This window comes from Rhodococcus sp. NS-SX18, assembly GCF_057367935.1.
Map to the genome: position 1 here is coordinate 2447347 of NZ_CM170633.1, position 54947 is coordinate 2502293.

At 70.4% G+C, this 54947-nt stretch carries 54 protein-coding genes (1 of these 54 running past the window's edge); 28 read left to right on the forward strand and 26 right to left on the reverse strand.

Annotated elements, in window-relative coordinates; all coding sequences use genetic code 11:
• Positions 1–193 precede the first annotated feature (193 nt).
• The gene (locus AC2IPW_RS11450; RefSeq protein WP_371382990.1) at positions 194–538 is read left to right on the forward strand and encodes a J domain-containing protein; all 345 of its coding nucleotides are present in this window, start codon (positions 194–196) and stop codon (positions 536–538) included.
• 81 nt (positions 539–619) lie between these two features.
• Here AC2IPW_RS11450 and AC2IPW_RS11455 read toward each other — a convergent pair whose 3' ends face one another.
• The 4 genes from AC2IPW_RS11455 to AC2IPW_RS11470 all read right to left on the reverse strand — a co-directional run bounded on the left by AC2IPW_RS11455 (position 620) and on the right by AC2IPW_RS11470 (position 4302).
• Positions 620–1771 carry an amidohydrolase gene (locus tag AC2IPW_RS11455; RefSeq protein WP_003935509.1) on the reverse strand — a complete coding sequence of 384 codons (1152 nt, stop codon included), beginning with the start codon at positions 1769–1771 and terminating at the stop codon, positions 620–622.
• A gap of 259 nt (positions 1772–2030) precedes the next feature.
• On the reverse strand, positions 2031–3224 hold the full coding sequence (locus AC2IPW_RS11460; RefSeq protein WP_486376862.1) for a hypothetical protein: 1194 nt from the start codon (positions 3222–3224) through the stop codon (positions 2031–2033).
• Entirely contained in the window at positions 3221–3589 is a 369-nt protein-coding gene (locus AC2IPW_RS11465; protein WP_486376863.1) for a type VII secretion target, read from the reverse strand. Before AC2IPW_RS11465 ends, AC2IPW_RS11460 begins: the two co-directional genes overlap by 4 nt.
• 35 nt (positions 3590–3624) lie before the next feature.
• The gene (locus tag AC2IPW_RS11470; protein WP_003935506.1) at positions 3625–4302 is read right to left on the reverse strand and encodes a TetR/AcrR family transcriptional regulator; all 678 of its coding nucleotides are present in this window, start codon (positions 4300–4302) and stop codon (positions 3625–3627) included.
• 198 nt (positions 4303–4500) lie between these two features.
• Between AC2IPW_RS11470 and AC2IPW_RS11475 the strand changes: the two genes are divergently transcribed.
• The 4 genes from AC2IPW_RS11475 to AC2IPW_RS11490 are packed head-to-tail and all read left to right on the forward strand — an operon-like array spanning position 4501 to position 9504.
• Positions 4501–6051, forward strand: coding sequence for an amino acid permease (locus tag AC2IPW_RS11475; RefSeq protein WP_003935505.1), 1551 nt, complete (start codon positions 4501–4503; stop codon positions 6049–6051).
• Positions 6048–6878 carry an urea amidolyase associated protein UAAP1 gene (locus tag AC2IPW_RS11480; RefSeq protein WP_003935504.1) on the forward strand — a complete coding sequence of 277 codons (831 nt, stop codon included), beginning with the start codon at positions 6048–6050 and terminating at the stop codon, positions 6876–6878. The genes AC2IPW_RS11475 and AC2IPW_RS11480 overlap by 4 nt, the downstream gene beginning before the upstream one ends.
• 2 nt (positions 6879–6880) lie before the next feature.
• Positions 6881–7537 (forward strand): urea amidolyase associated protein UAAP2, encoded by a 657-nt coding sequence (locus AC2IPW_RS11485; RefSeq protein WP_486376864.1) that lies wholly within the window; start codon positions 6881–6883, stop codon positions 7535–7537.
• Positions 7534–9504: a 5-oxoprolinase/urea amidolyase family protein gene (locus AC2IPW_RS11490; protein WP_486376865.1), complete on the forward strand. Its 1971-nt coding sequence runs from the start codon at positions 7534–7536 to the stop codon at positions 9502–9504. Before AC2IPW_RS11485 ends, AC2IPW_RS11490 begins: the two co-directional genes overlap by 4 nt.
• 60 nt (positions 9505–9564) lie before the next feature.
• Here the strand turns inward: AC2IPW_RS11490 and AC2IPW_RS11495 are convergent, their stop codons facing one another.
• Entirely contained in the window at positions 9565–9924 is a 360-nt protein-coding gene (locus tag AC2IPW_RS11495; RefSeq protein ID WP_003935501.1) for a RidA family protein, read from the reverse strand.
• A gap of 74 nt (positions 9925–9998) precedes the next feature.
• Here AC2IPW_RS11495 and AC2IPW_RS11500 point away from each other — a divergent pair, with 74 nt between their 5' ends.
• Complete coding sequence (locus AC2IPW_RS11500; protein WP_486376866.1) at positions 9999–11018, forward strand: Rv2578c family radical SAM protein; 1020 nt, start codon at positions 9999–10001, stop codon at positions 11016–11018.
• Position 11019: 1 nt separating this feature from the next.
• Here AC2IPW_RS11500 and AC2IPW_RS11505 read toward each other — a convergent pair whose 3' ends face one another.
• The 6 genes from AC2IPW_RS11505 to AC2IPW_RS11530 all read right to left on the reverse strand — a co-directional run bounded on the left by AC2IPW_RS11505 (position 11020) and on the right by AC2IPW_RS11530 (position 17649).
• Entirely contained in the window at positions 11020–12429 is a 1410-nt protein-coding gene (locus AC2IPW_RS11505) for an amino acid permease (protein WP_486376867.1), read from the reverse strand.
• A 282-nt stretch (positions 12430–12711) separates the two neighbouring features.
• Positions 12712–13137, reverse strand: coding sequence for an ATP-binding protein (locus tag AC2IPW_RS11510; RefSeq protein WP_289379491.1), 426 nt, complete (start codon positions 13135–13137; stop codon positions 12712–12714).
• The gene (locus AC2IPW_RS11515) at positions 13127–13465 is read right to left on the reverse strand and encodes an STAS domain-containing protein (protein WP_003935497.1); all 339 of its coding nucleotides are present in this window, start codon (positions 13463–13465) and stop codon (positions 13127–13129) included. Before AC2IPW_RS11515 ends, AC2IPW_RS11510 begins: the two co-directional genes overlap by 11 nt.
• The gene (locus tag AC2IPW_RS11520; protein ID WP_486376868.1) at positions 13462–15423 is read right to left on the reverse strand and encodes a glycosyltransferase; all 1962 of its coding nucleotides are present in this window, start codon (positions 15421–15423) and stop codon (positions 13462–13464) included. The genes AC2IPW_RS11515 and AC2IPW_RS11520 overlap by 4 nt, the downstream gene beginning before the upstream one ends.
• Positions 15420–16661, reverse strand: a complete 1242-nt coding sequence (locus tag AC2IPW_RS11525) for a PP2C family protein-serine/threonine phosphatase (protein ID WP_486376869.1) — start codon at positions 16659–16661, stop codon at positions 15420–15422. Before AC2IPW_RS11525 ends, AC2IPW_RS11520 begins: the two co-directional genes overlap by 4 nt.
• A 1-nt stretch (position 16662) precedes the next feature.
• Positions 16663–17649: a glycoside hydrolase family 26 protein gene (locus AC2IPW_RS11530; RefSeq protein WP_486376870.1), complete on the reverse strand. Its 987-nt coding sequence runs from the start codon at positions 17647–17649 to the stop codon at positions 16663–16665.
• 194 nt (positions 17650–17843) lie between these two features.
• Between AC2IPW_RS11530 and AC2IPW_RS11535 the strand changes: the two genes are divergently transcribed.
• Positions 17844–19664: an NAD(P)-binding domain-containing protein gene (locus AC2IPW_RS11535; protein WP_416063491.1), complete on the forward strand. Its 1821-nt coding sequence runs from the start codon at positions 17844–17846 to the stop codon at positions 19662–19664.
• Positions 19665–19745: 81 nt separating this feature from the next.
• On the opposite strand, the gene AC2IPW_RS11540 is transcribed toward AC2IPW_RS11535, so the two are convergent.
• The gene (locus AC2IPW_RS11540; protein ID WP_289379496.1) at positions 19746–20183 is read right to left on the reverse strand and encodes an SRPBCC family protein; all 438 of its coding nucleotides are present in this window, start codon (positions 20181–20183) and stop codon (positions 19746–19748) included.
• Positions 20184–20324: 141 nt separating this feature from the next.
• Between AC2IPW_RS11540 and AC2IPW_RS11545 the strand changes: the two genes are divergently transcribed.
• On the forward strand, positions 20325–20624 hold the full coding sequence (locus AC2IPW_RS11545; protein ID WP_289379497.1) for a protease inhibitor I42 family protein: 300 nt from the start codon (positions 20325–20327) through the stop codon (positions 20622–20624).
• Here the strand turns inward: AC2IPW_RS11545 and AC2IPW_RS11550 are convergent.
• Positions 20611–21069 carry a hypothetical protein gene (locus AC2IPW_RS11550; RefSeq protein WP_416063492.1) on the reverse strand — a complete coding sequence of 153 codons (459 nt, stop codon included), beginning with the start codon at positions 21067–21069 and terminating at the stop codon, positions 20611–20613. The two genes, AC2IPW_RS11545 and AC2IPW_RS11550, sit on opposite strands and share 14 nt — an antisense overlap.
• A 150-nt stretch (positions 21070–21219) precedes the next feature.
• On the opposite strand from AC2IPW_RS11550, the gene AC2IPW_RS11555 reads away from it, so the two are divergent.
• Positions 21220–21603 (forward strand): VOC family protein, encoded by a 384-nt coding sequence (locus AC2IPW_RS11555; protein WP_416063493.1) that lies wholly within the window; start codon positions 21220–21222, stop codon positions 21601–21603.
• A 96-nt stretch (positions 21604–21699) separates the two neighbouring features.
• Here the strand turns inward: AC2IPW_RS11555 and AC2IPW_RS11560 are convergent, their stop codons facing one another.
• The 4 genes from AC2IPW_RS11560 to AC2IPW_RS11575 form a co-directional block, all read right to left on the reverse strand.
• A complete protein-coding gene (locus AC2IPW_RS11560) occupies positions 21700–22701 on the reverse strand; it encodes a HEAT repeat domain-containing protein (protein ID WP_486376871.1) in 1002 nt (333 codons plus the stop codon).
• A complete protein-coding gene (locus AC2IPW_RS11565) occupies positions 22701–23366 on the reverse strand; it encodes a HEAT repeat domain-containing protein (protein WP_289379500.1) in 666 nt (221 codons plus the stop codon). Before AC2IPW_RS11565 ends, AC2IPW_RS11560 begins: the two co-directional genes overlap by 1 nt.
• A 196-nt stretch (positions 23367–23562) precedes the next feature.
• Entirely contained in the window at positions 23563–24009 is a 447-nt protein-coding gene (locus AC2IPW_RS11570; RefSeq protein WP_289379501.1) for a hypothetical protein, read from the reverse strand.
• Between the two features lie 122 nt (positions 24010–24131).
• Positions 24132–24515 carry a hypothetical protein gene (locus AC2IPW_RS11575; RefSeq protein ID WP_486376872.1) on the reverse strand — a complete coding sequence of 128 codons (384 nt, stop codon included), beginning with the start codon at positions 24513–24515 and terminating at the stop codon, positions 24132–24134.
• Positions 24516–24830: 315 nt separating this feature from the next.
• Between AC2IPW_RS11575 and AC2IPW_RS11580 the strand changes: the two genes are divergently transcribed.
• Both AC2IPW_RS11580 and AC2IPW_RS11585 read left to right on the forward strand, forming a co-directional pair.
• Positions 24831–25034, forward strand: coding sequence for a hypothetical protein (locus AC2IPW_RS11580; RefSeq protein ID WP_289379503.1), 204 nt, complete (start codon positions 24831–24833; stop codon positions 25032–25034).
• Positions 25035–25330: 296 nt separating this feature from the next.
• Positions 25331–26857: an SIR2 family protein gene (locus tag AC2IPW_RS11585; protein WP_486376873.1), complete on the forward strand. Its 1527-nt coding sequence runs from the start codon at positions 25331–25333 to the stop codon at positions 26855–26857.
• A gap of 121 nt (positions 26858–26978) precedes the next feature.
• On the opposite strand, the gene AC2IPW_RS11590 is transcribed toward AC2IPW_RS11585, so the two are convergent.
• The gene (locus tag AC2IPW_RS11590) at positions 26979–27227 is read right to left on the reverse strand and encodes a hypothetical protein (protein WP_416063499.1); all 249 of its coding nucleotides are present in this window, start codon (positions 27225–27227) and stop codon (positions 26979–26981) included.
• Between the two features lie 140 nt (positions 27228–27367).
• Here AC2IPW_RS11590 and AC2IPW_RS11595 point away from each other — a divergent pair, with 140 nt between their 5' ends.
• From AC2IPW_RS11595 to AC2IPW_RS11615, 5 genes are all read left to right on the forward strand, one after another.
• On the forward strand, positions 27368–27967 hold the full coding sequence (locus AC2IPW_RS11595) for an LppP/LprE family lipoprotein (protein WP_289379506.1): 600 nt from the start codon (positions 27368–27370) through the stop codon (positions 27965–27967).
• A gap of 110 nt (positions 27968–28077) precedes the next feature.
• The gene (locus tag AC2IPW_RS11600) at positions 28078–28581 is read left to right on the forward strand and encodes an ATP-binding protein (protein WP_289379507.1); all 504 of its coding nucleotides are present in this window, start codon (positions 28078–28080) and stop codon (positions 28579–28581) included.
• Positions 28578–28976: a hypothetical protein gene (locus tag AC2IPW_RS11605; protein ID WP_416063500.1), complete on the forward strand. Its 399-nt coding sequence runs from the start codon at positions 28578–28580 to the stop codon at positions 28974–28976. The genes AC2IPW_RS11600 and AC2IPW_RS11605 overlap by 4 nt, the downstream gene beginning before the upstream one ends.
• A 59-nt stretch (positions 28977–29035) precedes the next feature.
• Positions 29036–29563, forward strand: a complete 528-nt coding sequence (locus AC2IPW_RS11610; protein WP_416063501.1) for a hypothetical protein — start codon at positions 29036–29038, stop codon at positions 29561–29563.
• A 65-nt stretch (positions 29564–29628) separates the two neighbouring features.
• Positions 29629–30066: a nucleoside deaminase gene (locus AC2IPW_RS11615; RefSeq protein ID WP_289379518.1), complete on the forward strand. Its 438-nt coding sequence runs from the start codon at positions 29629–29631 to the stop codon at positions 30064–30066.
• Positions 30067–30072: 6 nt separating this feature from the next.
• On the opposite strand, the gene AC2IPW_RS11620 is transcribed toward AC2IPW_RS11615, so the two are convergent.
• Both AC2IPW_RS11620 and AC2IPW_RS11625 read right to left on the reverse strand, forming a co-directional pair.
• Positions 30073–31242: a carboxylate-amine ligase gene (locus tag AC2IPW_RS11620; protein ID WP_416063502.1), complete on the reverse strand. Its 1170-nt coding sequence runs from the start codon at positions 31240–31242 to the stop codon at positions 30073–30075.
• A 96-nt stretch (positions 31243–31338) separates the two neighbouring features.
• On the reverse strand, positions 31339–31749 hold the full coding sequence (locus AC2IPW_RS11625; RefSeq protein ID WP_486376874.1) for a hypothetical protein: 411 nt from the start codon (positions 31747–31749) through the stop codon (positions 31339–31341).
• 207 nt (positions 31750–31956) lie between these two features.
• On the opposite strand from AC2IPW_RS11625, the gene AC2IPW_RS11630 reads away from it, so the two are divergent.
• Together AC2IPW_RS11630 and AC2IPW_RS11635 are read left to right on the forward strand one after the other, a co-directional pair.
• The gene (locus tag AC2IPW_RS11630; RefSeq protein WP_289379512.1) at positions 31957–32364 is read left to right on the forward strand and encodes a YciI family protein; all 408 of its coding nucleotides are present in this window, start codon (positions 31957–31959) and stop codon (positions 32362–32364) included.
• Positions 32365–32371: 7 nt separating this feature from the next.
• Positions 32372–33541, forward strand: coding sequence for an RNA polymerase sigma factor (locus tag AC2IPW_RS11635; protein ID WP_486376875.1), 1170 nt, complete (start codon positions 32372–32374; stop codon positions 33539–33541).
• Between the two features lie 82 nt (positions 33542–33623).
• On the opposite strand, the gene AC2IPW_RS11640 is transcribed toward AC2IPW_RS11635, so the two are convergent.
• The gene (locus AC2IPW_RS11640; RefSeq protein WP_450120135.1) at positions 33624–35330 is read right to left on the reverse strand and encodes a sensor histidine kinase; all 1707 of its coding nucleotides are present in this window, start codon (positions 35328–35330) and stop codon (positions 33624–33626) included.
• Between the two features lie 213 nt (positions 35331–35543).
• On the opposite strand from AC2IPW_RS11640, the gene AC2IPW_RS11645 reads away from it, so the two are divergent.
• From AC2IPW_RS11645 to AC2IPW_RS11655, 3 genes are all read left to right on the forward strand, one after another.
• Positions 35544–35966, forward strand: a complete 423-nt coding sequence (locus tag AC2IPW_RS11645) for a pyridoxamine 5'-phosphate oxidase family protein (protein ID WP_003935473.1) — start codon at positions 35544–35546, stop codon at positions 35964–35966.
• 91 nt (positions 35967–36057) lie between these two features.
• The gene (locus tag AC2IPW_RS11650) at positions 36058–36708 is read left to right on the forward strand and encodes a response regulator (protein ID WP_416063506.1); all 651 of its coding nucleotides are present in this window, start codon (positions 36058–36060) and stop codon (positions 36706–36708) included.
• A 16-nt stretch (positions 36709–36724) separates the two neighbouring features.
• Positions 36725–38128 carry a wax ester/triacylglycerol synthase family O-acyltransferase gene (locus AC2IPW_RS11655; protein WP_486376876.1) on the forward strand — a complete coding sequence of 468 codons (1404 nt, stop codon included), beginning with the start codon at positions 36725–36727 and terminating at the stop codon, positions 38126–38128.
• 458 nt (positions 38129–38586) lie between these two features.
• On the opposite strand, the gene AC2IPW_RS11660 is transcribed toward AC2IPW_RS11655, so the two are convergent.
• Entirely contained in the window at positions 38587–40026 is a 1440-nt protein-coding gene (locus AC2IPW_RS11660) for a lipase maturation factor family protein (RefSeq protein WP_003935470.1), read from the reverse strand.
• 83 nt (positions 40027–40109) lie between these two features.
• The gene (gene ypfJ, locus AC2IPW_RS11665) at positions 40110–41024 is read right to left on the reverse strand and encodes a KPN_02809 family neutral zinc metallopeptidase (protein WP_486376877.1); all 915 of its coding nucleotides are present in this window, start codon (positions 41022–41024) and stop codon (positions 40110–40112) included.
• A 145-nt stretch (positions 41025–41169) separates the two neighbouring features.
• Here ypfJ and aspS point away from each other — a divergent pair, with 145 nt between their 5' ends.
• Entirely contained in the window at positions 41170–42948 is a 1779-nt protein-coding gene (gene aspS / locus AC2IPW_RS11670; RefSeq protein WP_054372814.1) for an aspartate--tRNA ligase, read from the forward strand.
• 223 nt (positions 42949–43171) lie between these two features.
• Positions 43172–44311: a kinase gene (locus AC2IPW_RS11675; RefSeq protein WP_486376994.1), complete on the forward strand. Its 1140-nt coding sequence runs from the start codon at positions 43172–43174 to the stop codon at positions 44309–44311.
• A 39-nt stretch (positions 44312–44350) separates the two neighbouring features.
• Here AC2IPW_RS11675 and AC2IPW_RS11680 read toward each other — a convergent pair whose 3' ends face one another.
• From AC2IPW_RS11680 to AC2IPW_RS11690, 3 genes are all read right to left on the reverse strand, one after another.
• The gene (locus AC2IPW_RS11680; RefSeq protein WP_003935466.1) at positions 44351–44776 is read right to left on the reverse strand and encodes a CBS domain-containing protein; all 426 of its coding nucleotides are present in this window, start codon (positions 44774–44776) and stop codon (positions 44351–44353) included.
• 84 nt (positions 44777–44860) lie between these two features.
• Entirely contained in the window at positions 44861–46135 is a 1275-nt protein-coding gene (locus AC2IPW_RS11685; RefSeq protein WP_486376878.1) for an alkaline phosphatase family protein, read from the reverse strand.
• Positions 46132–47778 carry an alkaline phosphatase D family protein gene (locus tag AC2IPW_RS11690; RefSeq protein WP_486376879.1) on the reverse strand — a complete coding sequence of 549 codons (1647 nt, stop codon included), beginning with the start codon at positions 47776–47778 and terminating at the stop codon, positions 46132–46134. Before AC2IPW_RS11690 ends, AC2IPW_RS11685 begins: the two co-directional genes overlap by 4 nt.
• Positions 47779–47926: 148 nt before the next feature.
• Between AC2IPW_RS11690 and AC2IPW_RS11695 the strand changes: the two genes are divergently transcribed.
• The 5 genes from AC2IPW_RS11695 to AC2IPW_RS11715 all read left to right on the forward strand — a co-directional run.
• Positions 47927–49336 (forward strand): replication-associated recombination protein A, encoded by a 1410-nt coding sequence (locus AC2IPW_RS11695; RefSeq protein ID WP_486376880.1) that lies wholly within the window; start codon positions 47927–47929, stop codon positions 49334–49336.
• Positions 49337–49568: 232 nt separating this feature from the next.
• Complete coding sequence (alaS, locus tag AC2IPW_RS11700; RefSeq protein WP_486376881.1) at positions 49569–52235, forward strand: alanine--tRNA ligase; 2667 nt, start codon at positions 49569–49571, stop codon at positions 52233–52235.
• The gene (gene ruvX, locus AC2IPW_RS11705) at positions 52235–52759 is read left to right on the forward strand and encodes a Holliday junction resolvase RuvX (protein WP_190242399.1); all 525 of its coding nucleotides are present in this window, start codon (positions 52235–52237) and stop codon (positions 52757–52759) included. Before alaS ends, ruvX begins: the two co-directional genes overlap by 1 nt.
• Entirely contained in the window at positions 52756–54519 is a 1764-nt protein-coding gene (locus AC2IPW_RS11710; RefSeq protein ID WP_486376882.1) for an endolytic transglycosylase MltG, read from the forward strand. The genes ruvX and AC2IPW_RS11710 overlap by 4 nt, the downstream gene beginning before the upstream one ends.
• Positions 54516–54947 carry the 5' portion of a shikimate dehydrogenase gene (locus tag AC2IPW_RS11715; protein ID WP_486376883.1) on the forward strand. It continues 411 nt past the right edge of the window, so the window shows 432 of its 843 coding nt (coding positions 1–432); it begins with the start codon at positions 54516–54518; the stop codon falls past the right edge of the window. The genes AC2IPW_RS11710 and AC2IPW_RS11715 overlap by 4 nt, the downstream gene beginning before the upstream one ends.

Here is a 54947-nt window from a genome sequence, read left to right on the forward strand (position 1 = left end):
GGCGTCGAGCCGCTCAGCGGCCCGGAGTCGCTGAACCGGCCGGCGCACCGCCGGTAACGGCACCACCAGTGCGGGCCGCACCCGATCATCGCCGACGCCCGGCGGCCCCCTCCGTCGCGAGGTGGGCCGCCGGGCGTTCGCTCTGGCGGCCGCACCCGACGCAGCCGACGACGAAAGCGAAAGGAGCGGGGCCGTGACCGGCAGCGAACCCGATCTCTACGCCGTACTGGACCTGTCCGATTCCGCCGGGCACCAGGAGATCACGGCGGCCTTCCGTCGCAAGCTCCGCGAGCATCACCCCGACCTCCGCAACCCGGCCCTCCCGTTCGGCCCGGATCCGGACGAGGAACTGCGCCGGATCGTCGAGGCCTATTCCGTCCTGCGCGACCCCCGTCGCCGCGCGGAGTACGACCGCCGCCGCGCCGGCCCGGTCGCCCGGACCGCGGCGCGGTCCGTCCCCGTGACCGTGCACCGCCCGGCCTCGCCTTCCGAGGCGGATCCGCCCATCCGGGCCGGACCCGTCCGTCGCCATCGGTGACCCGGCGCCGCACGGGCGCTTCTCGCGGAGCGAATGTGTCGCTCACTCGATCGGTCCGACGGCACGGTTCGTCCGCTCGCGTCAGGGGATGCGGGGTTCGTGCTTTCCGCCGTAGGCGAGGGCCAGCAGGGTGCGGGTCCCGTACACCAGGGCTCGTTCGTCCAGCACGAAGTCGGGCTGGTGGAGGTCGTGCCGCGGACTCGTCCCGTCCCAGACCCCCAACCGCGCCATCGCACCCGGGACGTGTTCGAGATACCACGCGAAGTCCTCGCCGCCGCTGGACTGTCCCGCCTCGGCGAGATTCTCGAGGCCTACCACGGACTCGATCGCGGCGAGCATCTCGGCCACCGCCTCGGGATCGTTCACCACCGGCGGAACGCCCTGCACGTACTCGAGTTCGTGGTCCACGTCGTAGGGTGCGAGCAGTTCCGCGACGCTGCGTCGTACCAGGGGTTCCACCGTCGCCCACGTCTCGTGCGACGCGCTGCGCAACGTGCCCACCAGTTCTCCCTCCTCGGGGATGGCGTTGCCGACATGCCCGGCCCGAACCCGTCCCCACGTCAGGACGGTGGCGGTACGGGCGTCGAGGCGTCGATCGAGCACCGACGCCAGACCGGTGACGAGCACGGCCGCCGCGTGGATCAGGTCACCGGTCAGGTGCGGACGGGCCGAATGGCCGCCGGGGGAGGACAACCGGACCGTGAGAACGGCCCCGGACGAGGTGATCGGCCCGGCGCGGGTGGCGAGCTTGCCCGCCTCGAGTTGCGGGGCGCAGTGCAGCGCGAAGATCCGGGACACCCCCGCGAGACCGCCCGCCGCGACGACCTCGAGGGCGCCACCCGGGGTTGTCTCCTCGGCGGGTTGGAAGATCAACCGCACACGCTGCGGGGGCGGGTGTGCCGCGAGCACGGTGGCTACCTCGAGCAGCATCGCGGTGTGGGCATCGTGCCCACACGCGTGACACACGCCGTCCACGGTCGATGCGTACGGCAACCCGGTGGTCTCCGTGAGCGGCAGGGCGTCGAGGTCGGCCCGCAGCGCAAGGCACTCGGTCGTGTCCGGGCCGACGTCGCACCACAATCCGGTACCGCCCGGCAGGGTCACCGGGTCCAGCCCGAGCGAGACCAGCTGATCGCGCACCAGCGCGGTGGTCCGGAACTCCGCGAACGACAGCTCCGGGTGGGCATGCAGGTCTCGTCGCCAGGCGACGACGCGGTCGTGGTCGATCGTCATCCCTCGAGAACTCCGTCGGGTCGGTGACAGCTACGGGCCGGCCGAGATCGAACCGGCTCGTCAGTCAGTTCACCACGGTCGCGGCGACCACGTCCCGGTTCTCGCGTTCGTCGACACCGTGTCCTCGTCGCCGCACAGATGTGACTCGGCGATCCCCCGACCTCGACGGCGCTGTCCGCAACGAATCCCCGATCACGGGCAGGCCGGTGACGAACGACCGGGTTCCCGTCCCACACCCTGCAGGACGGGAACCCGCGAATCACCAGTCTGCACCGTCCCCGATCACCGGTGCCGTCGCCGCCGGGAGCTCGCCGATCACGGCGGTGCTGTTCGCCGCGCACACCAGGATCGCCGGACGGGTTCGTCGGGGCGTGTCGTCGTCGGCGCGTCCGGTGGCCGGGATCGCGGCCGCGAGCGGGGGCCGGGCGGCCGGAGCGACGGCGGAAACGGGAGCAGTCACGGCCGACCGGGGGTTCGACGGGGCGCCGCCGAGACCGCCGACCGCGCCCCCGAGAGCCGCCGCACCTGCCGCGCCCAGCGGAATACCGCCCCCGCCCGGTGCGATGCCACTCGCGCTGCTCGCCGGGGCGGTGGCGGCGGCGACCGTGGGGGTCGCCGGTCCGGTGCCGCCTGCGAATGCCGCGGCCTGCGTCTGCGCCGGAACATCGCCGGGCGCACCGGCCGCGGCGACGATCTCCACGGTTTTCGTGGCCGTAGCGGCGACGTCCGCCGGAGCGGGCAGGCCGGGGTTGGCGACGGGGGCAGGCACAGCGATCGGCGCGGCGAGCGCATTCATCGCCGCGGTGTGGCCGAGCAGTTCGCCGCGAGTACGCGCGACCACCGCCAGCGCCGCGGACACGTGCTCGGTGGCGGCGGTGAGCAGCGCGACCTGTCCCGGTGGTGTCAGCGCGACGGGCGCCGTCGCGGTGGCGAAGGCCAGGAAGGACTGGGCGATTCCGCCGAGTTCGACGTTTCCCCGCTCGACACTCGCGGTCGCGGCGCGGGTGACCGCTCCGATCTCGTCGCCCCGCTCGCTCAGCTCGACCGCGCTGAGCTGTGCCTGGCGACCCTTGTCGAGCGCGGCCTCGGCGGGTGCCCCCTCCCACGAGTCCGGGAGCGCATGCAGTGCCGTGCGGGTCAGCGACGCCGCGCCCTCGAGCACCCGCGACGACTGCTGCAGCACCGCCGACGGGTCGAGCGCCTCGACGATCCCGGTACCGAACAGGGCGCCGAGATCGCGCAGGGGACGCAGCAATTCGTCGATTCCCGGCATCGGTGGAACCGGAATAGACTGCAGCACTTCGGATATCGCATCGAGCCCGGATTCCGGCGACCACGTCGGCGGGGCCGCGGGCGGAGCGGGCAGCGGTAGGTCGAGGACCGGTCCGGCAGGGGACGCGCGGAGCGCGTCGAGGACGGTGGGCGAGGCGACCGGCGCCTGCTGCGCGATCATCGCGCGTCCCCGACTCCCGCGACGGCCGCGCCGAGGCCCGCGGCGGTCGTGGCGTCGAGCGTCTCGTACCGGGCTGCGGCGTCGTGCGCGGCGACACCGCCGGACGCGTAGACGTACGCCAGCTGGGCGACGGCGCGGGTGTGTGCACCCTGCGTGATGGCGAACGCGGCGACGAAGTCCGCGCCGATCAGGCCCATGGCCGGGCTCAGCGACGAGACGTTCGCCTGCAGATCGATTCCGCCCGCCCGGGCGACCTCCTCTGCGGCGCGCAGGGACGTGCTGCCGAACGCCCGCACCCCGTCGGGCACGACACGGACGCCGCCCCCCGTCGAGAACGAGCCGGCAGCGTCGAACAAACCGCTCATGATGACCCCCCAATCAGATTCGCGTGCGCAGCACTCTAACTCGAGGCGGCGACCCGGGCGACGAGTGCGCGGGCGACCTCGCGCACGGGCTCGACGGGTCCGGTGAACCCGAGGACGCGCAGCGCTGCCTCCGCCAGCACCTCGGGCAGGTCCGCGACGGCAGCCGTGTCCCCGTCGGCGCGGATGTTGATGGCGGATTCGACCAACCGGAACGGTAGGTCGGCGCGAGGGTCGTCGGCGTCCGCTCCGGCGGCATGACGGCCGAGGACGGCGACCGCGAGCCGGCGGTAGCACGCGCGCAGACCGGTCCGGGCGGCATGGAACTGCGTGAACCGGTCGGTGCGGACCTCCGGGAGCAGATAGAGCGCACCGAGATTCCAGCGCCCCGTGACGAGTTGCGCGGTGTCGAACAGCGCCAGGGCGTACAGCCGTGCCTCCGGGGGCGGGCCGTCGCCGAGCTGCTCGCAGAACGACAGGGTGGGGGCGACGGTCTGCTCGAGCAGCGCCGCGAGGATGTCGTCCTTGGTGGCGAAGTGGTTGTACAGGGAGGCCTGCCGGACGCCGACCGCCTCGGCGACGAGCCGCGTCGAGGTCGACGCGAATCCGCGGGTGGTGAACAGTTCGGCTGCAGCGTCGAGGATCTCGGCGCGTGCGGTGGAACCGGGCCGGCGTGGCCGGTGCAGTCGAGGGCGTCCGGGGCGGGCATGGGTCACGCCGTCGACGATGGCACAGATCCGGCGACGGCGGCGGGGCGAGCGCGTGGTGAGCAGACCGTCACACGGTGGAAACGTCGGTCACGAACTCGTTACGCCGCGGACATTCGGACAAGACGTGACCTCGCGAAAACTGTCACTCGACAGTTTTTCGACGGTCATCCGGCCGCCGCACCGCGCACAGAAACGGACACCGCCATGAGCCTGACGCTCACCCGGCCGGCTGCCGCTGCACCGACCGCCTCGCACCAGGACGCGGGCGACCTGGGCGAATTCGGCTACCAGCAGCAGCTGCACCGCAACCTCGGCAGGTTCGCCTCCTTCGCCGCCGGCTTCTCGTTCGTCTCCATCCTCACGACCATCTTCCAGCTGTTCGGCCTCGGCTTCGGCTTCGGCGGCCCCGCCTTCTTCTGGACGTGGGTGGTGGTATTCGCCGGCCAGTTCACGGTCGCCCTGAACTTCGCCGAACTCGCGGCGCGCTACCCGATCTCCGGGGCGATCTACCAGTGGTCCCGCCGGATGGGCGGCGAGGTGGTCGGCTGGTTCGCCGGCTGGTTCATGATCCTCGCGCAGATGGTGACCGCCGCTGCCGCCGCGATCGCCCTGCAGGTGGTCCTCCCGGCCGTCTGGAGTGGATTCCAGATCATCGGCGACGACCCGTCGCTGACCTCCTCGTCCGGCGCCGCCAACGCCGTCCTGCTCGGGTCGGTGCTGCTCGTGCTCACCACGATCATCAACAGCATCGGTGTGAACTGGATGTCGCGGATCAACAGCATCGGCGTCACCTGCGAGATCGTCGGTGTCGTCGCCGTGATCGGGATGTTCTTCACCCACGCCGTCCGCGGCCCGCAGGTCGTCCTCGACACCGGCGTACCCGGGGCGAGCCCCGGGTACGGCTGGGCCTGGATCGTCTCCGGGCTCATGGCCGCCTACGTCATGGTCGGCTTCGGCTCGGCCGGCGAACTCGCCGAGGAGACCCGCAACCCGCGGCGGGTCGCACCGCGCACCATCCGCCTCGCCCTGTCCGTCTCCGCGATCGGCGGCGGCCTGATGATTCTCGGCGCGCTCATGGCCGCCCCCAGCCTCACCGACGGCCGCCTCGCCGCCGAGGGCCTGCCGTACGTGCTCGGCGCGATCCTGTCCTCGCCGTGGGGCACGCTGCTCCTCGTCGACGTGGCCATCGCCGTGTTCATCTGCACCCTCGCGATCCAGACCGCCGCGTCGCGCCTGATCTTCTCGATGGCCCGCGACGAGCGTCTGCCCGCGTCGAAGGTCCTGTCGCACGTCAACGCCCGTACCGGCACTCCCATCGCGCCGGCCGTGCTGATCGGCATGGTGTGCATCGGCATCCTCGCGGTGAACATGGGCAACAGCGCGATCTTCGCCACCCTCTCGAGCGTGTGCATCGTGCTCATCTACCTCGCGTACCTGATGGTCACCGTGCCGCTGCTACTGCGCCGGCTGCGCGGCGGCCCGTACGACGCCGCGGCGACCGACGCGGACGGCAATCCGCTGTTCTCGCTCGGCCGATGGGGTCTGCCCGTCAACGTCCTCGCCGTCGCGTACGGCCTGCTGATGGTGGTCAACCTGTCCTGGCCGCGCACCGAGATCTTCGACCCGGACGGCACCATGCCGCTGCTGCAGTGGGCCGCGCCGCTCACCGTCGCCGCCGTCGTCGCCCTGGGCGCCCTGTGCTTCCCGCGCCGCGCCGCGCACCCGAACCCCGTCACGATCGGAGCCCGAGCATGACCGACACCGCCACCACCCACGCCGCCAAGGCACACGCCCGAGCCCAGGCCGGCACCGTCACCGCCGGCATGCCCACCGTCCCCGCCTCGGCGCACCCGACCCCACCCGGCGGGCGCACCGCCGCCATGACCTGGGCCGAGACCGTGCCCGGCGGCCGCTACACCACCAAGGTCCTCGCCCGCGGCACCCGTCTGCGCCTGCGCGACCTCGACGGCGCCGCCTGCGCCCACCTGCTGCTGTTCCGTGCCGACGCCCCGCACGAGCGCCTCAACGTCGCCGACACCGTCAAGGTGCCGTGGCAGGCCTACCTCGGCGTCGGACATCCGCTGCTGTCGGACCAGGGCCGGGTGCTCGCCACCCTCGTCGCCGACACCTCCGGACGGCACGACGCGCTGTGCGGCACCACCCACCTGGCCGGCAACACCGTGAAATACGGTGCGGGCAGCCTGCATTCGCACGCACCCGCAGGCCGGGAGCTGTTCACCGTCGCCGCCGCCAAGCACGACCTGACCCCCCGCGACCTGCCGCCCTCGTTGTCGTTCTTCCACGGCGTGCGCGTCGGCGGCGACGGCGCCCTGACCAGCACCGGCACCGCCGGGGCCGGAGCCTGCGTCGAGCTGCTCATCCATCTGCCGGTCATCGCCCTGATCGCCAACACCGCCCACCCCCTCGACCCGGCACCACGCTTCTCCACCACCACCCTCGAGGTGCTCGCCTGGCACGCCCCGCGCGACCTCGAGGACCTGCCGAACACGGACCCCGAATACCGGCGCGCCGTCCTCAACACCGAGGACGCCTGGACCGCCGCCACCGGAACGGAGCACTGATCATGACCCCGACCCTCGACCTGCCCGCCCTTGTGCCCGGGACGGTGATCCGTGACGAGATCGCCGGCGCCCGCGGGCCCTGGTCGGCCGTCGTCGCCGCCGGCGACGTGCTCACCGTCGTCGACCTGCACGGCAACCAGGCCGTCGACACCCTGATCTACGACGCGCACGACACCACCGTCCGCTACAGCGCGCCCGCCACGATCGCTGCCCAGCGGCACCTGTTCCTCACCACGGGATCCGTGCTGCGCGCCGGCGCCGGCGAGGCCCTCATGACCCTCGTCGCCGACGAGGTCGGCAACCACGACACCGTCGGCGGTGCCTGCTCGCAGGAATCGAACACCCTGCGCTACGGCCACCACACCAAGCATCAGCACGCGTGCGTCGAGAACTTCCTCGTCGAAGGGGCCCGGTGGGGCCTGGGCAAACGCGACCTGGTCTCCAACGTCAACTTCTTCATGAACGTGCCCGTCGACTCGGACGGCACCCTCGGCATCGTCGACGGCCTCTCCGCCCCCGGCAAACGCCTCGCCCTGCGCGCCGACCGGGACGTGCTCGTCCTCGTCTCCAACTGTCCCCAGATCAACAACCCGTGCAACGGTTTCGACCCCACCGAGGTGCGGATGATCGTGACCCGACCGGAGGCCCGACCGTCATGACCACCAAGATCACCGTCGACCGTCCCGGCATGCTCACCACGGTCCAGGACTACCCGGGTCGCACCGGCTACTGGCAGGTCGGGGTCCCGCCGTCCGGCCCGATGGACGACCTGTCGTTCCGCCTCGGCAACGCCGCACTCGGCAACGCCGAAGGCGCGCCCGGTCTCGAATCCGTCATGGCCGGACCGGCGCTGCGCTTCACCGACGCCACGCGGGTGTGCGTCACGGGCGCCCCGGCGACCGTGCGGGTGGACGGCACGGTGGTCCCGCAGTGGCGTCCCGTCACCGTCCCCGCCGGTGGCGTGCTCGACGTCGGTGCCCTCGCCGGCCCCGGGCTGCGCGTGTACGTACTCGTGCAGGGCGGCCTCGACATTCCCGAGTTCCTGGGCAGTGCAGCGACATTCACGCTCGGCCGGTTCGGTGGACACGAGGGGAGGACGCTCGCCGAGGGGGACGTGCTCGTCGTGGGGGAGTCGGCGACCGGGCCGGTGGCCCCGGTTCCCGCCGAGCACGTCCCGGCCATGACCACGCGCTGGGAGATCGCCGTCACCGAAGGGCCCCACGGCGCACCGGAGTTCTTCACTCGCACCGACATCGACACGATCTACGCCACCGAGTACGAGGTGCACTTCAACTCCGACCGCACCGGCGTGCGGCTGATCGGGCCGAAGCCGCGGTGGGCCCGGCCCGACGGCGGGGAGGCGGGGCTGCACCCGTCGAACATCCACGACAACGCCTACTCCGTCGGCGCCCTCGACTTCACCGGCGACACCCCCATCCTCCTCGGGCCCGACGGGCCGAGTCTGGGCGGATTCGTCTGCCCCGTCACCGTTGTCGCGGCCGACCGGTGGAAGCTGGGTCAGCTCGCCCCCGGGCACCGGGTGCGGTTCGTGCCGGTCCGCGCCGAGCACGCCGCGTCGCGGCGGGCGCTGGGCGTGGCCCGTCGCGCCGGGCTGGCACTGGTGGTCTCACCCGGTGGCGACGGCGACGACGGCGTACTCGCCCGCCGCGACGGCGACACCCCGGTCACCTATCGGCGCAGCGGCGACGACAACGTCCTCGTCGAGTACGGCGACATGACCCTCGACCTCGCGCTGCGGGCTCGGGTGCACGCGCTGCACCAGCGGCTCGACGCCGAACGCCCCGCGGGCCTGCTCGAGCTGACCCCCGGCATCCGGTCACTCCAGGTCAAGGTCGATCCCGACGTGCTCCCGGTGCCGACGCTGCTCGACCTGCTCGCCGAGGCGGAGGGGCAGCTCCCGGCGAGCGACGAGCTCGTGGTGCCGAGCCGGCGGGTGCGCCTGCCGCTGTCCTGGGACGACCCGGCCACCCGCGAGGCGACCCAGCGGTACATGCACGGAGTGCGGGCGGACGCGCCGTGGTGCCCGTGGAACATCGAGTTCATCCGCCGGATGAACGGCCTCGGGTCGGTGGACGACGTGTTCGACACCGTCTTCGCCGCCGACTACATGGTGCTCGGCCTCGGCGACGTGTACCTCGGGGCGCCCGTCGCGACGCCGCTCGACCCGCGGCACCGGCTGGTGACGACCAAGTACAACCCGGCGCGGACGTGGACGCCGGAGAACGCCGTCGGCATCGGTGGGGCGTACCTGTGCATCTACGGCATGGAAGGGCCCGGCGGCTACCAGTTCGTCGGCCGCACGACCCAGGTGTGGAACCACCGGCACCCGCAGCCGGCGGGCCCGTTCGAGGCGGGAACGCCCTGGCTGCTGCGCTTCTTCGACCGGATCTCCTGGTATCCCGTCGAGCCGGAGGAACTGCTGGACCTGCGCGCCGACCTCGCGGCCGGCCGGGGAGGGGGAGTCGAGATCGTCGACGGCACCTTCTCGCTCGCCGAGCACGAGCGGTTCCTCGTCGACCACGCTGCGTCGATCGACGCCTTCCGGCAGGTGCAGTCGGTGGCGTTCGCCGCCGAACGTGCCCGCTGGGAAGCCGGTGGCGCATAGCACCGGTGTGTCCTTCGGGCTGCTGGAGCAGCCCGAAGGGCACACCGGCGGCGCAGCCGCCTACACGACGGCGTCGGCCTCGATCTCGATGAGCAGGCTCTTGTCGATGAGGCTCGAAACCTCGAGGATGGTGGACGCCGGGCGGATCTCGCCGAACACCTCGCCGTGCACGAGTGCGGCCTCCTCCCATCGCGACATGTCGGTGAGATACATGCGCGTGCGGATCACATCCCGCAGCGAGGCGCCCGCCTCGCCCAGCGCGGCCTCGATGGTCTCGAGCGCGGCGCGCGTCTGGTCGGCGAGAGTCTCGCCGGCGCCGGTGGTGCCGGACACGGCGATCTGGTTGCCGATGCGCACGGCGCGCGAGTAGCCGATCTTCGGCTCCCATTCGGAGCCGGACGAGATGTTCACACGGGTCATGGCACCGGATTCTGTCAGGCCGTCCCTGTGCGCCCGCGCTTGACTGCAATTAGCACGTATGTTCGACTGACTGCATGCGGTGGGCGGCACAGACTCTCGACGTCGACGACGGCGCGCTCCCGGGCCTCGAACGGGCCGGGCTCGTCCGCAGCGTCCGGACCCCCGACTTCGACGGCATCACCTTCCACGAAGTGCTGTGCAAGAGCGCGCTGAACAAGACGCCCGAGGCGTCCCAGCTACCGTTCCGCTTCACCGTCAACACCTTTCGCGGGTGCTCGCACGCCTGCCGGTACTGCTTCGCCCGGCCGACGCACGAGTACCTCGACCTCGATGCGGGCCGTGACTTCGACAGCCAGATCGTCGTCAAGACCAACGTCGCCGCGGTCCTGCGCCGCGAACTGGCCCGACGGTCGTGGAAGCGCGAACACGTCGCGCTCGGCACCAACACCGACCCCTACCAGCGGGCCGAGGGTCGCTACCGGCTCATGCCCGGCGTCATCCGGGCCCTCGCCGAATCCGGCACCCCGTTCTCCATCCTCACCAAGGGCACGCTGCTGCGGCGCGATCTGCCGTTGATCACCCTGGCCGCCGGGCAGGTCGACGTCGGGGTTGCGGTGTCGCTCGCGATCGGCGACCCCGAACTGCAACAGCAGATCGAGCCCGGCACGCCCACCCCGAAGGCGCGGCTGGACCTGATCCGCGCGATCAGCGACGCCGGCCTGCCCTGTCACGTCATGGTCGCGCCCGTCATCCCGTACCTCACCGACTCGAGCCGGCACCTCGACGACCTGCTCGGCGCGATCTCCGCCGCCGGGGCCACCGGCGTGACGGTGTTGCCGATGCACCTGCGCGGCGCCACCCGTGGCTGGTTCCTGTCGTGGCTGGGCCAGGAACATCCGGCTCTGATCCGGCGGTATCGGCGGATCTACGGCCGCGGCGCGTACGTCTCGCCGGAGTACGCGACGTGGCTGAAGGACCGAGTCGATCCGCTGGTGGCCCGCTACGGCCTCGGCCCGCGTGCCACCGAGCACCGGCGCCCGGTCGCGGTGTCGCCGCGACCGGGCGCCGAGTCGGCGGATCCCACGTTGTTCTGAATCAGGTGGTTTCCGGGACGCGGTCGGCGACCTCGGCGTTCGTCTCCGCCGACGGAGCGGGACGGCGGCGCTGCCGGTAGATCCCGACCCCGATGACGACGGCAGCGAGGGCCGAGGACGTCAGCATCTGACTGCGGGTGCTCTCCAGCGCGACCATGCCGACGCACAGCGCGACGATCGCGGCAATGGTGACCCAGGTGAGATAAGGGAACAGCCACATCTTCGGCGACAACTCGCGGCCCTGGGCCTCGAGGGACCGCCGCATACGCAGCTGCGATGCCGCGATGACCAGCCACACGAACAGGGCAATTGCGCCGGAGGAATTGACCAGGAACAGGAACACCGTCTCGGGGTAGAGGTAGTTCAGGCCCACGGTGAGGAATCCGACCACGGTGGAGACGAGAACCGCGTTGCGCGGCACACCGGACCGCCCGATGGTGGCCAGCGACGGCGGAGCGTCACCGCGGCGCGACAGGGAGAAGATCATTCGGCTGGCGGTGTACAGGCCCGAATTGAGGCACGAGAGCACCGATGTCAGCACGATGACGTCCATGATGGTCGCGGCCGCCGGGATGCCGTAGGAGTCGATGACCGCCACATACGGGCTCAGTGCCACCGAGGCGTCGTCCCATGGCAGCAGGGTGACGACGACGGCGATCGAGCCGATGTAGAAGATCAGGATTCGCCACACGACCGACCGCACCGCCTTGCGCACCGCCTCGGCGGGGTTGGCGGACTCGCCGGCGGCGATGGTCGCGATCTCGGCTCCGAAGAACGAGAACACCACGACGAGGACGCCCGCGAGCACGGCACCCGTCCCGTTGGGGAAGAAGCCGCCGTGACCGGTGAGATTGCTCATTCCCGGCGCCTCGACGCCGGGCAGCAGGCCGCAGATCGCGAGGACGCCGAGCACCAGGAATGCGACGATCGCCGTCACCTTGATCGCGGCGAACCAGAACTCGAACTCGCCGAACGACTTCACCGACGCGATGTTGGTCAGCGTCAGCGCGACCATCAGCGCCAGCGCCCACGTCCACTGAGGCACGCCGGGCATCCAGCGGTTCATGATGACCGCTCCGGCGGTCGCCTCGATGCCCAGCACGATGATCCAGAACCAGGCATAGAGCCATCCGATGGAGAAGCCGGCCCAGCGCCCGATGGCCCGGTCGGCGTACGCCGAGAACGACCCCGTCTGCGGATTCGCCGCCGCCATCTCGCCGAGCATGCGCATCACGAGCACGACGACGACTCCGGCAAGCGCGTAGGCGACCAGCACTCCCGGACCGGTCTCCCGGATCGCAGCGCCCGAGCCGACGAACAACCCTGCACCGATGACCCCCGCGATCGCGATCATCGACAGGTGCCGCTTCTGGAGCGTGTGCCTCAGTTCGGGCTCGGCACGGTTCGACATGGAAACCCCTTCACAACCAGGTTCGGTATCGAGTGTGATGTACCTCTCGACTGCCTGAGTCTGAGGTTCCCCGTCCGGCGTCGTAATAGACACATCGGCGAGCGAAAGGTTCCCGGCTTCGACGAAACGGCAGATGTATGCCGACGGCCTGGGGTTTTCCGGCGGTCGGACCGGCCGCGGACGGGCCGACTTAACGGGAAGTTAACGGACGCCGTCCGGACAAATTCGGCATCTCGGCCGCCGGCAGGGCGCGGGCACCGCACCCGGCGGACCGGTGCGCGGCTATGTCGGCTCGACTCGCTCCCGCGCCAGGATCCACCGGTTGATTCCGCCCTGCCTGCGGTACGACAACTCGTCCAGCGCCGCCATGGCGATCGCCAACCCGCGTCCCCGCTCGGCCAGCGCATCCGGCAGTTCGACCGTCCCCAGATCCACCCGGGCCGGCCGCCCCTCGTCGGTGAACTCGGCCTCGAGCCGCTCGGGCAGCGCACGCAGTCGCAGGCTCATCGGCACGGGCTGCCCGAGGGCGGCGTGCTCGATGATGTTCGCTGCGATCTCCGCGACGGCGATCTCGAAGGGGAAGCGATCCGCGTCCTCCACCCGGCCCGCGGACATCATCTCCTCGATCAGCGCGTGCACGTCGGTGAGCGTGTCGGCGCCCGTGACGGTCGTCAGGGTCCACGTTCGGGCGCCGGCATCAGTCGCCATCGAACGCATCCTCCGCGGAGTCGTACGTGCGTAGCACGCGATCGAGGCTCGTCAACGACAGCACGCTGCGCACCTGCGCGGTGGGGGCGGCCAACCGCAGATCCCCGCCCGCCTGCCGAGCGGCCTTGAGTCCCGACACGAGGGCGCCCAGGCCCGACGAATCGACGAACTCCGTCGCAGCCAGGTCGACGACGAGGCGGGCGGACCCACCGTCGACGAGGCCGTGCAGCTGCTCACGCAACTGTGGGGCCGCGACCATGTTCAGCCGGCCCTCGGGCCGGATCACCACGACATCGGCGGCGAGGGTGCGGGTTGCGAACTGGGTCATCGATTTCCTCCCGTATCGGGTCCGCGGTAGCGGACCGCCGGTATCACCACACTCAGGATCGCCAGGTCGAACAGCACCCAGAACAGGTTCACGCCCACCCCCAGCACCGAACTCGCACCCAGATACAGCCGCACCACGCCCACAGCCGACGCGGCCACCAACAGGACCATGGCCGCGAGCTGGTACCGCACCGCGCGCCAGGGGAGTGTGCCGCGGCCCTGCCGCGTCTTCGGGGTCACCGCGAAGTCGAGCGGCTTGTGCAGATACACGTTCCGAAAAGCGGTCCAGCACGCCTTGATCCACACCGGGAACAGCGCCAGGCTGTACTGCTGCCCCCGCCAGGTCGGGGTGCCACGACTGACGACGAAGAACAGCAACTGGTTCAACAGCAGGAACGGGACGAGCCGCCCGAAGAAGTCCCAGCTGTAGGCCTGCACGGGGAGGATGCCGAAGATCAGATAGATCACCGGCGCGGCGATGTAGGCGAGGGCTGCGAAACCCGCGAGGTAACTCCACATCGTCGCCCAGTACATCAGCCGCTGGGGGATCGTCAGTCCTCGCTGCAGCAGCGGATTCTCGCGCAGCATCACCTGAATCGTGCCCTGCGCCCAGCGCAGCCGCTGAGTGAGCATCGTGCCGACGTCCTCGGGGGCGAGGCCGTGGGCGAGCACCTCGTGGTGGTACGCCGATTTCCAGCCCATGCCGTGCAGGCGCATCGACGTCGCCATGTCCTCGGTCACCGAGATCGTCGCCAGCGCCAGCGTCGGCTCCGCCTCCTCGTCACGGTCGACGTCCACGGCCCGGACCATCGCCCGGATCGACTCGAGAGCGCCGAGCGGTGACCAGTCCCGGTCGGCGAGACGCGCGAGCGACGTCTCGTCGAGCAGCACCCCGTCCCCGCCCTCCACCGTCGTACCGAGCGCGGCGATCGCGTCGAGGTCGGCGCGGATCGACCCGACGTCCGCCTCGACCACCGCCCGCGCGGCAGCGTCGACGGTCTGCTGAAAGCGGTAGGTCACCTCCGCGAGGGGCCGGCCGTCGCGGACGGACGCCCTCGCCGTGCGCACGGCCTCGCGCACCGAATCGAGAGCCGAGACAACGTCCTTCCGGTCGGGGTCGACCTCGGCGCGGGTCCGGTCCAGCACTCTGCCCGCTGTGCGCAGGGCGCGCACCACGCCCTCCTCGACGGCCCGCACGTATCCGCTGATGCCGAGCTGCATCAGCGCTTCCCGGCGCAGGACGGCGTTCGAACCGCAGAAGAACGCGGCGTTCCAGCCGTCCTTGCCCTGCTGGATCGGACCGTAGAACAGCGGCGCCTGGCTGCCCAACGGATCGGCGTCCGGCACGTTGACGAAGTACTGCGGGGTCTGCACCAGGGCCATCCGCTCGTCCTCGAAGTAGCCGAGGGTGCGGTGCAGGATCTCCGGGTCGGGCACCTGGTCGGCGTCGAGGACGAGGATGAACTCGCCGTGCGTGTGCAGCAGGGCGTTGTTGAGGTTGCCTGCCTTGGCGTGGCGCGGCTTGTTCGTCCAACTCGCCGCGCGCGTCATGTAACGCACGCCGAGTTCCGCGGCGGCCCTTTCCAGTTCGGGGCGCTCCCCGTCGTCGAGAATCCACGTCTCGTGCGGGTACCGGATGCGCGACGCCGCCTCCGCCGTGGCGAGCACCAGCTCGACGGGCTCGTTGTAGGTGGTGACGAAGACGTCGACGGTGCGCCCCTCGGGCGGCGGCGGGGGAGCGGCGCGCCGCCGCCACCGCCACATCGTCAGACCGAACAGCATCGAGTCGATCAGGCTGTACGTCTCGGCGACGACGAGCGGCACCGCGATCCACCAGGCCGACCAGTTGACGGAGAACAACCAGCGCCACACCACGTAGTTCACCCCGAGCAGCACCGAGGCGGCGATCAGGATCCGCAGGCCCGCCGAGGGGTAGCGATCCGCCGCGGCCGCACTCACGCGTCCTCGCAGCGACGCACGGCGACGACGGTGACGTCGTCCATAGGGGGACGGCCTCCGGCCAGTGCCCGCGCCGCCTCGATCAGATCGTGCGGCGTCGCATACTCGGCCACGAACCGGTACAGGGCTTGCCGGTCGCTGTGCTCGTCGAGCAGATCGAGCAGTCCGTCGGAGCAGATCACCAGCGTGTCACCGGGTTCGAGACGGGAGCACTGCGCCTGCCACGTCGTCTCACGCAACACGCCCACGGGCAGTCCGGTGCCGGCCAGCGGCGCCACGGAACCGTCTACGCGGCGGATCGCGGCCAGCCCGTGCCCGGCGTCGACGTAGTCCACCGAGCCGGTGGCGAACTCGACGGCGGCATGGAACACGGTGACGAAGGTGCCGGTGTGTTCGCAGTCGTCGGCGAGGTTCTCGGCGGCGGCGGTCAGCGCGGCGCCCGTGTCCAGCACGCTGCACGTCGCGGCGTGGCTGAACCGTTCCATCACCCGGGACGCGCCGCGGAACGTGGAGCGCACCGCCGAGGACAGGATGGCAGCGCCGAGGCCCTTGCCCATCACATCGGCGACGGTGACGACCAGTCCGCCGCGCAGCGGATAGTGGTCGTAGAAGTCGCCGCCGACGACGAACGCCGGAACGCACACCGCCTGCACCTCGTAGCCGGGCAGGCCGGTCAGGGGCCGCGGCAATAGCTGGGCCTGCATCGCGGCGGCACGGTCGAGTTCGTCGGCGCGCTGCAGTTCCCGCTGCGCCCATTCGGCGAGTTCGGCGAAGGCGACGAGCTGGTCGGGGTCGAGGGTCCGTGGCTCGGTGTCGTAGATGCAGAACGTGCCGACCGGATGACCCGCGGGACCGTACAGCGGGTAGCCCGCGTAGAAACGGACACCGTCGTCGCCGCCGACACCGGGAAGTCCGGCGAACAGGGGGTCCGCGGAGGCGTCCTCCACGATCAGTGTCGGATCGTCGGGGTGGTGGTAGGTGCGGACGATCGTGGTCTTGCAGATGCTCTCCTCGCGCGGCACCTGCACGAGGTCGAGCCCTTGAAGGGACTTGAACCAGAGCCGGTCCCGGTCGAGCAGCGCCACGCTCGCCATGGGCACCCCGAACACGTGCCGGGCCATGCGGGTGATCTGCTCGAACCGGTCTTCGCGGGGGGTGTCGAGGACCTCGAGTCGTTCGAGGTCGCGCACGCGCTCGTCCTCGAGGTCGTCGGGGAGCTGCGAGGTGTCGGTCGTCATGTCAGCGCTGCCCCCGTTGCAGGGCTTCCGCCAGCGCGGCAGCCGATTCCGGGGTGCTCGCCAGCCGCCAGTCGGTTTCCTTGTCGTGATCGAACCAGACGAACGCCGCGACGTCCGTGCGGTCGTCGAGGAACGCGACGAGATCGGCGACCCAGTCCGGCTTCGACCCGCCGACGTCGGTGCTGCCCACCTCGGTGACCACGATCGGCTTGTCCGGCGCGATCCGGCCGAGCTCGTCGAGTGTGTTCTCGAACAGCCCCTGCGGCGACGTCCACCGACTCCACGACTGCGTCGTTCCCCAGTTGTAGCCGTCGACGCCCACGACGTCGACATACTCGGGCCCCGGGTACAGGTCCGCGATCGGGCTGCTGCCCTCGAACGAGACATTCGGCGCCCACACCCATTTCACGTTGGTTACCCCCTTCGACGTGAACAACCTGTGCACGTGCCGCCACGCGGCGACGTAGGCGTGCGGTGGTGTCCCCCCGGCCGGACTCCACGGATACCAGTTCCCGTTCGGCTCGTGCGCGAAACGCAGGTAGACGGTCGAACCCCATGCGGCGAGCTCGTCCGCCCAGCGGTAGAGGTAGTCGTCGTGCGCGCCCTCGGCGATCGACGTCATCGTGAATTCGGTGCGTTCGTACCGTCCGTCGCCGAGCCAGCGCCAGGGCTCCCACGTGACGATCGGGTCGGCACCGAGCCGCCGGACCGCCGAGAGCCCGGCGATGGGTGGCGGCGAGGCGAAGTCGGAGAACGACAGCACCACGGTCGGGGGAGTGCCTGCGAGGCCGGCGACCCGTTCGAACTCGTCGACGGCGGTCGGGCCACCGGGTGTGCTCACGCCGAATCGCAGGCACGCGCCGACCGGCTCGTGCAGCGGTGTGACCACCACGTCGCAGTCGACGGTCGGCACACATCCCACGGCCGTCGACACCGCGACGGCGAGACCCGCCGCGACCGCCGCTGGCCGCGCATGTCCGTTTCCCACCGTTCCACCCTCGCATCCCGGACGAACCGCCGCCGGGTTTGCGGCAGTTCGCCCGGGACGGAGGCGTCGATGCCGGAGTCCCCGATCCGGGCAGCCACGTGCCGTGCCGGGTGCAACACGATGCAACGCTGGCCGCACCCCCCTCCGGTGCGGTGTGCTCTGAATCACAAGCCGTTCAGGACGAGGAGCATGCAATGACCGACACATTGACCCCACCCGACGCCGCGCTCGCCGGACCGCAGGAGCGGGTCGACGCGTGGCTGGCCGACTTCGAGGCCGCCCTGGCCGCGCGGGACGTCGAGGCCGCCGCGGGCATGTTCGCCACCGACAGTTTCTGGCGTGACCTCGTCGCCTTCACCTGGAACCTCAAGACCGTCGAGGGTCGGGAGGGCGTCACCGACATGCTCCGCGCCCGCCTGCACGACGCCGACCCCAGTGGATTCCGCACCACCGAGCCGCCGACCGAGGACGGCGGGGTCGTCAGCGCCTGGATCGCGTTCGAGACCGCGGTCGGCCGCGGCGTCGGGCATCTGCGGCTGAAGGACGAGGGCGCCTGGACCCTGCTCACCACGATGCAGGAGCTCAAGGAACACGAGGAGAGCAAGGGTGTCCGTCGGCCCAAGGGTGTGCAGCACGGTGCGGACCGCAACCGCGTCACCTGGTCCGAGAAGCGTGAGGCGGAGGAGCGCGAACTCGGCTACACCACTCAGCCGTACGTCGTGATCGTCGGCGGCGGGCAGGGCGGCATCGCTCTCGGCGCCCGCCTGCGCCAGCTCGGCGTGCCCGCGCTCGTGCTCGACAAGCACGACCGGCCCGGCGACCAGTGGCGTGGCCGCTACAAGTCGCTGTGCCTGCACGATCCCGTCTGGTACGACCACCTGCCGTACATGCCGTTCCCCGAGAACTGGCCGGTGTTCGCGCCGAAGGACAAGATCGGTGACTGGCTCGAGATGTACACCAAGGTCATGGAGGTGCCGTACTGGTCCAAGACCACATGCACCTCGGCGTCCTACGACGAGGCGACCGGCGAGTGGACGGTGAACGTGGTCCGCGACGGCGAACCCGTCGTGCTGAAGCCGAAGCAGCTGGTGCTCGCGACCGGCATGTCCGGCAAGCCCAACATTCCCACCTTCCCCGGCATGGACAGGTTCCGCGGCGACCAGCACCACTCCAGTCAGCACCCCGGGCCGGACGCCTACGCGGGCAAGAAGGCCGTCGTGATCGGCGCGAACAACTCCGCCCACGACATCTGCGCCGCCTTGTGGGAGGTCGGCGCCGACGTGACGATGGTGCAGCGCTCGTCGACCCACATCGTCAAGTCCGACTCCCTCATGGACCTCGGTCTCGGTGACCTGTACTCCGAGCGGGCCCTGGCCGCGGGGATGACGACGGCCAAGGCCGACCTGACGTTCGCGTCACTGCCGTACCGGATCATGCACGAGTTCCAGATCCCCATCTACAACGCGATCCGCGAACGTGACGCCGACTTCTACGCCCGCCTCGAGAAGGCCGGCTTCATGCTCGACTTCGGTGACGACGGCTCCGGGCTCTTCATGAAGTACCTGCGCCGCGGATCCGGCTACTACATCGACGTCGGAGCCGCCGAACTCGTCGCCGACGGCGAGATCAAGCTCGCCCACGGCGGCGTCCGCGAGCTCACCGAGAACAGCGTGATCCTCGAGGACGGCACCGAGCTCGAGGCGGATCTGGTGGTCTACGCCACCGGCTACGGTTCGATGAACGGCTGGGCGGCGGACCTGATCGGCCAGGACGTCGCGGACAAGGTCGGCAAGTGCTGGGGACTCGGTTCCGACACCACCAAGGACCCCGGCCCGTGGGAGGGCGAGCAGCGCAACATGTGGAAGCCCACCCAGCAGGAGGGGCTGTGGTTCCACGGCGGCAACCTGCACCAGTCGCGGCACTACTCGCTGTACCTGGCGCTGCAGCTCAAGGCCCGGCACGAGGGGATCCCGACGCCGGTGTACGGGCTGCAGGAGGTTCACCACCTGAGCTGATCCGGGGCACTGTCGAGCCGCCGGCGTCCACGAGACGTCGGCGGCTCGCCGTCTCTGTCGTGCCGTGTCGGGTCTCGCGCCTCAGGCGTAGTGCCGTAAGACGAACTCCGTCAGTCCCTTGCGGATCGTCTTGATCGCGTGCTTCTGCCCCTGCTTGAGCATGAAGCCCGGTACCGGGATCTTCGGATCGGTGGACATCGTCACCCGCACACGTGTCCCACTCTCGGTGCGTGTCAGGCGGTACTCGCCGTCCTGGGAGTGCTGCATCTCGCTCTCGAGCAGCGTCCACGAGGTGGACTCCTCGGTCCACTCGTGCTCGATCACCTGGGTGTCCGAGATGCCGAACAAGGCGAGTGTCATGCGTACCACGCGAGGCCGGCCGTCGTCGTGCCAGGATTCGACCCGGACGTCCTTGTGGGAGGACGACCACTCCGGGATGCGCTCGATGTCGGTCAACGCGCGCATCACCTGCTCGGGCGTCGCCTCGATCTCGAACTCGTCTGACACCGATGCGGCCATGTTTCTTCCACTCCTTCGTCGACTTCCGTGCCGGGAATCGGGATACCCGCGTCGCAAATCCCCGACACGTGCTCGACGAACCAGCCTCCCGGATCGCTCCCGATGGTGACATAGATCATAATTGGGCCGTACTCTGGTCCAATGAGGCACGTGACCACCGGACCCCGGGACCTGCAGGTCGCCGTGGGCGACACCATCGAACTGCACCTGCAGGAGAACACCTCCCGCGATTACACCTGGTGCCCGACCCACATCGGCAAGGGCCTGCTGCTCAGCGACGTGCGATTCGTGCCGTCCCGGAACCCGTTGCCGGGAGCCGGCAGCGAACGCATCCTCTATCTGCGCGCCAAGCGGGCCGGGACCTGGCCGGTGTCGCTGCAGTTGCAGCGTGCCGAGCACGTGCCGGCCGACGAGCGACGCATGACGGTCACTGTGACCTGACCGGACCTGTCGCGGCGACGCCGGATGCGCCGGGCTCGGCCGCGTGCCGGTATCGCGCCAGATGGCGGCAGGCCCACCGGTGCACGGCCGGGTGGTCACCGGTCGCGGTCAGTCGCACGAGTGTCCGGGTCCGATCGAGTAGCTGTGCGTGCAACACCCGTTCGAGCGCCGCCACCTGCCGGGCGTCGCCGCCCGACGCGATCCGCGAGACGCACCGGCTCAGCCTCGTGGCCCGCGCCGACGGCCGGCCCGGCGCGGCGCCGCATTCCCGTAGCGCATGCTCGAGCGCGGCCCGATAGCCGCGCGAGTGCTCGAGATCGTCCGCGATCTCTTGCAGCGTCACCGGGTCGGACGTGCGCGACCGGCGCGCCTCGAGAATCTCGGTCCGGGTTCGCGTCAGCTGCAGTACCGCCTCGAGGTGGGCGGTCGACGTGCTCACATGCATGGTTCTTCCTCGTTCGACCGGAATGCCACGGTCGAGTACACCTCCGCCGTCTTAGCGGTCACTTAGCGCCGATGCGCCACTCTCCGAGCATCACCCGTCCTTTCGGGGGTCTACGCTGGAAGCCGTCCGGTCGCACAGGAGGCGAACGACATGACAGGCCGCATCGTGCACTTCGAGTTGCCCTACGACGACGGTGACCGCGCCCGGTCCTTCTACCGCGACGCGTTCGGCTGGTCCCTCTCGGACGTTCCAGGCATGGACTACACCCTCGTCACCACCGGTCCCGTCGACCAGACCGGCACCTCCACCGAACCCGGGTACATCAACGGTGGCATGTTCCGGCGCCACGAGTTGAAGAGTCCCGTCGTGACCGTCGACGTCACGGACATCGACGCCGCCCTGCAGAAGATCGAGTCGCTCGGCGGAAAGACGATTTCGGCCCGAATGCCCGTCGGCGACATGGGATTCACGGCGTACTTCTCCGACCCCGAGGGGAACGTGATCGGGTTGTGGGAGTCGAGGCACGACTCGTAGCAGCCCCGCCGGGGCTTTCGACACCGATCGTGACTGCACCCTGCGAGGAGGGCCGGCGCGTGATCGACGCCGCCCGGACGCCGGACGCACAGCGGTTCACGGTGACCCGCGCCTGGCCAGGATCACGGACGCGGTCGTAGCGACCACCCGGTCGTGGTGGTCGGTCAAGGCGACGAGGGCGTCCCGCGCCGCAGGGCCGGGAATCTCGGCGAGGGCCTGCGTGACACGCAGTCGTGCCGGTGCGTCGAGCGTGCCGTCGAGTACCTCCTGCACGGCTCGGACGACGTCGACCGTGGACACCGGCGCGGCGGCCAGCATGCCCAGAACCTCGGCGGCTTCGACGTCGGCCCGGCCCTCGACGACCATCTCCAGCAGAATCGGCACGGCCTCCCCGGCACCCCGGGAGCCGAGCGCCACGGCCGCGCGGTCGCGCACGGTGGCGTCGCTGTCGTCGAGAGCCTTCGTCAGCAGCGCGGTCGCGTCCGGGAGGTGCATCTCCGCGACAGCGACGATCGCCCGCCGCCGGACCTCGACCTCCGGCGAGTCCAACCCGGCAGCCAACTCCGCCAGCCCCGCAGCCCCGGCCCTCGCCAACGACCAGCGCAGCGCCCCGGCGACGTAGGGGTCGTCCTCCGCGAGTGTTGCCTCGGCCAGGGCCTCGACGGGCAGCGCCGCGTTCTCGTGCTGCGACAGGACGGCCTGCTGACGGTGGGACCCGGACTCCGATTCGAACGCGTGCAGCAGTGTGACGATGCGCAGGACGTCCTCCCACGCCTCCGGCGCGGCCGAATCGACCCGCTCGAGTCGCGCAAGCAGTTCGGTCTCGGCGGCGATCCGCGCCCGGGTGTGCCGGATCAGGTCGTGCACCAACTGGGCCGGGGCGAAGTCGAGTTCGTCCAGCGCGCGTTTGGTTTCGTGCAGTGACAGGCCAAGACTCCTGAGACTCTCCACATGGAAGAGGCGACGGATGTCGTCGGTGGTGTACTCGCGGTAGCCGCCGGATGTGCGGCCCGACGGCGTCACCAGACCCAAGGCGTCGTAGTGACGCAGCATGCGGGTGCTGACACCGGAACGTCGCGAGACCTCACCGATCAACATCACATCACTTCCCGGTCCGGTGCGGTGGCGGCGACACGTTTCGCCAGCTCCAGCGACAGTGTGAACCCGCTGTCGGGATCGAGGCGGAGCCGTTCGGTGGCTTCGGCGTGCGCCCGGACGCCTGGGTCGGAACTCGCCATGGCAGCCTCCAGGACCGGCACGGCAGCCTCGTCGAGAGCTGCCAACGCGCGACTGAGGCTGAGCTGCAGGTCGTGGTCGCCTCGTCCGAGTGCGATCCCCAGAGCCGCGGCGAGCCGGCTCTCGCTACCGGCCGGCACGAGCGCGACAGCCGCTCGCCAGGCGCTGCGAGCGATGTCGTCGTCCCCGTCGTGCAGCATCGTCGACACCGCAGGCCAGGCGCCCGGGTCGCCGATCTTGGACAGCGTGTGCAGGGCCTGACTGCGGGCCTGCGTGGTGCCGGACTCGAGTTCCTCGAGCAGTCTCGGCACGGTGACGTCGGCCGGGAGCCGGCACAGTGCCCACGTCAGCATGTCGCGGACGAAGAAGTCCGGTTCGACGCCGCACCGGCCGACGAGGATGGTCGTGAGCCGCTCGTCGGCGACGGTGCCGGCCTCGAGCGCCGCCCGTAGCCGGGTCGCCGGATCGTCACCGGCGAGGGCATCGATAAGGCGAGCATCCGGCTCACCGTGGCTGGGTGCATTCATGGGAAACACCTCCTTCGCCGACCATTCGAGCGCTTGTCACAGTGTGAAGGTCAAGACGCGTGCTCGCCGGGGAGCATCTCCCTCGGCCGCATCCGTCGTGCGTGGGAAGCACTGTGCGTGGGGTGCACTGTGCGTGGGGTGCACTGTGCGTGGGGTGCACTGTGCGTGGGGCCGTCCGGCCCCGGTCACGGCTCGTTCACGCGGCGTGCCAGGTGGCGGTACCCGACTGCAGGGTGATGCTTGCCCCGTCGATAGTGACCGTGGCCGTGACGGTGCCTGCTCCGGTCTGTGCCGGCAGCAGGTCGGTGAAGGCCTCGACGGTGCCGGAGGCGCCGGTCGTCTCGTTGCGCCAGTGCACCGTGCACGGGCAGTAGTCGAAGTCCATGGTCCACCCACGCAGCGGCGGAGTGCTCGGGTCGGTGCGCACGTACACAACCGCGTCGATGAAGGGAGTGATGTTGCCGGCCGAGCCGGTGTTGTCGGTGAAGATGCCCGGAATATCGTGCAGACCGACGGTGGGGGTGAACGTTGCCGCTGATGCGGTCGGGGCGGTGAGCACCGTCAGCCCGGTCGCGGCGGCGATCGTCACGGCGACGGCGGCAAGGCGGCGCAGCGACGTGCACAGCGGAGGTCGTGTCAGCATCGTGAGGTCCTGTCTTCGGGGTGAGTATCTGCATGCCGGGCAGGTACAGCTTCGGATGGGCTGGACGGGCGCTCGAGACCGGGCGGGGTGTTGTCGCATCGCCACTTCGCCGTGGGTCCTGGTCAGTCGACGCTGCCGGTAGCGATCGGGTTGTACGCCCATACCTCGCGAACGTGCTGGCCCAGGGCGGGAAGCGGACTCAGTCGGATCAGCGGGTTCGTCTGCCCGCCCGGGATGTACTGGATGCAATTGGCGGTCTGCCCGTGAAAGGACTGGCATTCGATCCGGAGTCCGGTGCCGTACGGGCTGAGGATCAGTGCTTTGTGCGCGTTCTCGCCGAACGCGCCGGGATCGAACGGGGTGACGAAGAACCCGGTCGCGTCGTAGGGTGGAGCGCCGTCCCGTGCGAAAGCGATCGCAGGTGCAATCACCATGGTGGCGGCCACGGCCGCGGTTGGTGCCGCCAGTATGCGTCCGATCACGGCAGAGATCCCTTCGTCCGGCATCGGTCCCACTCGTTTCATGATCGAGAAGGGTCGGTCCGGCGTTACGTGGGTCCGGTGAGGACGGCACCGCGCTGGAAGTCCTTGTGACACAACGCTCGCGGTATGCGAGGTGCCGGCCTGCCGGATTCGAGGATCGGTGCCCTGAAGCGTTGTCGCAGTGCTGAGGGGCGAGCTGACCGGTGAGACGGAGCGCGACAGTCACGCCACGTCGACATTGCTCTCACTCGCCGTATGCGCCCAGCGGCCGGTAACGGTGGCCCTCCGGTATTCGATGAAGCAGATCGGGTAATTCGTACATTCCGGGAAGGGTGTTTCATGCTGCGCAAGCTCCTCGTTGTCACCGCGGTGACTGCCGCATTCGGAATCGGTTCGGCGGGTACCGCTGCCGCAGACGGCGTCCTGCCTCCTCCCGATCGCGCCCTGATGTGCAAGTGGGATCGCTTCTCGCCGGATTGCATCGCGTTGTGGTTGGCGGGCGTGGCCACCGGTTCGGTCGAGTCCGGCTCTGCCCGGGACTGACCTGCCCCGGGTTGGGCGCCACATCCCGGCATGGAGCTGACGGTCCGTTTCCGGGCCATCGGCTCCGGGATCGAAAGACCGCCATGGACCGTGTCGTCGGATTCTGACGGGACTGTGCGAGTTCGACGACCGGGCAGTTCGTTCGTAGTGGCGCCACCGGGCCCGGTAGGTGGCCGCAGCAGTCCCGGCCAGTGTCCGCCTGCGCAGTAGGTACTTCGGTCGTGCGGAATACAGCCGGCCTGCCGGGACGGTCCGAGCGTCCCGATCCTCGCGGCAATTCCTGTTCAATGGGCGCTATGGCCGGTCATCTGTTCGTGACCCGCGGAGATCTCACGCACTTGAAATGCAACGCGGTGCTCGTACCGTGTGATTCGAACTGGGAAGTGATCTGGGAGCATTGGTCGGCGCTGCTTCCTGAGGATCAATTCGAGCCCTCCTATTGGGGCCGGCGGTGGAACGGTGGAACCCGAGGCCGGACCGCCGACGTCTGGACACTCGACGAGCGCAGGATCTGCCTTGTCGTCACGGCGGACGGACGAGACGACGCGGACTGGGTGGCCGCAGGCGTCACCGAAGCCGTCGAGCGGTTGGCGACCGACCGGCGACTCGTCGCGGGCCGCGTCAAACCGCTGATCGCGCTTCCGCTGGTCGGCACGGGCGCAGGCGGTTTCGAGTATCGCCGTGGCGCCCTGATCCGTGCACTGCTTCCTGCCCTACGCAAAGTGGCTCGTCGGGCCGATGTGGACGTGGCCTTGGTGCTGTGGGACGACCGCGATCATGTCGCCATCCAGGGCCAGAGATCCGGCACGGACTGGGAGGGCTTCGCTACCGATGAACTCCGGGTTGCGGATGAACTCGGAGCGCGAGCGGCCCGTCAGGAACTGTCCCTGTTCCTCGGCTCCGGTGTCAATGTTCCGTTGGGCCTACCCGATTGGAAGGGACTGCTCGAAGAGATTGCCGGCGAAGAACTCTCGTACTACACGCCGGAGAAGGCACCGGCCATTGCCCAAGAGATCGAAGGGAGAATCGGCCGAGGCCCCTTGGAGGCCGAAATCATGAGAAGGGTGGCCGTTTCCGCGTGCGCGCCGGCGCACCTCCTGCTTGCCGGCCTCTCGGTCCGGCAGAATGTGACCACCAACTATGACGCAGCGTACGAACTGGCCTTCGGCGGAAGCATCGGGTCGGCCGGCTATCGAGTCATGACCCGTCAGATCGCCGATCAGCCCGTCCCATGGCTGTTGAAGCTCCACGGCGACGTGCGACGCCCATCGTCGATCGTCGTGACCGAGAACGACTATCGGAGACTGGAGACCCACCACAGCGCCACACTCGCAGTGGTGGAGTCCCTGTTGATGACGAGTCACCTGGTTTTCGTCGGCTACAGCCTGGCGGATCAGGATTTTGCCGACGCAGTGGATCGCGTGCGCCGGGTCCGGTCCCTGGCTGGAGCGGGCGGCGAGCGCACTCTGGCCACGGTGCTCGCCCTTCATCCCGATTCCGTCTCCACTGACCAGGGATTCACCACGGTCCCGATGTCGTCTACGGGCGGCGCCCGAGATGCCGCCCGCCGGCTCGAGGTCTTCCTCGACCGGATGTCGTGGGCGGCCGCTCGACACAGCAGTCGGTCGGATGCGTACCTGCTCGATCCCGACTACGCCGATCTGTTCGAGGACGACCACCCGTCCGTACGTTTGCGTGAGGTGCTCGAGTCGCTCGTCGCGCTGCCGGCGAACGACCCCGCTCGAAGGTCCAGCGGTTGGAAAAGAGTCGAAGAGATGCTGACGGACTTGGGAGGACGGCCTCGGGTCGCCGAACAGCGGTGAGGACCGCTCGCCTGTTCGACACATCGGTACGGCCACATTGGCTGGGCACTCAGCGCGTGGTCGACGCCTCAGGTTCGCCAATCATCTCCGCGGACCTCTCACCCTCCTCCGCCTTCGTACCTCACTCCGGGGCCTGCCTCCGCGTATCCCGCGCTCCGGTCGGGACCGCCTCGACCGCTGCTCGCAGTTCACCGAACCCCGCCCGGATCGGGTGCACCCGCTGTAGCAGCGCTGCGAGTGATATCCGCTTCTCCTCGCCGACCGTCTCGTCGAGCCGGTGGGCGCTCGTCACATAGAACTCCCACTGACCGACGTCGAGCGGGTCGGCGGTTGCCCTGTCCCGATGCGCGAACAGACAGAACACGTACACGTCGGCCTGGCGTCACCGGTCCGGGGAATAGGTGTTGGTCCGCGACACTCTCACGCAGCTCTCGTCGGGACTGGTCCGAACTGACAGAATCCGTTCCCGTCGCGGCGACCGCCGTCGCATCCGAGTGTCCGAGGAGCCTCATGTCGAGTCGCGCAGTGAATCTCAGCGTCCTGTCGGTCGCCGCGATCGCGACCCTTGCAGGATGCGCGCAGACCCAGGACGGGCAGCCGGTGGCCGAACCGACCACCGCGACATCCCGCCAGGCGCCCACCGGCGGGTCCGTGGCGGCCACGACGGCAGACGAGAAACCGTGCGATCCGGCCGTCGACCTGGACGCCCCCGAGGTCTTCGCGGTGATCGAGCAGCTTCCCCCGCCGCAGCAGATCCCCGACGCGACGTGGCTGCGGGCGTACAACGGCAACTACAACCGCTGCAGCGACCTCAGCTACGCGCAGGTCGGCATCGTCGGAGCGACCGGGTCGTCACCGACCCACCTGCTGCTGTTCCACCGCGGCGAGTACGTCGGCACGGCCACGCCGTGCGCACTGAACCCGGCGGTCGTCGCCACGGCCTTCGACTCGCTCGACGTCGAATACAACTACCCGCGCGAGGGCGAGCCGAACGCGGCCGCCACCGGCTTCGCGGAGTTGACGTTCACGTGGTCGGGCGGCGAGGTCGTCACCGACGGGCGGTTGCCGGACGAATACCTGGAGTCGACGGGCTGCGACGCGATGCGGTGACGCCGCCGGACGTATCGATTGCCGCGGGCTCGGCGCGAATATCGGTACGATCACGGCAAGTTCGGGAATCCGCCCCCAGGGACCCCGGCGGAATCGACAAGGCGGACACGATGGCAGTCGCTCCCATCCCTGTGGACCAGCGCGTGATCGGTATCGATTCGCGGCGCTTCGCCTCGATCGAGAAGGCGCTCGTGGAGTTGATCACCAACAGCGACGACAGCTACTCCCGTCTGGGCAACGGCGGCGCTGCCGCCGCGGCCCGCATCGACATCGCCTACGAGCGCCACCAGTCGGGTGCGGTCCTGCAGGTCACCGACCACGCCGAAGGGATGCCGTTCGAGCAGGCCGCCCGCATCCTGGCGTACGGGGGCGCGCACAGCCCGCTCTCGCGCGGCGAAGGACACGGCCGCGGCTACTTCGGCCGCGGCCTCGAGCAGGCCGTCTTCGGGGTCGGCGTCGGGACGATCGAGACCGTCAGGGACGGCCGGCTCATCCGCATCGACCTGTTCCGCGGTGAGAACGGGGCTATCTGTACGACGACCACGGGGGCGACCGGCCTGCCACGGACGACGACCGGGAACGCCTCGGCATCGGCGGTAACGGCACCCGGGTGACCTTGGTCGTCGAGAACCCGCACGTGGTCATCTCCCGGTTCCAGACCGTGGTGCAGGCACTGTCCGACAACGTGTACCTGCAGGAGGTGCTGTCGCGGCGCACCGTGGAAGTGGTGCACGTCGCCGGACTGCGCGAGATCCAGCGCAGCGGCCGAGTGCTCTTCGACGAACCCCCGGCGGTCGTCCTGATCGGTCCCGAGGCGCCCGGCAGCTTCGCCTACGACGGCACCGAACACACCTTCACCCTCACCGTGAAGCGGGCCAAAGGCGTCGAGCTGACGATGTCGGGCGACGAGCGCACCAACGGTCTCCGTTCTACTACCGCCGGCCCGGCCACCCGTTCCACGTCACCCTGGAGGTCGACACCGAGCGCCTGCCCGGCGACGACCGGCTGACGATCTCGTACACGCTGCCCGACTCGCTGCGGATCGACCCACGGCCCACCGAGATCGCCGTGGAGCAGAAGACCGGTGCGCAGCGACTGGAATGGACCGTCGTCGGCGACACGCCCGGGGAGCGCGGCGAGATCATGGTGCGGTCCGGAGCGTTCTGGGCGTGGTGCGAGATCGTCGTCGCCGAGGACGCGCCGTCGCCACATCATGTCCCGCGGCTGCACCCGGCGCCGCCTCGTCCGGCGCAGCGCCACCGGGCGCCGCGGAACCACGGCGAGGACATGTTCGTCGGGTACGACCTGCGATATCTCGGGGACGACGCTGGACGTGCCGTGTACGACCCCGAGCACCGCACGATTCTCATCAATACCGGCGATCCCACCGTGCAGCTGTACCTCGACGGCCGGGGCCGGTTCCGGGACGCGGCGCGGCTGCTGCTGGCCGAGTTGTTCCTCGATGTGATCGCCGGCGAACTCGCACGACGATCCCTCGAGAACAGGGGCCTGCAGGACGACGTCCACGCCTACACTGCGACCAAGCAGAAGATCGTCCGCCGCTACGGCGCGCAGATCCACAAGTCGTTCAGCTGACCGGGATTCGGGGTGGTGCCGTGACGAACGCACGCGGGTCGGTGGGGAGTCCTTCGCCGGACGCGATGCTCGACGTTGCGTTCGCGGAGGCCCGGCTGGGTCTCGCCGAGGGCGGCATCCCGATCGGTGCGGCCCTGTTCGCCGCGGACGGGACGCTGCTCGGGCGCGGCCACAACCGGCGCGTGCAGGAGGACGATCCGTCGCTGCACGCCGAGATCGCCGCCTTCCGGGCGGCGGGCCGCCGACGCGACTACCGTTCGACGATCATGGTGACGACGTTGTCGCCGTGCTGGTACTGCAGTGGCCTGATCCGGCAGTTCGGGATCGGTGCGGTGGTGATCGGGGAGAGCGTCACCTTCACCGGCGGCCACGACTGGCTCGCCGAGCACGGCGTCGAGGTGACGGTCCTCGACGATCGACGCTGCATCGACATGATGGCCACGTTCGTCGCCGAGCACCCGGACCTGTGGCACGAGGACATCGGCGCCGCACCCTCCGGGTAGGGGCGCTCACCGGGCCGGCGGTGGGGGAGCGGCCGGCGCACAGCCCTCCGCCGTGATGCGGGCCAGTGCCGCGACGAAGTCGGTGGGGGTGCGGGACGCCGCGAGCGCGCGCCGCTGACGTCGCGCGCCGTTGCCCCGGCGCAGGATCCGCCGCACGGACGCGCGGGTGGACGTGAAGTCGCCGGTCTCCTCGAGGCCGGGTCGCACGTGTGCGAGCAGCGAACCCAGTAGCCGGGCGGCAGGAACGGGCCGTTGCGTCAGCGGATCCATCCCGTATCCGTCGATGCCCTCGTGGGCGGCACGCCAGCACGCGGCCTCGAGCCGCTCGGCCTCGAGCCGCGGTGCCGGGTCCCCGCGGTGGACCGCGGTGAGTGCGGTGGCCACGAGCCCACGGACGAGTGCGGCGGCCGTGACGGTTTCCTCGATCGTGGCGGGCACGTCGCAGACCCGGATCTCGAGGGTGGGCAGGTGCGGCGAGAGCCGGATGTCCCAGTAGACCATCGCGGGGTCGAGGAGGACCCCGGCGTCGAGCATCATGGCGACGACGTCGTCGTAGTGCCGAGCCGACCGGAAGAGCGGCGGCGGCCCGCCGCTGGCCCAGCGCCCCCACTGGATGTGACGCCAGCTCGCGTAGCCGGTGTCGGCGCCGGCCGTGACGGACGAGTTCGCCGTGAGCGCGAGCAGTGCCGGCAGCCACGGCCGCAGGTGGTTGCTGACCTGCACCGCCACCTCGCGATCGGGAACGCCGATGTGGACGTGGCAGCCGCAGATCACCTGGTCGGTGACCGCTCCGAAGTGCCGGGCCATCCGCCGGTACCGGGCGGCGTCGGTGAGCGCCCCCGGCGGGGTGGTGTCCAGCGGAGGTACGGCCGTCGCGAGCAGGCGGGATCCGGCGGCCGCGGCGGCTGCCGCTGCCACCCCGCGCGAGGCACGCAGTTCTTGCCGCAGCTCGTCGATCCGGGTGCAGACCGAGGTGGCGGTCTCGACTTGGCAGCGTGACAGTTCGAGCTGAAGGTCGAGCCCGGTGTCGCGGGCACCGGCCACGACGTCCGCGCTGTTCAGCCGGGGCCGGCCGGAGTCGGCGTCGACGAGCAGCAACTCCTCCTCGACTCCCATGGTCAGCACCCGGAGGTCGTCGCGGTCGGTTCCGGCACGTCGCGGCAGCGTGGACGTCATTGTCGCCTCCCACCGGGCCGGCCGAAACAGCTCGGCCGGACCGTGGCTCCAGCCTTGCACGTGACCCGGGCGGGCGGGAAGGAATCGGGAGCGGAATCAGGCGGCGCCGACGGAGTGGAGTCCACGTGCCCACTGCTGCAGTGGCCGGTCCCCGACGGTGATCGCGAGGGATTCGAGGGTGCGGATACGGTCGGTCAGCCGGCCCGCGAGGACGTGTTCGAGGGCGACGACGCTGCGCCTGTCCGCCGACGCGGCGATGGCGGCGATGCAGTCGCTCAGCCGCGCTGCACGGGACGACGACACGGTTGCAGACGAAGTGCGCGAATCCAGAATTCGCTCGAGGGCGTCGCATCGTTCGGAGACGTGACGGATGTCCGCCTCGATGTGCCGCTTCGCCCTCGGATGCGTGCTGTGCTCGTAGCGAACCTCGAGGATCTGCAATTGCGTGCGCGCCAACTGGTGGACGGCCCGAACCTGGTCGTCCAGTGCGGTCGAATTCGTATTCATCGGGTTCCCTCGCAGAATTCGATGGTAATCCCCACACCGCGTCGAGCCGGCGCATATCGGAGAAACTCGACTTTTCCGACTCCGGTCGGTGAACCCGGATTTCCGGACCGGACAGGATTCGGACGGCGATGTCGAGAACGCACGACCGGCTCCGTCCCCGAATCGAATGCGACCACAATGGGTTGCACCGGCACCGAGGAGAACACGATGGCCAAGTACCTGCTGCTCAAGCACTACCGCGGCGCTCCGGCGGCGGTCAACGACGTGCCCATGGACCAGTGGACGCCCGAGGAGATCTCGGCGCACATGCAGTACATGCACGACTTCGCGGCCCGGCTCGAGGGGACCGGCGAATTCGTCGACGGTCAGGCACTCGCCCCGGAGGGAGTGTTCGTGCGGTACGACGGCGAGGGCCGGCCGCCCGTCACCGACGGCCCGTTCGCCGAGACCAAGGATCTCATTGCCGGCTGGATGGTGATCGACGTCGACAGCTACGAACGCGCCGTCGAGCTGGCCGGAGAGTTGTCGGCCGCCCCCGGCGCGGGGGGAAAGCCGATCCACGAGTGGCTCGAGCTGCGCCCCTTCCTGACGGCGCCGCCCACCGTCACGGAGTGACCGTCCGGTGAACGAACTCGAGCTCCGCACCCTCGTGCCCAGCGTGCTCGGGATCCTCGTCCGTCGCGGAGCAGACTTCGCGGCGGCCGAGGACGCCGTGCAGGACGCGCTGGTCGAGGCGATCCGCGTCTGGCCGGCCGACCCACCGCGGGACCCGAAGGGCTGGCTGATCGCCGTGGCCTGGCGCCGGTTCCTCGATGCCGTCCGCACGGACGGTGCCCGCCGACGTCGCGAGCAGCTCGTCTACGCGGAGCGGGGCCGGCCGAGTGACCGAGGCGCCGAGCCGGCACCCGTCCCCGCGGTGGACGACACCCTTCAGCTCTACTTCCTGTGTGCTCACCCGTCGTTGACGCCGTCGTCCGCGGTCGCCCTCACGTTGCGCGCCGTCGGCGGGCTGACCACCCGCCAGATCGCCCGCGCGTACCTGGTGCCCGAGGCGACCATGGCGCAGCGCATCAGCCGGGCCAAGCGCACCGTCGCCGGGGTGCGATTCGACCGGCCCGGCGACGTGGCCACCGTGCTGCGCGTGCTCTACCTCGTCTTCAACGAGGGCTACTCCGGCGACGTCGACCTCGCCGCCGAGGCCATCCGGCTCACCCGGCAGCTCGCCGGCGCGATCGACCATCCCGAGGTGGCGGGGCTGCTCGCTCTCATGCTGCTTCACCATGCCCGGCGTGCCGCCCGGACGGCACCCGACGGCAGCCTGGTACCGCTCGCCGAGCAGGACCGCACCCGATGGGACACCGAGTCGATCGCCGAGGGGGTCGAGATCCTGCAGGCGGCGCTCGCCCGCGACCGGCTGGGCGAATTCCAGGCGCAGGCCGCCATCGCGGCACTCCACGCCGATGCCCCGAGCGCCGAGGAGACCGACTGGGTGCAGATCGTCGAGTGGTACGACGAGCTCGTCCGGCTGACCGACAGCCCGGTCGTCCGGCTCAACCGGGCGGTGGCCGTCGGCGAGGCCGACGGGCCGCGCGCCGGCCTCGCCGCGCTCGCGGCGCTGGACGACTCGCTGCCCCGCCACACCGCGGTGGCGGCGTACCTCCACGAGCGGGCCGGCGACCCGGCCACAGCGGCACTGCTGTACGCCGACGCAGCCCGCAAGGCTCCGAACCTCGCCGAACGGGACCATCTGACACGCCAGGCGGCCCGACTCAACGCCCGGCCGCGTCGCTGAACGGGCACTCGGCGGTGAGGCCGCTGCTGTACTCGGGTGAGCTGCGGGAGGTGGGCGATGCGGGCGTCGTGGTGGCGCGCGCTCACTCCTCGGGCAGGGGAGCCGACCACAGCACCCGGGTGCCACCGGTGCCGAGCGCGGTAGCGGTGAAGGTGCCTGCGGCTTCCTCCGCCCGGGAGGCCAGGTTGTGCAGTCCACTGCGCGCGACGGTGACCGGAAGACCGACGCCGTTGTCGGTGACGTCGAGGGTGAGATAGTCGTCGACCGACACGGTGACCGTGACGGTGTCCGCGCCGGAATGGTGCACCACATTGCTCATCGCCTCCCGCAGCACCGCCTCCGCATGATCGGCCAGGGAACCGGTGACCACGTTGAGCGGACCGGACATGCGCACCACGGTGCGCAGGCCGACCTCGGCGGTCTGTTCGGCGACGATGTCGTGCAGCGCCTGGCGCAGCTGGCGGCCGCCCTCCGCTCCCCCGTGCAGGTCGAAGATCGCGGTGCGCACGTCGGTGATGATGTTCTGCACGTCGTCGATCATGTCCGCCAGGCGCCCCTGAATCTCCGGCGAACGGGTGCGGGCGTGCGTGCTCTGCAGGTTCAAACCGTGGGCGAACAATCGCTGGATGACATGATCGTGCAGGTCCCGCGCGATGCGGTCCCGGTCGGCGAGCACGGTCAGGGAATTGAGCCGCCGTTGGTCGTCGGCCAGCTTCAGCGCGAGCGCCGCCTGATCGGTGAACGACGTGGCGAGGAAGAGCTGCCGGTCGTCGAAGGGTTCCCGATCCGCAGTGCGAATGACCGACAGCACCCCCGACACGGTGTCGGCCGAGGCGCGCAGGGGCAGCAGCAGCGCCGGTCCGTGCCGATCGCCGTCGCCGTCGAACTCCGTGACCTGGAGCGGCTGCCCGCCCCGGTACACGGATCCGGTGGCGGTGCCCTCCACCCGGATCCGCTTGCCCTCGAACGCCGTGGGGTCCGAACCGGCGTACGCGGTGACGACCAGGGTCGAGACCTCCTCCGGCGGCACATCCGGATCCTCGGGTTGGGCGATCTGGACGTGGTCCGCCTCCGCCAGCACCAGTGCGCGCCGGGCGATGAGGTCGAGCACGTCCTGCGGGTCGGTATCGGCCAGCAGTTCCGCACGGATCTCGCTCGTGGCCTCCTGCCAGCGCTGCCGCAGCCGGGCCTCCTCGAACAGGCGCGCATTGTCCACCGCGATGCCCGCGGCGGCCGCGAGGGCCTGCACGATCACCTCGTCGTCCTCGGTGAACGACTGACCGTTCGCCTTCTCGGTGAGGTAGAGGTTGCCGAAGACCTCCCCGTGCACCCGGACCGGGACACCCAGAAAGGTCCGCATCGGCGGATGGTGATCCGGGAAGCCGGACGAGGCCACGTGCTGGGCGAGGTTGTCGAGGCGGATCGGCTTCGGTTGCTCGATCAGCAGCCCGAGCAGGCCGTGACCGGTGGGGAGGTCGCCGATCAGCGCGCGAGTGTCCTCGTCGATGCCCTCGTACACGAAGTTCTGCAGTCCGTCGCCACGGCGATTGAGCACGCCCAAGGCGCCGTAACGGCAGTCCACGAGCTCGATGGCCGCGTGCACGATGCGCGCCAGCGTCGCCTCCAGCTCGAGGCCGGACGCGACTGTGAGCACGGCCTCGAGCAGCCCGTCGATCTGATCGCGCGCGACGACCACCTGGTCGATGCGGTCCTGGACCTCCGCGAGCAGCTCCCTCAGCCGCAGCTGCGAGAGCGTGCCCGCGAGCAACGGTTCCTCGTCGGCAGCCATCGCTCACCCCTTCGGTGGATCACGGGCCCCGGGCGCCCCCGCCCGGCTGCTTCCGAAGGCCCGGTTTCTCCCATTGTGCAGAGGGTAATCCGTGGAATGCCGCCGCCGCGGTGACTTGCGCCCCGACGGTGACGACTTTCGACCCTGCCGCTCGAGGTCACCGCGGGCCACTGTGGAGTCGGAGAATGTCTCGGTGGGAGGAGTAGGCCCAGGATGACCACGGGTCCGGACGCCCCGCTCGCGCCCGGTCGGTGCATGGCGCTGCTGCGCTCGGTGCCGACCGGCCGTCTGCTCTACACCGAGGGCGCACTGCCGGCGGTGCACCCGGTGACCTTTGTCGCGCCGAACGGCGAGATCATCGTTCCCACCGGGGACGACGGGTGGTTCGAGCGCTTCGACGGCGGGTTGCTCGCCTTCCACGCCGAGCAGCTCGAGGCGCCGGTCCGGACGGGATGGAGCGTGGTCGCGATCGGCCGCGCCCGGCTGGTACGGGGCACCGACGGCCTCCGCGGATTCGACGGCGCCCACGGTGTGCCGTGGGGCATCGGCACGGAGGATCCGCTGCTCGTCATCGACGTCGAGCACATCAGCGGACGTCGTGCCACGCTGCCGTGGTGGCCCGGCGCGTGCAGCTGATCACCCGGCGGCCGTGCACCCCTCGATCCGAGTCGATGTGAGTCCGCTCACCGTGCGGTACCGTGCTGTCCGGAGGATTGGAGGCTGCCGCATGCTCAAGGTCTTTCTCGTCGACGACCACGAGGTAGTCCGCCGTGGCATCGCGGATCTGCTCACCACCGATCCCGACCTGACGATCGCGGGGGAGGCGTCGTCGTACGGCGAGGCGCTCGTGCGGGTTCCGGCCGCGGAACCCGACGTGGCCGTGCTCGACGTCCGGCTCCCGGACGGCAACGGCATCGAGCTGTGCCGGGAACTGCTCTCGCAGATGCCGCAACTGCGCTGCCTGATGCTGACCTCGTTCACCGACGAGCAGGCGATGCTCGATGCGATCCTTGCCGGCGCGAGCGGGTACGCGCTCAAGGACATCCGCGGAACCGAGCTGATCCAGGCCGTGCGGGACGTGGGCGCCGGCAAGTCCCTGCTCGACAGCCGCGCCGCGACCACGCTGATGGCGAAGCTGCGCGCCGACACCAGCACCAGCGACGGCCCCTACGCGAACCTGACCGAGCAGGAGCGGAACCTGCTCGCGCTGCTCGGCGAGGGGCTGACCAACCGTCAGATCGCCGAGCGGATGTTCCTGGCCGAGAAGACGGTGAAGAACTACGTGTCGCGGCTGCTGGCCAAGCTCGGCGTGGAGCGCCGCACCCAAGCTGCGGTACTGGCGACGAAGATTCCGCCGAGACGCCCCGGGGGGCGCTGAGCCCTCCGGGGCGGGCGTGACACGACGGCAGGACGAATCCATGGCGGAGGAGTGGTCCCGGTTCGAGCGGTTGAGTCCGCTCGACGTGGGCAACCTGCGCGTCGAGGACCATGGGGTGCCGATGCACGTGGCGGCGCTCGTCGTCGTGGACGGGACACCGCTGCGTGATGCGGTGGGGCGGCTCCGGCTGGCGGCGATCCGCGCACACGTCGAGCGCCGCACTCGTCGAGCACCGCGGCTGCGCCAGCGGTTGCACCGGCCGCCGCCGGGTGCCGGACCGCCGGTGTGGGTCGACGACTCGCGCTTCGACATCTCGTACCACGTGCGGACCCGTGCCCTGCCCGCCCCCGGCGACGAGGCGACCTTGTTGCGCACGTGCGCGGAACTGGACGAGCCCCGCCTCGACCGTTCGCGGCCACTGTGGGAGCTGTGGCTGCTCACCGATCGCGACGACGAGACGGTCGCGATGCTCCTGCGGCTGGACCACGTGGTCGCCGACGGCATCGCCGCCCTCGAACTGTTCGGCGCCCTCCTCGACACCGCTGCGGTCCCGCCCGACGAGGACACCCCTCCGGTGCCGGCCCCGGCACCTGTGCCCTCGGTGCGCGCGCTCGTCCGCGACAACCTGCGCCGCCGGAGCGCGGCCGCGCGGCGTCGGATCCGGGCGGTGCGGCCTGCGGCGGCGGCGCGACGGGGCGCGCTGCGGATGCGGCAGTTGCGCGAACTGGCGCGGCACGGCAAGGCCCCGCGGGTGCCGTTCGACGGTCCTGTGGGACCGCACCGCCGGCTGAGCCTGGTGCGCTGCGACCTCGCCGAGGTCCGTCGCGTCGCCCATGCGCACGGGGCGACGGTCAACGACGTCGTACTCGCCGCCGTCGCGGCCGGGCTGCGGCGTCTCCTCGAAGCGCGCGGCATACACGACCCGGATCTGATCCTGACTGTGTCGGTCGCGGCGTCGTTGCGCACCACCGACGACCGGAGCCCGGGAAACCGGGTCGGGATCCTGCTCGTGCCGCTGCCGGTGGGACCCGGGCCGGTGGCCGCGCGGCTCGTGGCCGTCGCTCGCGAGACCGCCCGGCTCCGGCGGGAGCCGCCGCTGCAGCCCGGGGGCCGGCTGCTCCAGCGCTGGACGGTGTGGGTCATGCGGCGTCAACGGCTGATCAATCTGTTCGTCAGCAATCTGGTCGGCCCGCCCGTGCCGCTCTACTTCGCCGGGGCCCGCATCCTCGAGATGTTCCAGATCGGCGTGGTGCAGGGCAATGTCGGCCTCGGCGTCGGAGTGCTGTCCTACGCGGGCCGGCTGAATATCGATCTGATTGCGGACGCGGCGCTCGTTCCCGATCTCGAGATCGTGGCAGCGGGATTCGCCGCTGCCGTCGACGAATTGTGTGCGGCGCCGTCTGCGCGCCTCGACCCGTGACGACCTGCGCGAATTGCGTCGCGACGTACTTTGCTGCCGCCGTCCGTATTGCTGGAATTTCGCGGTACGTCGTATCTGCCGGATTGTGTCTCGAATTGCAGACGTTCAAAGCCTCCGGTAACAATTGAGTCGGTGCACGACCCGCACCGCCGTGTACAGCATCAGAAATGGAGTTACCTAATGGACCTCGCTTTCCTCAGCGAATTCTTCGACGCCGTGTCGACCCTCTTCGACGCGCTCGACTTCTTCTCGGGCTCGGCTGAGGCCGCCGGCAGCTCCGAAGCTGCTGCATAAGCTCGACTCGACGAGCGGGCGGCCTGCGGCTGAAAAACCGCAGGCCGCCCGCTCGTGTGAATTCCCGTGGTCCCGCGAGTAAATACTTCGATTCGGAAAAGCACGAATTCGGTAAAGGAATCGCTGTCCTCGGCACCGGTAGGTCCGACGATTGCGTCCACTTCTCACCCGTCGTCACCCTCGGCCAGGGCCACCGGCCGCATGTACTCGGTGACGTACTCGCGCACCCACCAGGCGCCGGTCTCCCGGCGCTCACGCCGCGTGGTGTACCGGTAGTCGAAGTAACGTGCCCGCACCCAGCGCGGCGGCTCGTCGGGAAACGGGTTACGGCGTAGCAACGCCGTCACGTGCCTGTCGTTGGTCAGCAGCTTCTCGAGCAGTCGCCCGAACCAGGAGCGTGCGTAGTCGGGGGACAGCGCGGCAAACCACATCAACCAGTCCAGCCGTAGGTGGTACGGCGCGTACTGGCGGGGCCGGCGCTGCACGTCGCCGGGTTTGCCCTTGAACTCGTACTCGCGCCACACGGTGCCGGGACCGATCTGCCGATCCGAGGTGCCCTCGACGATCACCTCGTGCCGGTGCCGGGTGATGCTGCCGAACGCGCCGTAGGTGTTGACGAAGTGCCATCGGTTGAACGAGGCGTTCATCGCCTGCCGGTGCGAGAGCATGTTCCGCACCGGCAGATAGCTCAGCACCGCGACCGTCCCGGTCAGCGCGAGGACCGCTGCCACGAACACCGTCGGTGTCGGCCCGTACCCCGTGCCCGGCTCGAGCGGCAGCAGACGCTCCCACCAGTCGTCCGGGATCACCGACAGCGCCAGCACGATCGTCAGCCAGTTCAGCCACGAGAAGTTCCCGCTGATGACCAGCCACAGCTGGGTGACGATCATGATCGACGCCGCGATCCCCGCGATCGGTTGCGGCGCGAACAGGAAGAACGGCACCACCAGCTGGGTGACGTGGTTCCCGGCCACCTCGACCCGGTGCAGCGGCTTGGGCAGGTGATGGAAGTACCAGCTCAGCGGGCCGGGCATCGGCTGAGTCTCGTGGTGGTAGTACAGGCACGTCAGATCCCGCCAGCACCGGTCGCCGCGCATCTTGATCAGGCCCGCCCCGAACTCGAGCCGGAACAGCAGCCAGCGGAGCAGGATCAGGACGAGCAGTGGCGGGGCGGTGTCCGCGTTGCCGAGGAAGATCGCCAGGAATCCGGCCTCGAGCAGCAACGATTCCCAGCCGAACGAATACCAGACCTGACCGACGTTGACGATCGACAGGTACAGCAGCCACATCAGGAACCAGACGAGCATCGAGGCGATCAGCGGCAGCCGGTCCGTCACCCCGAGGGCCGTGGCGGCGGCCAGGACCGCGCCGAGCCCGGCGACCGCCGCGAAGAGACGGTCCGAGTAGCGCAGGTGGAACACGCTCGGGGCACGGCCGAACGACGTCGCGCTCAGGAAGCGGGGGATCGGCGTCAGACCGGTGCTTCCGAGCAGCGCCCGGAACTGGTTGAGCGCCACGAGGAACGCGACGAGGTAGACCAGGGCGAGCGCACGCGTGCACAGCAACCGTCCCAGCGAGTACCCCTCGGCGTCGTACCATTCCACGGCAGCTCACCTCGTCCCGGTGCGGACCTCTCGAGCATGGCACGGACTCCGCATTCCGGGAACGGGATCGTCGCGGCGGCGATTCAGCGCAGCGCCGGTGGACTGTCCAGATCCCGCGCCGTGTAGGTGTCGCACGCCGCGATCTGCCCCGTGGTGTACCCGGCGAGGAACCACTTCTGCCGCTGTTCGGACGAGCCGTGCGTCCAGCCCTCGGGGTTGACCCGGCCGCCGGCGGAGGCCTGGATCCGATCGTCGCCGACGGCGGAGGCCGCCGACAGTGCGTCGCGGATGTCCTGGTCGGTGAGCGGCTGCAGGAACGGCTCCCCGATGTTCGGATCCGGCTGCTTGTCGGCGTGGTACGCCCAGGCGCCTGCGTAGCAGTCGGCCTGCAACTCGGTCCGGACCGCCCCGGAGTCGGCGCCGCGCGGATCGGCCTGCGCGCGGCCGAGGTCCCCGAGCTGATTCTGCAGATGGTGGCCCACCTCGTGCGCGACGACGTATTCCTGCGCGAGCGGGCCCGCGTTGGCGCCGAACCGGGTGACCAGATCCTGGAAGAAGCTGGTGTCGAAGTACGCGGTTCGGTCGGCCGGGCAGTAGAACGGCCCGACGTCGCTCGTGGCGTTGCCGCAGCCCGTCGCGACCGCGCCGGAGAACAGCACGACGTCGGGCCGGACGTACTCGACGCCGGTCTGCGGCCCGAGCTGCTGTTCCCACACCGCGTCGAGGCTGCCGACGGTGAACTGGACGCGGCAGTCGACGCTCGCATTGGCGTCCGCACCCGTCTCGCAGCCCTCGAGGGTGCCCGAGCCGTACTGTCCGGCCTGCTCCGGGGCGCCGCTGCCGAGCAGGGAGCCGGGATCACCCCCGAACAGCAGTGCCAGGATCAGCACCACCAGGCCGCCGGCCCCACCACCGATCGCGATGCGCCCGCCGGGGCTGCCTCCGCCGCCGAGCCGAATTCGGCCGCCCTCCATCCGCGCGCCCTCGTTGAACGTCATCGCCGCCTTCGCTTCCTCGTCGCAGGGTGACCGACCGGTTCAGCTTGGCACGGCCGATCGGGTACGGGTGTCCTCGGCGGATACGTGCCTTTCGTAGGATTGCAGCGACGACGTCCCTCGCCAATGTTGTTTCGAAAGGAATTCCGTGCTGCGCACCCATCTCGCCGGCTCGTTGCGAGCCGAGCACGCCGAGCAGACCGTCACCCTCACCGGCTGGGTGGCCCGGCGCCGCGACCACGGCGGGGTGATCTTCATCGACCTGCGCGACGCGTCGGGCGTGTCGCAGGTCGTCTTCCGCGAGGGCGACGTCCTCGAGCAGGCCCACCGTCTGCGCGCCGAGTACTGCATCAAGGTCGTCGGAGCCGTCGAGGTCCGCCCGGAGGGCAACCAGAACTTCGACATCCCCACCGGTGCCGTCGAGGTGAACGCGACGCAGCTCGAGGTGCTCAACGAGGCCGCACCGCTGCCGTTCCAGCTCGACGACCAGGTCGGTGAGGAGGCCCGCCTCAAGTACCGCTACCTGGACCTGCGACGCGAGGGCCCGGGCAAGGCTATCCGGCTCCGCAGCAAGGTCAACGCCGCCGCGCGCGCCGTGCTGGCCCACCACAGCTTCGTGGAGGTCGAGACTCCGACGCTGACGCGCTCCACCCCCGAGGGCGCACGCGACTTCGTGGTGCCGGCACGGCTGCAGCCCGGCAGCTTCTACGCGCTGCCGCAGTCGCCGCAGCTGTTCAAGCAGCTGCTGATGGCCGGCGGCATCGAACGCTACTACCAGATCGCCCGCTGCTACCGGGACGAGGACTTCCGCGCCGACCGCCAGCCGGAGTTCACCCAGCTCGACATCGAGATGGCCTTCGTGGGCCAGGACGATGTGATCCTCCTCGCCGAGGAGATCCTGCACGCGCTGTGGCGTCTGATCGGTCACGAGCTGACCACACCGATTCCGCGGATGACCTACGCCGAGGCGATGCGCCGCTTCGGCTCGGACAAGCCCGACCTGCGTTTCGGCCTCGAGTTGGTCGAGTGCAAGGAGTTCTTCAAGGACACCACCTTCCGGGTGTTCCAGGCCGAGTACGTCGGTGCGGTCGTCATGCCCGGCGGTGCGAGCCAGCCGCGGCGCCAGCTCGACGCCTGGCAGGAGTGGGCCAAGCAGCGGGGTGCGAAGGGCCTGGCGTACGTGCTGGTCGGCGAGGACGGCGAACTGTCCGGACCGGTCGCGAAGAACCTCACCGACACCGAACGGGACGGTCTGGCTGCGCATGTCGGTGCCCAGCCGGGGGACTGCATCTTCTTCGCCGCCGGCCCCACCAAGCCCATGCGTGCGCTGCTCGGTGCCGCGCGCGGCGAGATCGCCCGCAAGCTCGATCTCATCGATCCCGACGACTGGAAGTTCGTGTGGGTCGTCGACGCCCCGCTGTTCGAGCCCGCCGCCGACGCCACCGCGTCCGGCGACGTGGCGCTCGGCACCTCCGCGTGGACTGCGGTGCACCACGCCTTCACCTCGCCGATGCCCGAGCACCTCGACACGTTCGACAGCGACCCCGGTTCGGCGCTCGCCTACGCGTACGACATCGTGTGCAACGGCCACGAGATCGGCGGCGGCTCGATCCGTATCCACCGCATGGACATCCAGCAGCGCGTGTTCAAGGTGATGGGGATCTCGGAGGAGGACGCGAACGAGAAGTTCGGCTTCCTGCTCGAGGCGTTCAAGTACGGCGCGCCGCCGCACGGCGGCATCGCCTTCGGCTGGGACCGCATCACCGCCCTGCTCGCCGGTGCGGATTCGATCCGCGAAGTCATCGCGTTCCCGAAGTCCGGCGGTGGCGTCGATCCGCTGACCGACGCCCCGGCGCCCATCACTGCCGAACAGCGCAAGGACTCGGGCATCGACTTCAAGCCGGAGCCGAAGCCGGCCGGGAAGTAAGAGGACGGGACAGCAGTCCCGGTGGCGCCGACCGGGGATCCCCAGGTGGCGTCACCGGGGCGCCGGCCGTCACCGAACCCGGTGCACCGGGGCGCGGGTCACGCGACCGACATCCGTTCGTGCTGCCCACGCACGTTTCGGTCAAGATGTGGTTCGTGCACGAACTGATCGTCGCCCGAACCGGGTAGATTGTCAGGCGATGACTGCAACTTTGGCGGAGCCCATGTCGGAAGTGGTGGAGGCGGCGGAAAAGCTGCTGACCCGGCGTACCGGCGCACCCGTGACCTTGGCCGATCCGGTGGATCTCGGCGGCAGCGGCCGCTCGGTGGTCCTGCGCGTGCGGGTCGCGGCGAACCCGTTCTCCCTGCCGCGCACCCTGGTGCTCAAGCAGGTGCCGCCGCGCACGAACCGGCGGGTGGGTTTCCGCGGCGCCGCCACCGACGACGAGGTCGCGTTCCTCCGGGAGGCGGTGTCGTACCAGTTCGCCACCGCCCTGGCCAAGGACGACCGGCCCGGCGCCGAACTGCTGGCGTACGACTTCGAATCCCGCCTGCTCGTGCTCAGCGATCTCGGCGACGCCACTCCGATCGCCACGCTGCTGCGCAGCGACGACACCGACACGGTCACCAACACCCTCATGGCGTTCGCCCAGGCCCTCGGCCGGATGCATGCCGCGACCGTCGGGCGCGAAGAGGACTTCGCCGCGCTGCTGCGCCGCGCCGAGGTGGCGCATTTCGCCGATGCGGTCGTCGAGCAGGCCACCGGCGCGCTGCGTGGGGTGCCCGACCGCTTCGCCGTCGAGTTCGGGCTCGAGGTGCCGCAGAGCGTGATCGACCGCGCCGAGCGGTCCGCGAAGCTGTTCACCGCCGGCCGGTTCCGGGCGTTCAGTTCTTCGGACCTGTGCCCGGACAACATCGTCGTCGGAGACGAGGGCGTGCAGTTCCTCGACTACGAATGGGGCGGCTTCCGCGACGCCACCCTCGACATCGCCTATGCCCTCACCTCCTTCCCGGCCTGCCTGTGCAAGGCACCGCTCACCCTCGAGCGGGCCCGCGCGATGGCCGACGCGTGGCGTGCCGAGGTGGTGGGCATGTGGCCCTCGCTCGGCTTCGACGAGGTGCTCGCCGAGCGGTTGCTCGACGCACAGCTCGCGTGGGTGTGGTTGAGCACCTACCTGTTCGTTCCCGAGGACCCTGCCCGTGTCGCTGCGGTGCGGGACCACCATCTGTCCGTGCCGTGGCCGGACGCGCTGCGCAGCCGCTGGTCGCTGCTCGCCGACTTCGCCGGCGACACCGGACACGACGACATCGCCGGGCATGCCCGGGACGTCCTCGACCGCCTCGAGCGGCGCGTCGGCGACTGACCGGGCCGCGCGCGGAGCGTCACGGCCCGGGGTGGTGCGTCACGGCGCGGTGCGCGCGCAGATCGCCTCGACGAACCGGCCCACCTCCGACTCCGGCAGATGCGTGGCCAGGTCGGCCTCGCTGATCATCCCGACCAGCCGATGCTCCTCGACCACCGGCAGCCTGCGGATCCGGTGTTCCTCCATCACCGTCAGGACCCGGCCGACGTCCGCGTCCGCATCGACCACGTAGGGCTTGCCGTGTGCGAGCGCACCGGCCGTCATCGAACGCGGGTCGCCGCCCGCCGCCACGCACTCGAGCACGATGTCACGGTCGGTGATGATGCCGTGGAGCCGATTGTCGTCGCCGCAGATCGGCAACGCGCCGATGTCCAGTTCCCGCATCCGCCGGGCCGCGGTCTCGAGGGTGTCGTGTTCACCGATGCAGACCGCGTCACGGTGCATGATGTCGCGTGCAGTGGTCATCACTGCCTCCTCCGTTGAAAACGGTTACTGCCCTTCCATTGTCACGCGCCGCGGCGGACGGTGGAAGGGGAGTGGACTTCGAATTCACCCGGCGAAGGCGTGCGTCGCCGCGCGGCCGTCCCAGCCGCCCGGCGGTTCGGCCAACCCGAACAGTGCCGCGACCGTGGGTGCGACGTCGAGGGTGCGCACAGGGTCGGAGACCGTCGAGCCCCGGCGGATGCTCGCGTGCCCGCCGGCGACGAAGAACGGGATATCGACGGTCGCGGCGTGCCCGTGATTGCCCGGAATCGGATTCGACAGTGGACTCGGATCGGAGAACCGCCACCCCGCGTCGCACAACGCCACCAGATCGCCTGCGGCCGCACCGAGACCCAGATCCGCTCCCGCGTACAACCCGGCCACGCCCGGGACGACGGCGGCCACCTCCCGCATCCGCGCCACCGCCTCCAGCCGGGCCGCCGGATCGCCGACCCAGTACAGCAGGTTCGCGCCACCGTTCTGTGCGGTGCGCACCGAGCCGGCGAGCAGCGGGTCGGCGCCGAGCACGTCGACGAGGCCGATCAACTGGTCCGGCGCCGACCAGTCCATCCCGTGGTCGGCCAGCACCATCAGCACCGAGCGTTCCCACCGCCCCGTCGCGCGCAGGAACTCGACGAACCGCGCCACCTGCTCGTCCGTCGAGCGCAGCGCCGCCGTCCGGGCGAGCCGCAGCGACGCGCCGAGCACGTCCAGGTGCCCGACGCGGTCCACGTCGCCGAGGTTGGTGAGCGTGAACCGCGGTGACCGCTCGTTCACCACGGAGATCAGCGCGTCGATCGTGAACCGGTCCGGGGCGTGCTCGGTGACCGGGAGCAGCGGCACCGGATCCCACGCCACCGACGCGCGGCCGCCGAACAATCCGTGCAGGTACCGCTTGGACAGCACGCTCGCCGTCGTCAACCCCAGTTCGCGGCGCAGCCGGTCGAGCACCGTGGCCGCGCGCAGGTCGGCCGGTCGATCCAGGTCCCGGGTGCGTCCGAGCACCGGGTCGAAGACCGAATTCGCGGGCACCCCGTTCCGGTGCGGCAGTACACCGGTCATCATCGCCGCATGGTTGGGGAGCGTCTCGGCGACCGGAATCGCCCGGGCCGCGCTGTACCGGGTTCCGGCGTCGGCGAGCGCCACGAGATGCGGCGTGAGACCCGGCACGAGTTCGTCCGGGCGCATCCCGTCGACGACGAGGACGTGCACGTCCGCGTCCGGGAGCAGCGCGGGCGCCGCCGCCCGCGCGGGAGCAGTACCGGTCAGGGCCACCCCGGCCAGCACGGCCGTGCCCGCGAGCATCGTGCGCCGGTCGATCGCCCCGGCGGACCGCGTCACGGCCGGTCCGCCCGGCGGTGCGCACCGGGATCGAGCGGGCCGGCCGGTCCGAGCCGCGGCGTGCCGGCCGCGACCCGTCGGCTCGTGCCGTACCGGACCCCGGTACCCGGGTCGGTCGGATCGAGGACGTAGAACCAGTCCATCTGCACCGCGTCGGCCGTCACGTCCAGGATTCCGAAACCGTGCGAATCCAGCTCCACGTACCCGATGTGGCGATTCGTCGCCTGCACCGCCGCCTCGATCGACGGCGAGACGGTGCGCGACGCGACGCCGAGCAACTCGTCGATGTTCGCCGAGGTCACCGAGGGCACCACCAGCTCCGTGGCCACGGTGCCTGCGCCCGGGTAGTTCGCGGCGTCGACAGGGATGTCGGCGGCCCACGACGAGTGGATGTCGCCGGTGAGGAACACCACGTCCCGGCCGGACGCACGAATCGCATCGAGCAGGCGTCGCCGGTCGGCGGGGTAGCCGTCCCACTGGTCGACGTTGAACGGCGCGCCCGCAGCCGGTATCCCCGCGACGGCGGTCAGTGCCGCCGTGGTCCGCTCGTCCAGCGGCGGCAGTAGCACGGGTGCGATCATCACCGGGTTCCCGACGAGCTGCCATCGCGTGCCCGAACTGCTGACGCCCGCGGTCAGCCACGCCATCTGCTCGGCGCCGGTGATGGTGCGTTCCGGGTCGTCGATGCGGCGCCCGTTCACCTGCTCGGATCGGTAGCTGCGCAGATCCAGCATCGACAACTCGGCCAGGTTCCCGAACTGCAACCGCCGGTACAACCGGGGCGCGTCGGCGGTGCCGCCCGGCCGGACGGGCTGCCACTCGAGGTACGCCTGCAGGGCCGCGGCCCGCCGGTCCGTCCAGAGCCCCTCGACGGCAGGATCGTGGTTCTCCGCGCCGCCGGACCAGGCGTCGTTGGCGCTCTCGTGGTCGTCCCACACCACGATCCACGGCACCAGCGCGTGCAACTGCTGCAAGTCGGGGTCGCTCTTGTACTGGCCGTGCCGGATCCGGTAGTCGGCCAGGATGACGATCTCGTGCCGGGGGTCGTGCGGGCGCACCACCCGGCGGCCGCCGGCGGCGTACTCGCCCGTGCCGTACTCGTACAGGTAGTCGCCGAGGTGCACGACGGCATCGAGGTCCGGGCGCGCCGCCAGGTGCCGGTAGACGCCGAAGAACCCGGCCTCCCAGTTCGAGCACGACACCACCGCGAACCGCAGACGGTCCGTATCGGTGTCCGGCCCCGGCGCGGTGCGGGTACGGCCGACGGGGGAGGACACGTCGCCGGCGGTGAAACGGTAGAAGTAGGCGGTGTCCGGTTCGAGGCCCGTCGCGTCGACCTTGACGGTGTGGTCGGACGCCGGGGACGTGGTCACGGACCCCGAGGCCACCACGTCGCGGAAATCGCCGTCGGTGGCGACCTCCCATCGGACCGCCGTCGCCGCGCCGAGGCCGGAACCCGGCACGGCGTCCGGGGCGGGCGTGACGCGGGTCCACAGGATCACCCGGTCGGGCAGCGGGTCGCCGGAGGCGACGGAGTGCGCGAACACGGCGTTCTGCGCCGAGGCGGGGGAGGCGGAGACGGCCGCCAGAGCCGCGGCACCGAGGACGGCGCCGCCCGCGCGCAGCGCGGTCCGTCGCGACACGACGCGAGATTGGGTCGGGGACACCGGATGATCAGACCAGCGTGCCCCGCGATGAGCAAGTACCACGGCCGAACGCCCCGATCGTTCACGATCGGTTCACGCCCCGTCGGCCCGGACCGCCGTCGGGACGGGACGGTAGCTTCGTGGGGTGAGCACCTTCTTCGGAGCGGAGGAACCCACCGGGCCGGACACCTTGTTCGAGGCCCCCCGCCCGACCGAACCCGAACCCGACCCCGCGCAACCGGCGGCGCGTCCGCCCCGCGGCGGCGGACCGAACGCACCGCTCGCCGCCCGCATGCGCCCGGCCGACCTGAGCGAAGTCGTCGGCCAGCAGCACCTGCTCGCCCCCGGCGCGCCGCTGCGCCGCCTCGTCGAGGGCTCCGGCGCCGCGTCCGTCGTGCTCTACGGCCCGCCCGGCACCGGAAAGACCACCCTGGCCTCCCTCATCTCCGGCGCCACCGGTCGACGCTTCGAGGCGCTGTCCGCGCTGTCGGCCGGCGTCAAGGACGTGCGCGCCGTGATCGACCTGGCCCGCCGCCGTCTCAGCGCCGGCGAGCAGACCGTGCTCTTCATCGACGAGGTGCACCGCTTCTCCAAGACCCAGCAGGACGCGCTGCTCGCCGCGGTGGAGAACCGGATCGTGCTGCTCGTGGCCGCCACCACCGAGAATCCGTCGTTCTCCGTCGTCGCCCCGCTGCTGTCCCGTTCCCTGGTGCTGCAGCTGCAGCCGCTGGGTCCCGACGACATCCGGGCCCTGCTCGAGCGGGCCCGGACCGACGAACGCGGCCTCGACGGCAGCGTGCAGATCACCGACGACGCGCTCGAGCACCTGGTGCGGCTCGCCGGCGGCGACGCACGGCGTGCGCTCACCGCCCTCGAGGCGGCCGCCGAGACCGCCCTCGACCGCGGCGGTACGGGCGCGACGATCGACCTGCCGACCGTCGAGGCGAGCATCGACAAGGCCGCGGTGCGCTACGACCGCGACGGCGACCAGCACTACGACGTCGCGAGCGCGTTCATCAAGTCGCTGCGCGGCTCCGATGTCGACGCCGCGCTGCACTACCTCGCGCGGATGATCGTCGCGGGGGAGGACCCGCGGTTCATCGCGCGCCGGCTGATGATCCAGGCCAGCGAGGAGGTCGGCATGGCCGATCCGACCGCGCTGCAGGCGGCGACGGCGGCTGCGCAGGTCGTGCAGCTCGTCGGCATGCCCGAGGCCCAGCTCGCCCTGGCGCAGGCCACCATCCACATCGCCACCGCACCCAAGTCGGGTGCGGTCACCGCCGCACTCGGCGCCGCGATCGCCGACGTCAAGGCCGGCCGGTCCGGGTCGGTGCCGACGCATCTGCGCGACGGCCACTACGCCGGCGCCCAGAAGCTCGGCAACGCCGTCGGCTACCGCTACCCGCACGACCACCCCGACGGCGTGCTGGCGCAGCAGTACGCGCCCGACGAACTCGTCGGCGTCGACTACTACACCCCGACCGGCCACGGAGCCGAGCGGGAGCTGGCACAGCGGGTGCCGAAACTGCGACGGATCGTGCGCGGCACGCGGTAGGGCGTCCCTTCCGCGCAGGTCGCAGGGTCGCGCACCGCAGGCGCCGAGCGGATGTGCCATACCCCTCGGGCCACGAAAGGGAGCGATACAGTCGCTCGCCCCCGGCAGTGGGTCGGAGCGGGGCGGGTGGTGAGAACGGCCGCTGCGGCCCGCGCGATAAGCTGAACGATGGCCGATTCGCCGTGCCCGCGGGTTCGGCAGCCCACACCGTCAGACAAAGAGGACCATCGACGTGCAGACCCACGAGATCCGCAGGCGCTTTCTCGACCACTTCGTGAAGGCGGGCCACACCGAGGTGCCCAGCGCGTCGCTGATCCTGGCCGATCCGAACCTGCTGTTCGTCAACGCCGGCATGGTCCCGTTCGTGCCCTATTTCCTCGGCCAGCAGACCCCGCCGTTCAGCACCGCGACCTCGGTGCAGAAGTGTGTGCGCACCCTCGACATCGAGGAGGTGGGCATCACCACCCGGCACAACACGTTCTTCCAGATGGCCGGCAACTTCTCGTTCGGCGACTACTTCAAGGAAGAGGCGATCGGGCACGCGTGGTCGTTGCTGACCGGCTCCGTCGACGACGGCGGCTACGGCATCGATCCCGAGAAGCTCTGGGCGACCGTGTATCTGGACGACGACGAGGCGTACTCGATCTGGCACGACAAGATCGGCGTCCCCGCCGAGCGCATCCAGCGCCGCGGCATGAAGGACAACTACTGGTCGATGGGCATCCCCGGTCCCTGCGGCCCCTGCTCGGAGATCTTCTACGACCGCGGCCCCGAATACGGCGCCCCGGGTGGCCCCGAGGCCGACGAGGACCGCTACATCGAGATCTGGAACCTCGTGTTCATGCAGAACGAGCGCGGCGAGGGCGGAGCCAAGGAGGGCTACCCGATCCTCGGGCCGCTGCCGAAGAAGAACATCGACACCGGCATGGGTGTCGAGCGAGTCGCGTTCCTGCTCCAGGGCGTCGAGAACGTCTACGAGACCGACCTGCTGCGCCCGGTCATCGACAAGGCCGCCGAGCTCACCGGCAGCGTCTACGGCGCCGACCACGCCTCGGACGTGCGCTTCCGGGTCATCGCCGACCACGCCCGCACCGCCGCGATGCTCATCGTCGACGGCGTCAACCCCGGCAACGACGGTCGCGGCTACGTCCTGCGCCGCCTGCTGCGCCGGATCGTGCGCTCCGCGCGTCTGCTCGGCGCCGACACGCCGACGATGGCCGAGTTCATGGCCGTCGTGCGCGACACCATGAGCCCGTCCTATCCGGAGCTGGCGACGGACTACTCGCGCATCGAGACCGTCGCCGTCGGTGAGGAGACCGCATTCCTCAAGACCCTGGGCACCGGCAGCAAGCTGTTCGAGGGCGCGGTCGAGTCGGCGAAGGCCCAGGGCAGGTCCGTTCTCGGCGGCACCGAAGCCTTCACCCTGCACGACACCTACGGGTTCCCCATCGACCTGACGCTGGAGATGGCCTCCGAGGCCGGCCTGACCGTCGACGAGGACGGCTTCCGTTCCCTCATGGCCGAGCAGCGTCAGCGCGCCAAGGACGACGCCCGTGCCCGCAAGCACGCCCACGCCGACCTGACCGTCTACAAGGAACTGCTCGACCGCGGCCCCACCGAGTTCACCGGCTTCACCGAACTGGTGACCGAGGCGACGGTGCTGGCCGTCATCACCGGCGGGGAACGGTTGCACGCGGCGCAGGCCGGCCAGAACGTCGAGCTGATCCTCGACCGCAGCCCCCTCTACGCCGAGGCCGGCGGTCAGATCGCCGACGTCGGCACCATCACCGCCGGCGGTCTGCGCATCAAGGTCGACGACGTCCAGAAGGTCGCCAAGCAGCTGTGGGTGCACAAGGTGACCGTGCTCGAGGGTCAGGTCACCGAGGGCGACGCCGTCCTCGTGCAGGTCGACCCGTCCTGGCGCAAGGGCGCTACGCAGGGCCACTCGGGCACCCACCTGGTCCACGCCGCGCTGCGCGAAGTCCTCGGCCCCAACGCCGTGCAGGCCGGCTCGCTGAACAAGCCGGGCTACCTGCGGTTCGACTTCTCCTGGCCCGGAGCGCTCAGCGAGCAGCAGAAGGCCGACATCGAGGCTGTCACCAACGAGGCCGTCGCGGCGAACTACCCGGTCAACACCTTCGTCACGGACCTGGACAAGGCCAAGAAGATGGGTGCGATGGCGCTCTTCGGCGAGAACTACGGCGACGAGGTCCGCGTCGTGGAGATCGGCGGCCCGTTCTCGATGGAGCTGTGCGGCGGCACGCACGTCGAGCACTCCTCCCACGTCGGCACCGTCACCCTGCTCGGCGAGCAGTCCGTCGGCTCGGGCGTGCGCCGCGTCGAGGCATACGTCGGCCTGGACTCGTACCGGCACCTGGCCAAGGAGCGGGCCCTGCTCGCCGGTCTGTCCTCGACCCTGAAGGTGCCCTCCGAGGAGGTGCCCGCGCGCGTCGAATCCCTGGTCGAGCGGTTGAAGGCGGCCGAGAAGGAACTCGAACGCACCCGCGCCGCCGCGGTGCTCGCTTCGGCCGGCACGTTCGCCGAGAAGGCGGAACGCACCGGCGATCTGCTCGTCGTCGCCGAGGCGGCCCCCGAGGGCGTGGCCGGCAACGACCTGCGCAGCCTCGCCTCCGACGTCCGCGGCCGGCTCGGCAGCGAGCCCGCCGTGGTGCTGCTCCTCGGTTCGGCCGACGGCAAGGTGCCGTTCGTCGTCGCCACCACCAAGGCCGCCCAGGCCAAGGGCATCAAGGCCGGCGACCTGGTCTCGAGCTTCGGGCCGGTCATCGGTGGCCGCGGCGGTGGTAAGCCCGACATGGCACAGGGATCCGGATCCGACCCCGCCGGTATCCCCGCGGCGTTGACCGCGTTCCGCGCCCGGCTCAGCGAGCTGGCCGGCTGATCGTGGCCGACTTCGCCGGTCCCGACCGCCCGGGTGTCGACGACCCCGGCCGCGGCCGCCGCATCGGCATCGACGTCGGAAGTGTCCGGATCGGCGTGGCCTCGTCCGATCCCGACGGGATCCTGGCCACCCCGGTCGAGACCGTGCCGCGCTCGAAGGAACGCGGGCCCGACGCGCCGGATATCCGGCGCATTGTGGACATCGTCACGGAGTACGAGGCCGTGGAGGTTATCGTCGGTCTGCCGCAGACCCTGCGCGGGGAGCCCGGCAAGGCCGCGAAACTGGCCCGTGACTTCGCGGGACGGCTGCGCCGGCGGATGACCGGGATTCCTGTGCGAATGGCCGACGAAAGATTCACGACGGTCACTGCGGCGCGGGCCCTCCGCGAGAGCGGAGTCAGTGCGCGCGGTGCGCGGCCGGTGATCGACCAGGCCGCCGCCGTCGCCATCTTGCAGGGTTGGTTGGACGAGCGGAGTGCAGTGGTGAACGTGGCCGAGGACGGCAAGCCGGAGAACGGACGATGAGCCGGCACGGGAGGCCGGACGACGAGTCCACCGGGGCGGACCACGCCTCCGGGGACCGTCCCGGGTTCGGGCCCGCCCAGCAGGACGAGTGGTACCGGCCGCGGCACGGGACCGACGCTTCGCCGCCGCCCGCCGCCGGGGGCGGCCACCGCTACGAGCCTCCGACCCCTCCGGCCGGCGGGCACCCCTTCGACGACGCCCCCACCACCGAGCACGTCTACCGGCTCGACGAGTACGACCCCGGCACCCCGTCGCAGCCCGAGCTCCGCCCCTACGGCGGACACCCCGCCGACCACCCGGGTGCCGAAACCGAGGTCTTCGAGGCTCAGACCTACGAGCCCCAGGGCTACGGGCCCAGCGACTACGATCCCCGCGACCGCGACGGATACGACCCTGCACCGGGCACCTACCGACACGACGACCACGAGCAGCCGCCCACCTACGACGAGTCGGGCTACGACCAGTTCGGGTACGCCGCAGTCGACGACGATCCGCGCGGCTACCCCGAGGCGTCCGCAACGGGACAGGACTGGACCGACTCCGCCGATCGCGCCGCCCCCGAACCTGTCGGGATGTCCCCGGCCCGCCGGGCCCACGCCCGCTCGGCCCGGGCCCGCCGCACACGCGGCCGGATCGTCGGCGTGCTCGCCGTCGCGGCCGTGCTGGTTCTGCTCCTCGGCGGCGGATTCTTTGCCTACCAGAAGTTCACCGGCCCCGACCTGCCACCCGACTACACCGGTGCGGGCGGCCCCGCCGTCGTCGTGCAGGTGCACCCGGGTGACACCGCCGAGCAGATCGGCGCCGCCTTCAAGGAAGCGGACATCGTCGCCAGCTCCGACGCCTTCTACAATGCCGCCGTCCAGAACCCCGGGATGAACTCGCTGCAGCCGGGCTTCTACTCGATTGCCAGCCGGCTTCCCGCCCGCGAGGCCGTCGCCGCCCTGGTCGACCCCGCGAACCGGGTGGGGGCGCTGGTGATCTCCGAGGGCCGGCAGTTGCACGACATCCGCGACGTCAACACCGGCGCGGTACGCAAGGGGATCTACACCCTCATCGCGGAGGCCAGCTGCCTCGAACGCGACGGGCAGCGCACGTGTCTGACTTACGAGGAACTCGACGCCGCGGGTGCGAGCACCGACCTCGCCGCGCTCGGTGTGCCGGAATGGGCGCGGGCCGCCGTCGCGAACGTGCCCGATCGCACTCGGCAGCTCGAGGGACTCATCGCGGCCGGCCGCTGGGACTTCGATCCCACTGCCGGGGCCGCGGACATACTCCGGTACCTCGTCTCCACCAGCGCCGAGCGCTACGACGAGACGGGCATCACCCAGGCCGCGGCCAAGGTGGGGCTGACGCCGTACGAGATGCTCGTCTCGGCGTCCCTCGTGGAACGCGAGGCGCTGCCGGACGACTTCGCGAAGGTCGCCCGGGTGATCCTCAATCGTCTGAAGATCGGTCAGCCGTTGCAGTTCGACTCGACGGTCAACTACGCCCTCGACGAAACCGAGCTGGCGACCACCGATGCCGATCGGGCGCAGGTCACCCCCTGGAACACGTACGCGAGCCCGGGACTGCCCGCCACCCCGATCTCGTCGCCGAGCATCGAGGCGCTGCAGGCCGTGGAGAACCCGGAGGCGGGGAACTGGACGTACTTCGTGACCATCGACGCTCAGGGCACGACCCTGTTCGCCGACAACTACGACGAACACCTGACGAATACGCAGCAGGCGCTGGACAGCGGAATCCTCGACAGTGGCAGATGACGACAGTGGCAGATGACATCGTGACCGGCGCCCGCAAGGCCGCGGTCCTCGGCAGCCCCATCGCGCATTCGAAGTCCCCGTTGCTGCACCTGGCTGCCTACCGGGCGCTGGGTCTGACGGACTGGACCTACGAGCGCATCGAATGCACGGGCGAGCAGTTGCCGGCCCTCGTGTCGGGATTCGGGCCCGAGTGGGTCGGGGTGTCGGTGACGATGCCCGGCAAATTCGCGGCCCTCGAGTTCGCGACCGAGCGCACCGACCGGGCCGTGCTGATCGGCTCGGCGAACACCCTGGTGCGGACCGCGGACGGCTGGCGGGCCGACTGTACCGACGTCGACGGCGTCACCGGCGCGCTGCGCGCCGCCGGCGTCGGGGACCTGGCCGGCGCTTCGGCGGTGGTGGTCGGGGCCGGGGGGACCGCGCGGCCG

What these genes read in the sequence shown, in the direction of transcription:
- AC2IPW_RS11625 (WP_486376874.1), bottom strand. Translation starts at nt 31,749, where the DNA reads ATGAATACGAATTCGACCGCACTGGACGACCAGGTTCGGGCCGTCCAC.
- AC2IPW_RS11710 (WP_486376882.1), top strand. Translation starts at nt 52,756, where the DNA reads ATGAGCCGGCACGGGAGGCCGGACGACGAGTCCACCGGGGCGGACCAC.
- AC2IPW_RS11500 (WP_486376866.1), top strand. Translation starts at nt 9,999, where the DNA reads ATGCGGTGGGCGGCACAGACTCTCGACGTCGACGACGGCGCGCTCCCG.
- AC2IPW_RS11580 (WP_289379503.1), top strand. Translation starts at nt 24,831, where the DNA reads ATGCTGCGCAAGCTCCTCGTTGTCACCGCGGTGACTGCCGCATTCGGA.
- AC2IPW_RS11455 (WP_003935509.1), bottom strand. Translation starts at nt 1,771, where the DNA reads ATGACGATCGACCACGACCGCGTCGTCGCCTGGCGACGAGACCTGCAT.
- AC2IPW_RS11510 (WP_289379491.1), bottom strand. Translation starts at nt 13,137, where the DNA reads ATGGCGACTGATGCCGGCGCCCGAACGTGGACCCTGACGACCGTCACG.
- AC2IPW_RS11585 (WP_486376873.1), top strand. Translation starts at nt 25,331, where the DNA reads ATGGCCGGTCATCTGTTCGTGACCCGCGGAGATCTCACGCACTTGAAA.
- AC2IPW_RS11600 (WP_289379507.1), top strand. Translation starts at nt 28,078, where the DNA reads ATGGCAGTCGCTCCCATCCCTGTGGACCAGCGCGTGATCGGTATCGAT.
- AC2IPW_RS11675 (WP_486376994.1), top strand. Translation starts at nt 43,172, where the DNA reads ATGTCGGAAGTGGTGGAGGCGGCGGAAAAGCTGCTGACCCGGCGTACC.
- AC2IPW_RS11480 (WP_003935504.1), top strand. Translation starts at nt 6,048, where the DNA reads ATGACCGACACCGCCACCACCCACGCCGCCAAGGCACACGCCCGAGCC.
- AC2IPW_RS11630 (WP_289379512.1), top strand. Translation starts at nt 31,957, where the DNA reads ATGGCCAAGTACCTGCTGCTCAAGCACTACCGCGGCGCTCCGGCGGCG.
- AC2IPW_RS11570 (WP_289379501.1), bottom strand. Translation starts at nt 24,009, where the DNA reads ATGCTGACACGACCTCCGCTGTGCACGTCGCTGCGCCGCCTTGCCGCC.
- AC2IPW_RS11535 (WP_416063491.1), top strand. Translation starts at nt 17,844, where the DNA reads ATGACCGACACATTGACCCCACCCGACGCCGCGCTCGCCGGACCGCAG.
- AC2IPW_RS11645 (WP_003935473.1), top strand. Translation starts at nt 35,544, where the DNA reads ATGACCACGGGTCCGGACGCCCCGCTCGCGCCCGGTCGGTGCATGGCG.
- AC2IPW_RS11475 (WP_003935505.1), top strand. Translation starts at nt 4,501, where the DNA reads ATGAGCCTGACGCTCACCCGGCCGGCTGCCGCTGCACCGACCGCCTCG.
- AC2IPW_RS11525 (WP_486376869.1), bottom strand. Translation starts at nt 16,661, where the DNA reads ATGACGACCGACACCTCGCAGCTCCCCGACGACCTCGAGGACGAGCGC.
- AC2IPW_RS11595 (WP_289379506.1), top strand. Translation starts at nt 27,368, where the DNA reads ATGTCGAGTCGCGCAGTGAATCTCAGCGTCCTGTCGGTCGCCGCGATC.
- AC2IPW_RS11460 (WP_486376862.1), bottom strand. Translation starts at nt 3,224, where the DNA reads ATGATCGCGCAGCAGGCGCCGGTCGCCTCGCCCACCGTCCTCGACGCG.
- AC2IPW_RS11495 (WP_003935501.1), bottom strand. Translation starts at nt 9,924, where the DNA reads ATGACCCGTGTGAACATCTCGTCCGGCTCCGAATGGGAGCCGAAGATC.
- AC2IPW_RS11565 (WP_289379500.1), bottom strand. Translation starts at nt 23,366, where the DNA reads ATGAATGCACCCAGCCACGGTGAGCCGGATGCTCGCCTTATCGATGCC.
- AC2IPW_RS11615 (WP_289379518.1), top strand. Translation starts at nt 29,629, where the DNA reads ATGCTCGACGTTGCGTTCGCGGAGGCCCGGCTGGGTCTCGCCGAGGGC.
- ypfJ (WP_486376877.1), bottom strand. Translation starts at nt 41,024, where the DNA reads ATGACGTTCAACGAGGGCGCGCGGATGGAGGGCGGCCGAATTCGGCTC.
- AC2IPW_RS11680 (WP_003935466.1), bottom strand. Translation starts at nt 44,776, where the DNA reads ATGACCACTGCACGCGACATCATGCACCGTGACGCGGTCTGCATCGGT.
- AC2IPW_RS11650 (WP_416063506.1), top strand. Translation starts at nt 36,058, where the DNA reads ATGCTCAAGGTCTTTCTCGTCGACGACCACGAGGTAGTCCGCCGTGGC.
- AC2IPW_RS11515 (WP_003935497.1), bottom strand. Translation starts at nt 13,465, where the DNA reads ATGACCCAGTTCGCAACCCGCACCCTCGCCGCCGATGTCGTGGTGATC.
- AC2IPW_RS11560 (WP_486376871.1), bottom strand. Translation starts at nt 22,701, where the DNA reads ATGTTGATCGGTGAGGTCTCGCGACGTTCCGGTGTCAGCACCCGCATG.
- AC2IPW_RS11505 (WP_486376867.1), bottom strand. Translation starts at nt 12,429, where the DNA reads ATGTCGAACCGTGCCGAGCCCGAACTGAGGCACACGCTCCAGAAGCGG.
- AC2IPW_RS11575 (WP_486376872.1), bottom strand. Translation starts at nt 24,515, where the DNA reads ATGCCGGACGAAGGGATCTCTGCCGTGATCGGACGCATACTGGCGGCA.
- AC2IPW_RS11620 (WP_416063502.1), bottom strand. Translation starts at nt 31,242, where the DNA reads ATGACGTCCACGCTGCCGCGACGTGCCGGAACCGACCGCGACGACCTC.
- AC2IPW_RS11640 (WP_450120135.1), bottom strand. Translation starts at nt 35,330, where the DNA reads ATGGCTGCCGACGAGGAACCGTTGCTCGCGGGCACGCTCTCGCAGCTG.
- AC2IPW_RS11555 (WP_416063493.1), top strand. Translation starts at nt 21,220, where the DNA reads ATGACAGGCCGCATCGTGCACTTCGAGTTGCCCTACGACGACGGTGAC.
- AC2IPW_RS11465 (WP_486376863.1), bottom strand. Translation starts at nt 3,589, where the DNA reads ATGAGCGGTTTGTTCGACGCTGCCGGCTCGTTCTCGACGGGGGGCGGC.
- AC2IPW_RS11550 (WP_416063492.1), bottom strand. Translation starts at nt 21,069, where the DNA reads ATGCATGTGAGCACGTCGACCGCCCACCTCGAGGCGGTACTGCAGCTG.
- AC2IPW_RS11485 (WP_486376864.1), top strand. Translation starts at nt 6,881, where the DNA reads ATGACCCCGACCCTCGACCTGCCCGCCCTTGTGCCCGGGACGGTGATC.
- AC2IPW_RS11545 (WP_289379497.1), top strand. Translation starts at nt 20,325, where the DNA reads ATGAGGCACGTGACCACCGGACCCCGGGACCTGCAGGTCGCCGTGGGC.
- AC2IPW_RS11540 (WP_289379496.1), bottom strand. Translation starts at nt 20,183, where the DNA reads ATGGCCGCATCGGTGTCAGACGAGTTCGAGATCGAGGCGACGCCCGAG.
- AC2IPW_RS11490 (WP_486376865.1), top strand. Translation starts at nt 7,534, where the DNA reads ATGACCACCAAGATCACCGTCGACCGTCCCGGCATGCTCACCACGGTC.